This window comes from Paraglaciecola sp. L1A13 (assembly GCF_009796745.1).
Taxonomy (GTDB): Bacteria; Pseudomonadota; Gammaproteobacteria; order Enterobacterales; family Alteromonadaceae; genus Paraglaciecola.
Genome location: NZ_CP047024.1, coordinates 2,651,982 through 2,709,652, shown reverse-complemented (window position 1 = coordinate 2,709,652; position 57,671 = coordinate 2,651,982). Strand labels below are relative to the sequence as shown.

The following is a 57,671-nucleotide window of genomic DNA, read 5'->3' as shown; positions in this document are numbered from 1 at the left end:
CAGCAGCTAATTCAGTCTCATTCATGGCTACGCGTAACCTCAAGCAAGCAGGCCCACCACCGTTTCGCATGCTTTGCTTAACATCATAGTATCGAATGTGTTTAATCGGTGTGTTGAGAGTAATAAGTTCATTTAAGTATGCCGAAACAGCTGGGTTTTCTTCACAATCTGTGGGCGCAATAATCGCCATTTCACCGTTTGCTAGGGTAATCACCTGAGTGTTAAATAAGTAACTTTTTATTGCTTCTTGCACACTGACCTGTTCACTGCTGACTTTAATAAAGTGCAATTCTCCTTCACCATATTTTTGCTTGATTTCGGCCAAGACTTTGTCGGTGTCTAGGAAGGCTTGTTCATGGTAAAAAAGTACATTTTGATTACCGACAGAAATGACGTCGTTGTGAAAAACACCCTGATCAATAAGGTCTGGATTTTGCTGAATGAAAACGACGCTCTCATCACTCAAACCATGTAAGCGTGCGATGGCTTGACTGGCTTCAAAGGTTTGACGGGCAGGGAACTTAACCGGAGCGGGTTTGTTGTTGTCAAATGCATAGCGGCCATAAACGAATAATTCTACGCCTTTCTCACCGTATTGCTGGCACAACCGTGTATGGTTTGCTGCGCCTTCGTCACCAAAGTGCTCGTTGTCAGGCAAGTGTTTGTGATGACTAAAATACTGTTCGTTAGCAAAGGTTGCTTTAAGAATATTTCCGGTTACTTGTGGTTCAAGGGAGCGGTGATACTTGTTGGTCAGATTCGCTGGCGTGAAATGCACCTTACCATCGGCGGTGTCTGGGCTTGGGGAAACGGTCGCAGCATTGGCCGTCCACATACTTGACGCTGAGCAACATGCCTGAAAGATGGCGGGTGCTTGCTTGGCCGCTTGCTGTAAAACGTTTGCGTCGGTGCCAGAAAAGCCTAAGCGTCTCATTGCATCCACGTCAGGACGCGCCTGAGGGGCTAACACACCTTGAATCATGCCAAGGTCAGCTAGGGCTTTCATTTTCTTTAAACCCTGCTTAGCGGCCTGCTTAGGACTGCTAACGGCGCTCGCATTATTCAAAGAGGCCACATTACCATACGATAACCCCGCATAATTGTGGGTTGGTCCAACGAGTCCGTCAAAATTTACTTCAAACTGCTTCATCTTATCCTCATCTGCGCATTAGTATCCGCTCAAAAACAGCGAAAAATTTATCTTGAAAATGACAAATCCATCTTCATTAAGGTGTGTCTTGCTGAGCATTATACTGGTTTTCGGGTTGCTGCCAATCGAGGTGGTTGATATTCGAACAGATAAGGGAGCGTGATTGTGATGAATATCGGATAAGTATGAAGAAGAACTTGTTTTCTATTCACTTTGTCGATATATGTTAAAAAGCATTTTAAAGAGGTGAACGCACTTATCTTCATCGGTTCACCTAAAAACTCTATTAAATTCAAAGGTTAAGACTAATTATATGGCAAAGTCTCTGGTCATTGTTGAATCACCGGCAAAGGCGAAAACAATTAATAAATATCTCGGCAAAGATTTTATTGTTAAATCTAGTGTAGGCCACGTTCGAGACCTTCCAACGAAAGCTTTAGGCAAAGTTCCGCCTAAAAAACCAGCGAAAGAGCTGAAGTTATTATCTGAAAATAAACGTGATGCGTACTTACGTGAGTATGAATATAAGAAATTAGTGGACCGTATGGGCGTCGATCCAAAAGACGATTGGGCCGCACATTATGAAGTGCTAAGTGGCAAAGAAAAAGTAGTCAATGAACTTAAAAAATTAGCTAAAAATGCCGATACCATCTATCTCGCAACGGATTTGGATAGAGAAGGAGAAGCGATTGCTTGGCATCTGCAAGAGTTAATCGACGATCCAACTAAGGACTTTCAGCGCGTGGTGTTTAATGAAATCACCAAAAACGCGATACAAGAAGCCTTCTCTGAACCCGGAAAAGTCAATATTGAACGGGTAAACGCTCAGCAAGCACGTCGATTTTTAGACCGCATTGTAGGCTTTATGGTATCGCCACTGTTGTGGAAAAAAGTCGCCAGAGGCTTGTCAGCAGGTCGCGTTCAATCTGTCGCTGTGCGCTTGGTTGTTGAACGTGAACGCGAAATCAAGGCCTTTGTACCTGAAGAGTTTTGGGATGTTCATGCGGACTTATTAACCGTAAAAGAGAGTGACTTGCGTATGCAGGTTGCTAAGCACGACGGTAAGGCGTTTAAACCGATTAATAAAGCTCAAGCTGATACTGCGCTAGCTGATTTAAAGGATGCTGACTATAAGGTAATCAGTCGAGACTCTAAACCGACCCAGAGTCGCCCTTCAGCTCCCTTTATTACCTCGACGTTACAACAAGCTGCAAGTACCCGTTTAGGGTTTGGCGTGAAGAAAACCATGATGATGGCCCAACGCTTATACGAAGCTGGTCACATCACGTATATGCGTACAGATTCTACTAACTTGAGTAAAGAAGCAGTGGAAGCATGTCGCGAGTATATCGGCGATAATTTCGGCGATAATTACTTGCCAGAAAACCCGCTTAAATATGGAAGCAAAGACGGTGCGCAAGAGGCCCATGAAGCCGTTCGTCCGTCAAATGTGTTGTTAAAATCTGAATCTTTATCGGAAATGGAACGAGACGCACAGCGATTGTACGAACTTATTTGGCGTCAGTTTGTAGCGTGTCAGATGACACCGGCGAAGTATGACGCAAGTACCATTCGTGTTGGTGCCGTTGGTTATGAATTAACCGCTAAGGGACGAGTACTTAAGTTTGATGGTTGGACTAAGGTACAAAACCCACAGCGTAAAAAAGGTGAAGAAGACTTTTTGTTGCCTGACGTAAAAGAAGGCGAAACGCTTAAGCTTAAACAGCTTGAGCCTAAACAACATTTCACCAAACCTGTGGCGCGTTTTAACGAAGCGTCTTTGGTTAAAGAGTTAGAAAAACGCGGTATCGGTAGACCTTCAACCTACGCTAGCATCATTTCAACCATTCAAGATCGCGGTTATGTGCGTCTTGAGAGTAAGCGTTTTTATGCTGAAAAAATGGGTGAAATCGTTACCGATAGATTGCTTGAGAATTTCGATAATTTAATGAGCTTCGATTTCACTGCGAAAATGGAGCAAGAGTTAGATGAAATCGCCAATGGTAAAGTTTCGTGGAAAGATGTACTAACCGATTTTTATGGTGATTTTGAGAAGAAGCTTGTTCTCGCTGAAAAAGATCCCGAAGAAGGGGGCATGCGCTTAAATCAAGCTGTGCCAACGGATATCGAGTGTAAAAAATGTGGTCGTCCCATGAATGTACGTACCGCTAGTACGGGGGTATTCTTAGGATGTTCAGGCTACAACTTACCGCCTAAAGAGCGTTGTACTGGCACGATGAATTTAACCTTCGGAGACGAAGTCATCAAAGTGGAAGACGAAGATGAGCTGGAAACTGAAATACTCAGAGCCAAGCGTCGATGTCCCATTTGTTCAACAGCCATGGACAGCTACTTAGTAGATGAAACCCGAAAACTACATGTTTGTGGTAATACACCCACATGTCCGGGTGTTGAAGTTGAAATTGGTACCTTTAAGATTAAAGGATATGACGGCCCCATTATCGAATGTGATAAGTGTGGTTCGAACATGGAGCTTAAAACCGGGCGTTTTGGTAAATATTTCGGTTGTACTAACGAAGAATGTAAGAACACCCGTAAGTTATTAAGAAGTGGTGAAGCTGCGCCGCCTAAAGAAGACCCAGTTGATTTACCTGAGCTAGAATGTGTGAAATCTGACGCGCACTTCGTATTACGTGATGGTGCATCAGGCATATTCATGGCTGCGCATAACTTCCCTAAATCTAGGGAGACTCGTGCGCCACTGGTAGCTGAATTAGCACGTTTCCGTGACCGAATCTCGCCTAAGTTTTATTATTTAGCTGACGCACCTGCTAAGGACCCAGACGGTAACGACGCCTTAGTTCGTTATAGTCGTAAAACCAAGCAGCAGTACGTTATGAGTGAGAACGAAGAGGGAAAAGCGACAGGCTGGTCTGCTTGGTATACAGATAACAAATGGACCGTAGAAGATAAGCGCAAAAAAGCTAAATAGCATTTTGGGTCATTATTCATAATTCAAAGCCGGTAACTTATACTTACCGGCTTTATGCATTTAATAGAAATAGGTTCGAGCATGGCATTGTCACTTCAAGAACAACTTTTACAAGCAGGCCTCGCAAATAAGAAAAAAGCGAAGCAAGTGCGCCAACAAAAACACAAGCAGGCGAAAGCCAAGCAGAATCACAATATTGATCAAACCAATGAAAGCAAGATAGCAGCTGAGCAGGCGGTTGAGCAGAAAAAGGCCCGAGATCGAGAGCTCAATAAAATGGCCAAGGCCGAAGCTGAAAAGAAAGCGGTTCAGGCGCAAATTGTACAGATGATTAACGTTAATAAGCAATCGCGCAGAGTCGGTGATATTGCATGTAACTTCAGCGATAATAAGGTGATAAAGCGTATTTTTGTAGATAAAAAAATACATGCTCAAATTACCCAAGGTCAACTAGCTATCGTAAAGCTCAACGATGCTTATGAACTAATTCCGATGCCAGTGGCAGATAAAATTGCAGAGCGAGATGAAAGTTACGTGTTATATCGTGCTGATATTTTGCCGGAAGAAAAAGCCAAGAACAGTCAAGATGAAGATTGGTATGCGGATTATGATATTCCGGATGATTTAAGTTGGTAACATTGTTCTGAATAGGGTGGTTTAACTGCCCTATTATTTTTTTGATGTACGACGGAGTCTTTTCGATATTCGAAAATTGTCTACTGGATAACACCTGAAACGTTAATATATACGTGGTATGGTAATTTATTTACCATCTATAATGATTACCAATCGTTATCAATCTACTTTTGGAGAATATAAATGTCCTTTAATGCTCATCATTTTTTTATTGTTCCTTTTTTAATAGCCACTTCCGTTTCAGCTTCTCCTATTATGTCCAGTGACTATGATGTTCTAGATTTTGGCGCTAAAATTACTGGTCCTGTGGGCCCAGAAGTCGAAGTCTCATTGATTAACAGTGCTGGTGATAGCGTGGGAGATTTATTAAGCAGCGTAAGCTGTCCAGAAGGTTTTACAGCATGTATCCCAGCCAATAATTCACCTGGCATTATTTATACCTACGCCCATACAGTGATCCCAGGGGTTGATAAGGAAAATGACGCGCCGTTTCCTAACCCGCCCACCGTACTGCCGTTTGACGATGTACAAACCTTCAGCCTAGGATATGAGGCCGTAGGCTTTAATGGAATTGCTGGTTATAGCTTTTCGAACGCAGCGACTGCCAACGTCGGTTTTGATATAGAGCTTAATGATGCAGGGGAACTGGTTTGGTCCTCAACTTCCGATGAATGGGATAGTGCAGAGGAAATCACTTTTTTTTGGCAGACCACCCAAGCACCTTCAGGTCCTGGTGGCATATATAGCATTAATAATCTAAATGGAACCGCAAGCGGAATAGGACCTGTGCCAACAGCATTGCCGGTTCCTGAACCGTTACATTTAGGTTTTATGCTATTGGGAGGAATATTGGTATTCAGAGCAAGGCTTAAATAAAGGGACACGTAGAAAGAATGTATGTATGTGAACGTTATTCAGCGTTCACTGATTGACGATTCCTGACGGCACTAATTTCGGTTTTGCATACTTTAAATTATCGTTTTTATTTTACCTGTTAGCCGCTTAAAAAAGATTAGTCGCAATGAGCTACATGACGATAGTTTATTGAGTTGTAGTCCTTATGGTTAGCCTTGATATACCCCCAAGAGCTAACCTTCTCCTGAGCACTTTAATGTGTCTACGTAGGCTACCGACTTGTTTAACTTAAGGTTAGAAAGATAGCAGATTGCAAGTCAATACTTACCACCTGCTAAGACTGACCATTGAATTATTTGCTGAAAAAATTATCAATCATTCCTAGAGCAGATTGGTTATAGCCAACACGAGGCGCTAGTGGCGCGTCTTTCGGACGAATGCCCAGTTTGATACCTATAATGGTATCGTTGGTCAGCGCGTCACCACAAGCGGCTAAAGCGCGGTGAATTTCCTCTCTGGTTAATAAAGAGTGCTCAGCTCCGAATTCACTGTCTGCGTCTTTTGCTGCTGGCATATGAGTATCTTTCCAAATACCGTAGTCAGTTTGAGTATCGGATACACCTGAGAACATTAAGCCTTTAAGTAAACCAACATCTTTCACTCGCTTGATGTGGTGTATTACGCCGTCAGTACTGTGGCTTTCAATTGCTGAGCGCCCCCAGTTGATTAATATACCTAGGTTAGCTTGCAACGAGTTATTCAATTCTTGAACGACGGTAATTTCATCTTCAAGGGACAAAAAACCTTTGGCATGCTCATGCTCAGGTACCAACGCATCGCAATGTTCGATGATGATTTCAGCGCCATGCCAGTCCCAGCTAAGCATGGTTTCTAATGACGCTTTAAGCGCTTTTGCCGAGCCACTTGCTTTGCTTCTATCTGGAGCGGTCTGAATTTCAATGGCCTTGACGCAAGGTTTGCCGTTGGCTGAATTAAGTTTAGCTATGGCGTCACACGCTTTTTGCATAAAAACCAGCGCTTCTTGGCGGCCAGCTTCATCGTCTGAAGCGATACCAAAGTGTGGATTTTGCGCTAACGCACCCATAATGCCAGGCACGCAGGTAATAACGAATTGCCAGCTTGGGTCAATATTAGCAATAAACCAATCATCATCATGTTGATGCAATGATCCTGTAAATGGATGCTCTAAACCTTGAATATTGCCAAACGCTTTCAATTGTTGGTAATACACTTGTTCTGCTTCAGGATCCCATTTTACGCCTGCTGGTGAAGTGGCGTATGCGCCGACAAAATAACCCACGTCAACTCCTTTTTAAATGATGAATTTAACTGCTAATAGCGTAAGTAACTTTATCATGATGCCTGTAGCTTGCGAATAGGCAGCGCCACTAACTAAGTGTAAATTTATTGTAACCGGTGCATTGAAGCCATTTATTTTTAACCTTTGCTCATTCTTGGCCTGCAGTTTGCTAAATCTAAAGGATATACAATTCTTTCCGCGCTTTTCTAGCAATTAAATAAACGGATTTCATCATGAGTGTGCGGCAAAAAGAAGGACGTTTTTTATGCAAATACAGCAATCAGCCTTAACACTATTCGACTATATTGCGAACCCATCTGCGTCTGACAGCGCTTTGCAAAGCGCTGTCAGTAATCAAAAAAACAATATTTATGCTGAAATTACCGCGGTGCAAAGTAACTTAGCCTCTGGGAATATAGATGATGCATTGCAGCGATTAAAATCCGGCGAGAATGGCATAAACCTGCAAACGCTGGACAATATGCTGAGTTTTAATTTGCGTCCAGTGGCTGAGGATCTGACGCAAACTGCGAAAAACTTAGGCCTAAACTTCGATGTTCAGTTAAAGCAAGAAGAAGGTAAATGGCAGGTTATCAGCGACCAAAATCCCGAACATAAAGGCTTAGCGCAATTGCAGCAATATTTAGACAGAAATACTAGATTGCAATCTAAGCTTGATGATCTTAACGCGCTTTCTGAATTTTATGAGTTGGGGCAATCTCAAGAGTATGCCAAAGAGCTGCAAACAGCCGATGTACATGAGGATGACGTGGTGACTTATTTAACGCAAAGTCGCGAGTATTTGTTCTCCTTAGACAGTTTTTATTTATCTGACCGAGGTATGTCAATCGCTTCCCGAGGCGAATCCGAAGGTTTATTTGAAGAAGTTAAAAAGACCTTAGGGTTAGAAACTTCAGAGGAGAATTAGGTCAGCAAATAGGGCGCAACCCTTACATGCATAACCAGCTAATACTTATTTTTCAATCGACATTTAAAGACTTATAAACATTAATAAAAAAGGCACGCTGTCGATACCATAGATTTACGAGGTTTTATCGAAGGAATCTATTTGCCGCTGGAGGCAGTGTATTGTGCTAGTTTTTGCCACGTATTAAACGTAAAGTTCGGCAAATTAGACTTTAAATAGCTAAGTTACGCTTAGTGAATATAGAGAAGCGCTTGCATATAAGCACGTTTTTTCATTAGGATCTGCGCTTGTTTTCCTTACGTCCCATTTATTTGATGAAGCTACGCGCCACTTTTCACGAATTTAAACAACTCTTTGGATTCTCAGCCAACACCACCAGCCATAACGAAAAACTTATCTCTGCCCTAGGTGGAGGTCTTGGCATAGCCGGAATTATGTGGGTAATGCATGTGATTGTGCAGGCTCAGATATTAAGTGCCAATTCCAGTGTATTGGTTATCGCCTCGATGGGGGCAACGGCTGTATTACTCTTTGCTGTGCCACATGGAGCGCTTTCTCAGCCTTGGGCAGTTATAGGGGGGCATTTTATTTCGGCGATATTGGGGATAATGAGCGTAAAATTGTTAGGTAATGGCCCTTGGGTGGCAGCGCTAGCGGTTGGTGGTGCTATTGGTGCTATGTATTACTTACGTTGTGTGCACCCGCCTGGCGGCGCGACAGCATTGACGATTGTTATTGGTGGTGCGGATATAAACGCGCTAGGTTTCCAATTTTTGTTAATGCCTTTAGCCATAAATATTACAGTGATTATGACTGTCACTGTCGTATTTAATTGGTGTTTTGGATGGCGTCGTTACCCTGTGCATTTGGCGCACAAATTAAAGAGACCCATAAGTCCACAATCCAGCGAGCGAGAGCACGAACTCACTCAAGAAGATTTTGCCGCTGCAATGCAAGAACTTGATTCCTATGTTGATATTACTCCTGACGGATTAACCGACTTATTAGAGCTTGCGAAAAAACACGCAGAAAAGAACATTACGCATCCAGCAAAAATTGTTGCTGGGCATATATACAGCAATGGCAAGTTGGGTAAGCTTTGGAGTATCCGCCAGGTCGTTGATGCCGCGCCTGTGAATACCCCAAAGAGCAAAGATAAGGTAATTTACAAAGTTCTAGCGGGTGATGGGGGGTACGAGACACATATGTGTTTGCGCAGTGAATTTCACAATTGGGCGCGTTTTGAAGTTGAAAAACATAACCAACAATGGGTAAAAGTTGAAGAGTACGAAAAAACCTAACATTGAAAATTAGTCTTCGTAAATAAACATCGAATAGGGGCAGGCGTCACTTGCTGCCCCTGCAATTTAAATATTGATATATGGCCAACGCTCATTAATTTTTAATCAAGGGATTGATGAGACCGGCCTTCACGTTTAGTTAACCGGTAAACCGCGTTGGGTCTCCAAATAAGTCGCAAAACTGCCTAACCAATGGCTGCCCATATAGTGCATATCGTGAATAACCGAGTTTATGCCGGCTTGTTTGTGGGCTTTAGCTGCATTGAGAATGGCCAACCTTCTCGGGTCTTCAATATTTAAGCCTGAGGCAATCCCTTCAAGCATCCAGGCACGGCTTAAATTCAAACCATCCAGATGCGCAAGCTTGCCATCACTTTTATCAACAACGGTGGCAACGTTTAACCAATTACTATCACCATTTTTAGGTAGAGTTGGTAAAAAATCAGACAACCATTTTGTGTACTCAGTTGTTGATTGCACTCGGCGCATTAAGTCTGCTTCAGCAATACAAGGGGACAAAAAATCTTGTCCTGAGGGTTCATAAGCAAGTGGACAATCCTTGTCATCACGGTATAGGCGCGTAATAGTTTGTGTCAGTAGGTCATGAAACCTTTGATTATTAGCCGTCTTACTCCAGTCCAACATTAAGCCAAATGCAAATGCTGTTTGGCTATGTTCGCCTACACGAATAGGAAAGGAGAGCTTAGGCAACCAATCGCTTATATTGGCAATAATTTTATCTTCTAATGGCGTTAAATGGGTCAACCATTTTTTTGCTTGTGGATTATCCCATTCGCGTAATTCAGTGGTAAGTTGTAAAAACCACCCTAAGCCATAAGGACGCTCAAAACTGGTTCCGGTATTTTGACGGTTAAAGTAGGCGAGCTCCCCAGCAATATTGGCTTCAGTAAAACTTTGGTCAAGACTGGTCATGATGTCTTGATAGCTTGCTGTCTCAGGGTGTTGGCTGGCTATTCGTGTCAGCAACCAATGTCCGTGTACAGATGAGTGCCAATCAAAACAGCCATAAAAAGCAGGGTAGAGTTGCTTAGGTGTTTTCACATCCTCGTCACCGGTCATCATATGTTTAATTATGTTGGGGTACTCTTTATGCACACATTCAAGGGCAAGTTGGGCGAATCGGTCAATCACTTGGGCGTCGCTGGGGGGGGGCGTGTCGATAGTTGGTGTGGCCTGTGAGCTTCCACAGTACAAACCGAACATTAAACATACAGCTTTAATTTTCAAAATTAATATTCACTAATTGGATCGCTTGTGACCTAAAGAATAAACGCTATGCCTAGGTCATGCAATGGACGGTTACTGCGCGATTTTGCCCAAGGGTATTGAGCAGGCACAATGGTTTTCCTCGCTTGATGGAAACATGGCGGTATGCGAAATATTAAGCCAGAGCGTTAAAATAACAATGATCAAAGGAGCAAGCGCAACAATATCCACCACACCCTTGTTGCATCAAGATGCGAAAGCTGGTTAAAATACTGTATAAACCACTGTATAGAATGCGTAGGCAATATAGTATGGACTCGGCACCAATGATTAATCTTTTTAAAATAAATGAAAATGATAACTGGCAATCGGTGAACGATGGGGTGATGGGCGGGGCTTCTAAAAGTCAGCTGACCCACGTTGATAAACTCGCCGTATTTAGCGGTCACGTTTCCCTAGATAACAATGGCGGGTTTGCTTCGGTCAATAGGCGTGTATTTGTCACCAGTATAGCCACTGACAGTATGCTGTGTATTCGGGTTATGGGTGATGGTAAACGCTATCAGTTGCGGCTTAAACAAGGTGTTGGGAAGGGGGCGCCTTCCTATGGGGCGGGTTTCAAGACCCAAGCTAATGTGTGGCAGAACTTTTGTTTTAAGTTAAGTGAATTTACAGCGACACTAAGAGGTAAACGCGTGCTAGATGCTGCGCCGCTCCAATGGTCAGATGTTGTTCAACTGGGTTTTTTGATCAGTGATCGCCAAGAAGGGGATTTTTGTTTGTTAGTAGACGGCATAACCCTAGAAGACAGCCTAGGACAGTAGCATGTTAGTGTTACCAGAGAAGTATTACCTCGATCATTTTAATGAGTTTATTGCCCATACTGAGCAGCATTCGGCGCAATTATTACGCCCGGAACATGTCAATTTTATTCACATGTTTAAACAACTTGAGCATAACGCCCAGTGTATGTTGGTCCGCGTGATTAACCGCCGGAGTGAGTTTGTCACCTGCAGTAAACTAATTTATGGCGAGATAGCACATTGTCAGCAGCAATTAATCCATCTAACTGATCAGGGTTTTTTACGTCACGTAACCGAATGGGACGTTCCTGAACTACTGCATACATTAAATAAAATGCAGCTTATTGAGCTGCTTTTGGCACAAAGCATACCCTTTAAAAAAAGCGCACCCAAAGCAGTGTTGCTTAATTTAGTCAATGTCCTTGAGCCTAAGAGCGTTCTGCAACATCCTTTTTTCGCTGACATCAAAGTTAAAACCTTTGTGCAGCAGTGGCAATATTTACTCTTTTTGTTTTTTGGTAACCTTAACAGCGCCCTAGATAAGTTTTCTATGCGGGATTTAGGCGTGCTCAAAACCAGAAATAAGGACAAGCAACAAGGGCCGCGATTCAGTCAGTTACAGGAAGCAAAAAGTGCTTTTTTCTTTGCTAGTGCATCGGCAAAAATTGCCCATATGAATGAGCAAGCATTACTGATATTGAGCCACGATGTCCGCATTTTGCAACCCCCTCACGGCTCTCTTGCTAATGAATACGCAGCAAATCTATTGTATTCATTGGGGGTCGCACTGTTTTCGCTGGATCACAGCCGAGCTTTAGCCTTATGGAAAATGTCAGCTCATCAAAAGGCGCAAGAACGGTGGATCCGAGAAACCTACAAAATTAACAAAAATACGGCCAAAACAGCCTTAGAGGATATCTTGCGAAACCCTCAAGATGACGAATTAAGCCTTTTTGCGTTTGATTTTTACCAACGAAAGTTCAATCAAGTAAAGTTAAGTGTGCGCACACAACGATTACGAGATAACAGCCGCAAGGTATTTGTTGATGAAATATACAAAGAGCGGGTTGAAGTAGGGGTGAAACACCACTATGAGGCACAAAATGAAATTGTAGAGCCAAGTAATACTGGCAGTATGCAAGATAAAGTCACTCATTCGGTCGCGGTTTTTCGCACAGAGAATCGTTTGTTTCGGGCGCTTTTCGGGCTAACGTTTTGGTCTTTGCTATTTAATGAAGCAGAACGGGCGACGGGCTCAGAATTTGATAGACGTCCCCGTTTAGTCCGTGAAAATCGTTTGTATATTGAACTGGGTGAGCAAGTCGAAACACAGTTAGCTGTATTTACACAAAAATCAAACGGTCAATCCGATTGTCAAGAAGCGTTTAGGTATCTAACCAGTATCGCCACGTGCTATTACGGTCAACCCAATGGCATATTTCGCTGGAACAGTAATATGTTGGAAGTACTACGCACGTTTTTACAGCATGCAGATGGCGAGCATGTCGCTAACCATCTGCGCGCAATGGCGCAGAACTATCAAGGTTTAAAAGATGGTTACCCAGATTTGATGGTTATCGAGCACAAACAGTTACGCTTTGAAGAAGTAAAAGCTCCAGGAGATCAGTTACGCGCTAACCAATTGGTGAGTATTGATGCGTTGCAAAATGCTGGGTTTGATGTGGGTGTATGCCAAGTTGAATGGCGCTACAACCCCAAACAATCCTACGTGGTCATTGACGTAGAAACCACAGGTGGATGCAAACCTGGTCATCGTATTACTGAAATAGGGGCAGTGAAAATTGTTGACGGTCAGGTCGTTGATAGCTGGACCAGCCTTATTAATCCTGAACGCCGTATTCCACACTTTATTACCCGTTTGACTGGTATTAGTAACGATATGGTGCGCGACGCGCCGCTTTTTTGCGAAGTCGTAGATGAGTTAGAGCGCTTTATGCAAAACAGCATCTTTGTTGCCCATAATGTGAATTTTGATTACGGCTTTTTCAAATTAGAATACGAACGATTAGCGCGTACCTTCTCTATGCCTAAGTTGTGCACTGTGCGCGAGATGCGTAAGTATTACCCCGGTTCAACGTCGTATTCATTGGGAAAACTGACAAAGGAATATGGCTTATCACTAGATAACCATCACAGAGCCTTGTGCGATGCCCAAGCCGCAGCTGAACTATTGATAATGGTCAACGAGAAAAAACAAGGCGCATAATATCAGGATCAATGGAGCGGATTGATGTGTTTAATAACAGATTAATAAACCCTTCCGTTAGCTCACCGCGAGCGACTTTTTATAGGCCAAGATCTAAGCTTAATATGCACTGTTTATGTATACAGGTATAATGGGAGTTTCGATAAATAAGCACAATCCCTTCCTATTATATACATTTTTTAAGTCTCACTTTGTTATTCATAAAATTGCTAAGTGATTAATTTAAATATGGAAAATATTTTTCACATCGTTTTTAATAGGAAACATAAAAGTCGCGTTAAATTCGAGTCTCCTTTTGTTTTTACGCTTATTGCGGTAAAAACAGTGTAGCGAGTGAAAATACCCAATAGAATCAAAAGGTAGATGCTTGTTATAAGAGCATTAAAAATTAATCCGAGCAGTTGCATATACGACATGCTCGATAATAAGCGTTATAGCGCCACATAAGTTGGCTAGGAGTAAATATGAAATTACAGAATAAAATGGGATACACCGGCTATCAACGTAACCCAGATGGTACGTATATTTGTGGTTCAGCTTATACTGGATATCAGAAAAATCCGAACGGCACCTACGTTTGTGGTGGTGCTTATACTGGTTACCAAAAAAATCCTAATGGCACTTATGTTTGTGGCGGTGCTTATACTGGTTACCAGAAAAATCCGAACGGCACCTACGTTTGCGGTGGTGCTTATACTGGTTACCAAAAAAATCCTAATGGCACTTATGTTTGTGGCGGTGCTTATACTGGTTACCAGAAAAATTCTAATGGAACTTACGTTTGTGGTGGTGGTTACACTGGTTATCAGAAAAATCCTGATGGCACTTACGTTTGTGGTGGAGCTTATACTGGCTATCAGAAAAATCCTGATGGAACTTACGTCTGTGGCGGTGCTTATACTGGGTATCAGAAAAATTCTGATGGTACTTACGTTTGTGGTGGTGCTTATACGGGGTATCAGAAAAATCCTGATGGCACTTACGTTTGTGGTGGCGCTTATACTGGATATCAGAAAAATTCTAATGGCACTTACGTTTGTGGTGGAGCTTATACTGGGTATCAGAAAAATCCTGATGGAACCTACATTTGCGCAACACATTAATGCTATTTAATAACTAAACCTCCGAGGTTAAGCGCTATAACAAGGTAATTAAACGGAACTAAAACAGTGGGTTACGTTTCGCTTCGCTACACATTATAACCCACTATTTTAGTCCGCTTATTGCGGCGTTAGGCATTAAAGTGAACATCAAAGATTGGAAGTTACTAAGAAATCTATCAATAGCTTATGTTGTATTGGTTGTAGGATTGATTATCGGCAATATTATAATCTTTAATTTAATAGAGTATGGTTCCAAACCGTCAGAATTCGTCGGGTGTTACGCTTATGACGCCATGCTGGTCGGTTTTAAATGCTCTGGTTTTGTTGGTTCAGAAGCTTTGGGCTTTGCTCTTAACGTTCCTCTTTATCATTTTTATATGCCTTTCTTCGTATTGTTCAATCCTTTGCTAATATTTGTAGTTTTAGCACTGTGGTTTTTTCCAGTGATGTTACTAGTTTCGTTTGTAAAATTACGGGGGCAAAATGCCTAACAAAACAATCAACAACATTCGCTTCGCTCATTGGGAAAAAGCCTCGCTATCGCTTAGCTTTTCCCGTTATTGTAAGCGTTATGTTGCAAAAGGAGTTTCCAGCATTGGATGCTATATCAACTAAAAATTTAAACTCTATGCCAGAAATCTTGGAGTTAAAAAAGCTACTCCAATCACTCGCAATGCTAGATGCAATTATGTCCCCTGAATGGGATGAACGATTTTATTCGTTCAACTCAAAATGGGATGAAAATGAACAAATGGGTACGATGAGAAACGGTTGCGGTGATGACTTCTCTGTACTATTCAATCAAGCTGGTTGTTTTGTTAAAGGTTTTGATCATGAATCTGCAATGTCCTCTTGGAGTACGGATGGTCAATTACCATGGCCAGACTTATTAAAAGGATTGCCACCTGAATTCATAGCAGCCTCTAAAGAGCCAGCTTTTTCTATGGATAATATTTCATTTTGTATTTGGAAACTTCACTCAGCAAAATTTTGGGCTAAAGGTGATTTCGAATTTGCAGATGATGAAGATCCCGATGGTTCAGAATATCTTTTAGAAATCTTCGACTGCAACCCAGAAACATATAAGGTATTTGCGCAAGAGTACTATGAAGTGGATTTGGATGTTGTGACTATTACAAAGTTATATAATCATTTACCTTTAACAGATGAATTGGTTAAAGAAGTAAACCCAGAAGTATCATTAAAGCAGCTAGTAAAAGACATTGCAGAAATTGGTTACCCTTGTGTTAATGCAACATAACAAGACGCTAAATTAAGATTCACCAAATCCGTCATGCCATTTGCGGAGCAAATCGCCCGCCCGCTTTGGTTCACTTATTAGCTGGGCGTTAGCTTTCAATGCGGGCTTGGGCGTAAGATTATTTAAAGGGATTTAAAATGGAAAATTTAGTTGACAAAATATCTAGCAAAAAAACTAATTACCTCTACATTATTACCTTTTGCGTGTTTGCAGTTTTAATTTATATACGTGAATCAAAAAACTTTGGTCATATTTTTGATTTTCTACCTGTGTTAGGTGGAAGTATTCCCTATTTCTTTTTGACAATCTCTTTAATTTTTATATATAAAAGTAATGGTAATTACCTTGGAGAACTTGGGTTGTCGTGGCCCACATTTGGCAGTACTAAATTTAGATCATTATTGTTCGCATCTCTTTGGGCATTAATCATTATACTGATTGGACTTGTTAGTGGCTCTATCGTCATGGAGTCTTTCGATCTTATTGTCGGGACAGTGACGGACTCATCTTCTAGAAAAAGTGTATTGGTAGGAAATTTACCTTTGTTACTCTTACTTACTCCTTTAATGTGGTTAGCCGTTATTGGTGAAGAGTTACTTTTTAGAGGATTCATTATGAATTTTCTTGCGAAAAAGTTTGGTGGTACAACTAAAAGTTGGATACTGGCAATTGTTGTATCTTCACTGATTTTTGGTTTAGCTCATTTTTGGCAAGGAGCTCGAGGGATAGTGGGTGCTGGTGTTTTAGCCTTAATATGGGGAACGGCTTACTATCGTTGTGGACGCAACCTATGGCCTACTATAATTGCACATAGTGTTGGCAATACAATTGCTTTTATATCAACCTACAATAGTTAAGGTAACTAAATATTGTAAATTGAAAGCTAATTAGGCGTTAGGCAAACATAGAAAAAGGACAGCACTTTGTCACATTTAAAAATTTCAATAGATAAACATTTTGGTGCTGAAAGCCTTTCAGATATTCAATATTCACTAAATGAACTAAACATTGAACTAGAAATTGAAGAGCATTCAAGAAAAGGTCCATACGCATCTTTAGACTGGATTATTCCAACAGGTTTTTCTTTGATTATTCTTAAGCCTTACTACGAGACTTTTTTGAAAAAGGCAGCAGAAGATCATTACGAAATGTTTAAGTCATTTTTGAAAAATAAATTGTATAACAAAGCAATAAATCCTGAAAATGAATTTCAAATTGTAACTATGAATGGTGTAGTAAAAGAAACTATTTTTACGATGCACTTTTCTATAATGCACACTTTGAATAAAGATGATCGTAACATCTCTTTGAAACTGATGTTTCCTAAAAACTGTAGCGCTGAATATTTTGAAAAATCTATTTTAGAATTTTCGACTTTACAAGCAGAACTTGAAGACAAGAACCGATCAGATGAACTTTTTGATAAATTGTTATTAAGTGATCGCGGAAATTATGGTGTTAAAATATTATGGTTTAACGAAGAGTTAAATAAATTGGAGTTTTTAGATTTAATTCAAAGTGCTAAAACAAAGAGCATTGTCGCAAAAAAGTTTGCCTAACAAACGCCTCAACAAAGGACGTAAAAAGCTTGGCTGCGTCACTTTGTTCCTTATTTTAGCCAAGCATTTTACGCCTGTTAGGCGGGCGTTAAGCACTCAAGAGGAAAATGATGAGAAAGTATATTGTATTAGCTATGGTTAGTTTCTCGTTTGCAGTTTCAGCGGCGGATAAGACTCTCGATTGTGATAATGCTATGAATACACTACAGATTAATCAATGTGCATTTATCAAATTAGAATCCACAGAAGGGGAGCTAACTAAGTATTTGGAAGCAAGCTTTTCTCATAATGCTGATGACCCAGAATTGATAAAATCAATAAAAGTAGCTCAAAAGGATTGGCAAAGTTATATGTCATCTCATTGCGATTCTGTTTACACGCAGTGGCGGGGTGGGTCTATCCGAGGTGTCATGGCTATTTCTTGCAAAACGAAGTTAACGAAACAGAGAACTCATGAGATTTGGTCAAACTTCTTAACTTATATGGATAGTACGCCACCAGTATTACCTGAGCCAAAATAGTTGCCAATTAGTTATGTTTCCCGATGAATAATTTGAAGCTCGTAGTCGTTTGTACCTTACTTTTTCTACTCTCAGTATTTTCTAGGGAAATAAGTAATTCACAACCATCAAACATTGAATTGAAATATAAACATCAATATCAAAAGGTAAATGAAAAGGGCTATTTAACTGAAGCTGACTTGACGAACTTAGATAAGCTCCAAAAGACATATCTAAACTCGAGTGAGCGAAAAGGTAAGATGCAGGAGAGTATTGGCTATAAGTTATTGTTGGGTATCATTATGGCAGCCATCACTTTTTTCGGACTGTGGACTATTCATGTAACTTCACTAGCGATAGTGTCAGTGACATTAGTAGTTAGTATTACAAGTTTTTTCGTTACAAGTGCACTTGAAGCAACATATTACTTTTTACTTACGCTTTCTGGTGCAATTTTAGCAAGAAAATATAACAAGCAAATTCATGCAACGCCAAACAACGGTGAGGATGATTAGGGCGGTAGGCACACTATGAAGTTTCGTTATGTCTTTTTAATTATCTTATCTAGCAATGTCGCGGCAAGTCTAAGTGTCGTTGATATTACGTCTTCGATGCTTAGCGCCGAAAACACGATGAAGGCACTGAGTAAATACTATTCATCTGATAAGGTAGAATTATTTAAAGGCGTCACTATAGAGAATGGTTCTATAACTCGGAGTGAGTGCGACCAAAATCATGATTCTGAGATGTTTGATTCGGTGGTGTGCTATGTCTCTTATCAGAATTTACCGAGCGGCGTGGTATGGGAGTTTTATTACTTTTATGACGAGGAAAAATGGATTGGAACAAATCTAGGTATTATCGAGGTTATCCCAGCGGAACATTGCGTGGGCAATATTGAATTCATCAAAAAATTTGGGCAAAGCATGAAATATGAAAAAATCGTATGTGGTAGACCGCGTGCCTAACAAACGCCTTGAAGCGTTAAATTTCATAGTGTTGTTATTGACTAATGGCGGCGAAAAAAAGGAAGAGAAATGAATATTAGTATTCACCGTATTTATGATGATGATCTGCCGCAGGGATACCATGCCCTTGTGGATCGTTTGTGGCCGCGTGGCATTTCAAAAGATAAAGCTAGCCTTGACGGTCATTGGAAGGACTTAGCTCCAAGTAACGATCTGCGAAAGTGGTTTGATCATGATCCGGAAAAATGGGGCGAATTTAGGAAAAAATATCTGAGTGAACTGAGCGAAAATAAAAAAGAGGCGAAAGAACACCTAGAAGAAGTGAGTCAGAAAAATCTCATCCTACTATATGGTGCAAAAGACAAAAAACATAGTCATGCCCATGTCTTAAAAGAGTATTTAGAAAAACTTGATGTTTAATGGCTCATCCCTCATCCCTCATTACGCGGTCTCTGGGTATAGAATTTAGGATACTTATTATGCTTCCTATACTCGTAGCGATGGTGGTTTTTTGGTTTTACCTTACTTGTCCATATTAAGCTCAATCGTTGGCCCTAACACTCGGTGTGAGCGACTAAAATTGATGCATTTCGAATTCGGTGAGCTATCTTTTTTTGCCCTTTTTAAGTAGGCTATCGCGTTTTCTATGGCTCTACTGCGTCACATTTCTTAACTTTCTAAATCGGATTTTCTATTTTGCACACCCTAAATCAGCTTAAAAATGGCGAGCTTGTTGGTATAACTCGACTCTGCTTATCTGAAGGTCTTACCGAATTTCCTATTGAGATTTTAACGTTATCGGATAGCCTTGAGGTGCTCGACCTGTCAGGCAATGCCTTACGTTCGTTACCTATCGAGCTGACGCAATTAACTAAGCTTAAAATAATCTTCGCTTCTAACAATCAATTTGAGATTTTGCCAGAAGTGTTGGGGCAATGCGAAAATTTGGAAATGGTAGGGTTTAAGGCCAATAAAATTAAGCAGGTGCCTGAGCTCGCATTACCCATCAAGCTGCGTTGGTTAATTTTAACGGATAATCAAATAGAGGTGTTGCCAAACACCTTAGGCGAGCGTCCTCGATTGCAAAAACTCGCGCTAGCGGGGAATAAGTTAACAAGTCTGCCTGAAAACATGCATCAACTACACAATCTAGAATTGCTGCGCATTTCTGCTAACGATTTGAGTGAGTGCCCCGAGCAATTATTGAACCTACCAAAATTGGCTTGGTTCGCGTTTGCGGGGAACCCTTTTTCGCATGCCGATGTGCATATTGAATCGGTACCTCATGTTAAATCTTCAAGTTATGCCTTACATCAAGTATTAGGTCAGGGCGCATCAGGCGTCATTTCAAAGGCCACATGGCACGAACAAATTTATGACTTTCCAGCACAGGTGGCCGTTAAAGTATTTAAAGGGCAGGTAACCAGTGATGGCTATCCAAAAGATGAATTACAAGTTTGCCTTAAAGTTGGTGGCCATAAGAATTTGGTTCGGCCTCTTGCTCAGGTCACTGAGGTAGATTATTTAGCTTTGATTATGGAATTAATTCCCCATGACTACCGTAATCTTGGGCTACCCCCTTCGCTAGATAGCTGCACTCGGGATACGTTCGAGGAAGGGTTTACGCTGTCATCAGGGCAAATCGACAAAATAATCAATCAAATGCAGCAGGTCTTTGAGCATTTACATGCTAACCAAGTGTGTCATGGGGACTTATATGCTCACAACACCCTGCTCAATGACAACGCCAATATCATCTTCGGGGATTTTGGCGCGGCCAGTATGTACCATATGTTAAGTGTTGCGCAGCAAACCAAAATAAAGAAAATTGAATCACGAGCGCTGATGCATTTTATTGATGATATGCACAGCCTGCGAGAAGGCTAAACGCATGTACTATTTTTATAGTGGATATTGAGTTGTCGTAGGAAGATTGAAAGCGTGAGGTATAAATGCTCCATTTCAGCTGTCTGGCGCTCAGTCTTTTTTCTCAATCGTTAAAGAGATATTCTTTGACGAGCCCGCATACCATTTTTGTACATAGATAGAACCAAGCACAGGCGCTTTTCCTTCTTCTGGCACTTCTTTATAGCGCACACTATTTTTGGTTTCTTTTTCAAGGGTGAAATTTACAGTAACTGCTGACATATAGACTCCTTTTTGATGTATTTACCCGTGATCACGAGTAGATACTGATGATATCCCAAATTGTCGAAAAAAGAATGAATGGAGTATTAGATAACGTTGAACAAATACCTCAATTAGATCTTTTTCGCCGCATAAGCTTAATTAGTATGTAGACCTTAATATTCTTACAGTGTTGTTGCGCTAAAATATGTCAGCTTTATTTACATAATTCATTTTCGATTTTTTATAGGGTAAATTTTTTCTCTTTAAATCAGGTGGATATATAAGTGGTTTAAGATATGCATTTCGTTGTTAGAGCAAACATAATTTGTTCAAATGAATATCCATTAAGCAGTAGTTTATTCAATTTTTTATGGCCCTATTTAAAGGAATATACGAATGAAAAAATTACTAATTGGCGGTATTTTAGCGCTATCCAGTATGGGGGTAAATGCGGCGGTTGTTTCAGCCGGTGGTATCTCTTGGGATGATACTAATCTCGGACCGGGTGGCATGTCTAATCAAGTAAACTTTCAACAATGGTTTACTACCACGCCTACGTTTACTGACATCAATGGCACACCAGCTAATACAGCAGATGATTATCAACGTATAACATCTGATACAGCGGTAGCAGGCGCAGTAGGTACTGAACTTGTTGGCTTGGGTGAGTTCTACAGCTTTAATGATGGTAGGGATCCTGGCGGGTTCTGTGATAGTGGTACCTGTGAACTTACCTTTGCATTTGGTGGATTGATGGTAAGTAGCTTTGCTGGCTCCACACCTCTATTTGATACAAGCAATGCTTGGTTTAATATTTATATCGATGAAATCCCAAATTTTGATAGCGCAGTTGTGACGGATACAACATTAGGCTCAGGTGCTCATGCACTTTTTGCTGAAGCACAAGACGGTCTGTTGTTTGCTGCACTAGACTTTGACTCTTTTATTTTAGACGGCACTATTTTAGGCGGTGAGTCAGAAGCAGAGCTAAGTATTCGCACAACTGCGGGCTTAGGGTTAGCGGATGTGCAGGCAGCATGGGATTTTAACAGTATGATGTCGGATATTGGCCTGACAGCGGGTGCTATTTTTGATAATAGTTTATATTCCTCACAAGGCAACGGTCAGTCGATAGGCGTTCCTGTTCAAGCTAGTGCTCCCGCCACCATCGCATTGTTTGGATTAGGCTTAATAGGTTTAGCAGCAGTATCACGCCGCAGAAAAAGTTAGTTTGCAATAGAATTAAAACGTTAACGTAAATAATGGTCTTTGCAGTCTTGCAAAGGCCATTTTTTTAGATTGATGATGGCGCTTATTGCTCACTAATAACAGCAATACGCCTAATTTCATTAGCCGTGAATAATTGGTTTTGTAATTTTTGTACTTCATTACTCAATTGCTCATTTTCATATTGCTGTTTAAGATCCTTGCGTTTCATTTCAAACTCAAGCACACGTTGTTGCCATTTTCTACGTTGCATTTTCAAGGTTATTAATCGTTCCGCGGCCGCTTCACCAAACTCTGCAGCAAGGTTGTTATAACTTTCGGTACTATCATCACCTTGTTGGCGCTGTCTCATTAATTTATGTAATTGAAACGTTGGTTGAAGGGCCGATTTAGACGATTCAGGCAAGGAGGCTATATGTGCTTCGAGCAGATCGCGTTTCTGGGCCAAATCTAGGGTTGGGTCCAACTGAATTTCCAAACGTTGTAACGCTCCCTCATCCCACTGGATTTCTTGGGCGAATAATAAGTTATGTTCTGCTGGTGTGAAGAATCGCTCACGTATGATGTGTAAATCATCCATGCGCCTAACGAATGCGCTCACATCCCGAGGTGAGGGTCCATCTATCTCCATTAACGCTTTTTTATAATCAATATATCTAACGAGCAAGGCGGTTAAGCCATGGCAATCAGCGAATAAGCTGCATTGGGTGCGAAACGCTTGCCACATTTCCTTCTCGTCTTCTTGATAAGAAACAATATAGGAGTCCAGCCGATCCTTTAGTAGTTCATTAAACCAGTGTGCTTTTGACACCTCTTGAAACCCGCTTATCTCAATTTTATCGCTTTGCTGAATGTCATTATCGCTGGTGTTATTAGGCGAGGGGGCAACGTATAGGGTCTGGGAATTGATGTCTATTGGTGGCAAGAGCCAGCGGTATGCGAATAACGCACCGCCGAGTCCCAAGATAGTTACTACAAGTGTTAAAATACCCCGCAAAATTTCTATAGCCCCATATTTTTTAAACGGTTAGCCTGTTTGCGATAAAGCGTGATTGGGTCGGTTTCGAACAGATGATGGATCCCCAAGGTTTGATTTACCTCGTCAAGGTGATTCATCTTGTAGTTGTCTTTTATCACGTAGCCCAAGTGGCTGCTACAGGAAGAAACAAGGCCATCATTAGGCTCAGTAAATAATAAACTAATCACTGAAAGCGGACCGTCTACGGGATCAAACACATTGGTAAACGGTCTTGCACCACTCCATGAAAAATAAGCGACACCATTTTCTGCGTATATATCACCTTGACCGCAGTAGGTATTGGGTATGCCTTCAGGATAAGAGTTATTGAACGCCAATGATCCGGCTGTGCTAAGGGAATCAAGTGACGCGATAGCACTTTGCGGTAATTGGCTGTTACCAGAGAGAAGCTCTATCAATCCAGCTAAGTTATTGCCGACAGTAGCAAGCACGGTTTCAGGGATACTATTTTCCGGCAGTGAATTGCGTAATAAATCAGCGACCGGTGTGCCCCAATTTACGCCCCCTACGCTGGTGACCGATGCCACAAGTTGTGGACTGACTGAAGCGACGTAGCGGGACGTAGGGCTACCATGGCTATGGCCGATTAAATTAACTTTAGCTGCGCCAGTTAATGCCAAAATATCTTCGACTTGGGAAAGAAGTTGCTCTCCACGGATTTCTGAGCTATTTGCCGCAGAAACCGCGGCGATAAACACTTTTGCGCCATCTTTTGAAAGTGAATTGGGGATGCGATAGAAGTAATCGATACCAAATACGTCGTCAAAACCAAACAAACCATGTACTAACACAATAGGGTACTTTGTCTTAGTGTAGTCAGATGCACTGGCGACAAATGAGGTTGTAAGGCATAACACCACAGTAAAAAACATACGGGCTAGTTTCATATCAGCTCTCTTTATAATTAAATTTAACATTAAGTTTACATGATAGTAATATTATCTCATCAGAGGTCAAACCAGAAAAATCAGACGGTGAAATATTTTTCTGTGTTTATCTCGTCGTTTGAATAGTCAAGACTCAGCTCCTGACCTTGCAACCCTTGTTGAGCCAAGTGCGTGATTAGGTTAATGATGAACGTAACAGCGGTAAGCTATAGAGGCATTGTGTTTATATAAGAAAGGCCTGACTTCAAATATTGAGAAGGCAGGCCTTATTTGGTAGCTTAGATTAAGCAAAAAGAGGCCTATCGAGCTGTCCAGCCACCATCAATGACAATCGTTTGCGCGGTGATATTACGAGCAGTGTGTTCCATTAAAAATGCTGCACTACTAACCAATTCGTCAATATGAATAAATGATTTTTTCGGCATAGGTTCAAGCATGATTTTATTGATCACATCTTCTTCACTCATACCATGCTCTTTTGCTTGAGCCGCTATTTGCTTTTCTACTAATGGCGTTTTTACATAAGCAGGGCATAGTGTATTAATCGTTACATCGCAGTCACCGGTTTCTAATGCAATCGTTTTTGAAAAGCCGAGTAGACCATGCTTGGCCGCTACATAAGCCGATTTAAAAGGCGAAGCAATAAGGGAATGTACCGAACCGATATTGATGATGCGGCCGTAGTTTTTACTGCGCATGCCGGGCAGGAATGCTTGGGTTAACATGGCTGGGGCGACCAGCATGATATCAATTAGCTGTTGCCATTTTTGCGCTGGAAAATCTTCTAGCTTGGCTACATGCTGAATACCTGCGTTATTGATCAGTACATCAACGATGTCAGGTGCTAAAATATCGGGTAGCGCGGCGACTTGCTGGGTATCTGTAACATCGAGCATAACTGCCCGGGCGCTTATTCCTTGTGCACCCAATTCATCAACCGCGTTATTAGCGGCGTCTAAATTCATATCTGCAATAATAATCTTATGGCCACTAGCGCCAAGCTGCTGCGCTAGGCCTAAGCCGATACCGCTTGCTCCGCCAGTGATAAGTATGGTCCGTGATACTGAATGCTGATTAGGTTTAGTCATGTTGAGTCTCTTGTATCGATAACGCGTGTATGATGTGTTTAACGGCTCTAATTTGCTCACCGTTTTGATTGGCGTAATCTTCGCCCGTGTAACCCCACCAGTCCCAACATCCTTGAGGGTTGAGCGGCATCATCATGGAGCTTGTTGTTTGTGGGTAAAGAACAACCATATGATTGGTGTCTGCCCAGTTATTAAGACCCGTTTGTGTTGCGTAAACGTCGCCCACAGCGTTGGCATTTTGATTACAACCGTGAAAGCTCACATGTAGCGTACAGGATTCACCTTTTTGACAAGACTGAGGCACATATAGGTATCCGTTATCAGCCAAGCTTTGTGCTGGTTTTCCGCCTAATTCATGTTGATCAATTTCAACTAATTGACCGTTTGGAGTTTTGTTACGTTGATTCAATTTACCTTGGATAAAGTTAAGCATTTCACCAGCGGCGTCGTAGTCACAATTTCCGATAAATGGCGCTTCTGATACATCACATTTTGAACCTGAATTTAATGTGGGGAATAGATGAGCAAAGGGCTTACCGGTGACATAGACAATATTTTCGGCTTTTACCCAGTGTTGATATTGGGTAAACAAGGCTTGATTAACTTGTGGTAATACCTTGGTGTCCAAGGAGCCGCTAAGTAACCAAACTTTATGTTGCTGTAAATTGCTCAATGAAGGCAGCTTGCCCGCTTTTTGCCATTCAATAGCCTTGTCGGTGAGCAGATCCAAACTAATCGGACTTTTAAGCTGATTGACACATTGGCTTAGGGCAGTTTGAATACTATTTTGTGCACAATAATAAGGGCCTGCAGCAATAATACCGACACCTGATACCCAGTCTGAATACGCTAGCTCAAACTGCGTAGCCATATAACCACCACTTGATAACCCCGAAAGACTAATATGGGAAAGATCGAGATTAAACTTGCCTTTAGAAAGCGCTTGGTCGGCGATTTGTTTTGCGGCTAAATCTCCATGGGTTGCACCCAGCAACAATGCAAATGCGCTACTTACACAGGTACGTCCTAGGATAGTGGATGAAATTTTCATAATGTTCCTTTTTATCTATTATTCTTGTAGGAATGCGCTAATTGCTTTTGCCGATTGGCTGATCCCAAGTACGCCATTTAAGTGCCCTAAATTACCCGAAAGCGCTTGGTATTGCGTGTTATTGCCTAATTCTTGAAGGGTGCCAGCAGCATCTTTAGCCAAATACGGCATGAGCAGTAAGTCACTACTTGAGGGTAAAAATAAGGTTTTTGCTGTTACTTGCGCCAACGCATCACGTAAGTTTCCATTGTGGCCAGCCATATATAATTGTGAAGCACGCACTAAATACAGCAAATGATTGGCGTCCATTAACGTAGCGCGGCTTTGTGCTCTGCCACGTAACCAATTAACGATGCTGTGATTTTTATTAATGTCGTTTAATGGGTCTTGTTCCATCGCTGAATAACCAAGAGTCTTTCCCGTAGTGTTAAAAAAATCGGGTGTTAGGGCATCTTGAGTAATAAACATTAACGCTGCAGTTAGTCCTTGCATTGGACGTTCGCCGTCATAGTAATCACCGCCAGCCCAATTTTTATCCAAACGAATGGGTATTGCCCATTGCTCAAGCAGCGCGGTGGTCCAGGCATCGCTTTGTCCTGAACCGATAACGGATATCATGCGAGGTACCCACTGAGGATAAGCTGTTGCCCAGTCGAGTGCTTGCATGGAGCCCATTGACGCACCGACCACTGCATGTAGCCTAGATATACCTAACTTTTCTAATAAGGCTTTCTGCACGTTAACAAAATCGCGGATGGTCACCACTGGGAAGGTCAAACCATAGGCTTTACCAGTATCCGGATTGATTGAAGCCGGTCCAGTGGTAATCACATTAGGATCAAAGGCGTTTAGGTTCGCCAGTGTATCCACGCTTATTACAAAATATTTATTAGTATCTATGGCCTTATCTGGACCAATAATCGCGTCCCAGTAACCTGGGGCAGGGTCACTTGGATGATATTTGCCGGCGGCATGTGAACTCGCACTAAAATAGTGGGTGATCAATATCACATTATCTTTAGCGTTGTTCAGTTTGCCGTAACTTTCCCATCCAACGTGTACTTGTTTAATGGTTTTGCCGCCAAACGTTGTAAAAGTGTCGATGTCAAAACGTTGTTTTTCAACCAACAAGTCGGATGATGCGTAGCCCAGTTGACAGGTGAAAACACCTAGTAAAATTAAAGATATAGAAAAGATTAGATTTCGTAACTGCATGAAATTAGCTCTCATTAAAATAGGTTAAATAAGGCAATGGCCAATGCTAGTCCACAGAGCGGCACCACGACGGTGAGCGCGCCTACTGCCCAATATGCTCGCTGGTGTGTCTCGTTACAAATAGCCCGGATCACCGTCACCACGTAACCGTTATGTGGTAGAGAGTCCAATGCACCGGATGAGATAGACACGACTCTGTGCAGTTCTTCTGGGTCAACGCCTTGGTCGATATAATGCGGTGCCAACAAGGGTAGGGCAATCACCTGACCACCTGAAGCTGAGCCCGTTAAACCGGCGATGACGCTGATGGCTATTGCTGCACCAATCAATTCATTACCAGGAATATGAGTCATCACTTCTACGGCTGTTTGAAACGCTTCTGTCGATTTTGCAATACTACCAAAACCTACTACCGCAGCGGTATTCCCGATAGCCACTAAAGCACCAGTGGTACCAGCGCTAATCGCATTTTGTATATTTATAAAATAGCGGTAATTGATGATCATAAGCGTTAACACTCCACCACTAAGGGCGATGATTAATGCGAGATGTCCCAAGCTATCATGCAGCGCAAATGAAAGAATAAGTACTACCAGTAATGGCAGCACACCGGTAATAGGACTAGGTAAGTCTCGGTTTGTAACTTTAGGATCTTGGGCCCACTGTTCAAACGTTTCGCCATTAGCGAGTGCTTTATTGATCATGCGGCGCATCCACCAAAACCCAAATGTGGCCATAAAAATTGCCACCACTAAACTAACTTCCCAGCCCGCAAAAGGCGAAGTGCCGAGATACTTGATAGGGATCCAGTTTTGAATTTCAGGAGAGCCAGCAGAGGTCATGGTAAACGTCACCGAGCCGAATGCCAGTGCAGCAGGAATAAATCTGCGCGGTAAGTTTGCGTCTTTAAATAAACTAAGGGCCATTGGGTATACTGAAAATGCTACTACAAAAAGGCTTACACCACCGTAAGTTAGAATGGCACAGGCTAACACCACGGCCGCTACAGCTTGGCTACGGCCCAATTTTGAGATGATAAAGCGGGCTACAGCGTCTGCTGCGCCAGTGTCTTCCATAAATTTACCGAACAACGAACCAAGTAAAAACATGAAAAACCAAGATGCAATAAATCCAGAGAATCCCTGCATATAATTATTAACGAAATTCACCTCCCCAATGAAAACGGGTATTCCACTGGTGAGTGCGACAACCAATGCGCACAAGGGGGCGGCGATAAATAGGTTCATGCCGCGAATAGTTAACACTATTAGCAGCAACAATCCGCCTATTAAACCAATTAAACTGAGCATGTTATTTTCCTTTAAATGAATACTTGTGACCGCAAGCAAGCACCTAAAGTGATGACGCAAGTGTGTCTCAGCCCAGTTAATTTGCCCATAGTACTATGGTACTAAGGACGTCAATTCAAAACTCGATTAAGGTATTTACGACCGCAGCAAGCAGACCACGACAAAAACTAAAAACTGCTATTTAAGGACACACTATGAACAAACAAAAGTTTACCCAATCGATTATTGCTGGCGCTGTTGCATCAGTGCTGTGTTACCAACCTGCATTATTTGCCCAGGAAGCTAATAACGGCGCCCAAACTGAAAAAAAGGGTCTAGAGCGTATTGAAGTCACTGCGCGTAAAACCGTTGAAAGTCTGCAAGAAGTACCTATCTCAGTCACATCTTTAGGGGCGGTAGAGCTGGATGAAAAAGGGATATCAGTTCTGACTGAAATTCAGCAGTTCTCACCCAATACCACGCTACAAAACAGTCGAGGCACTAACTCAACGCTAACCGCATTTATTCGCGGGGTAGGCCAGCAGGATCCACTTTGGGGTTATGAGCCAGGTGTTGGGATTTACATTGATGATGTTTACGTGGCACGTCCTCAAGGGGCGGTATTGGATTTGCTTGATGTAGAGCGAATAGAAGTACTGCGCGGCCCACAGGGCACCTTGTACGGTAAAAATACTATAGGCGGCGCGATTAAATACGTTACCAAACCTATGAGCGGCGACCCAACGCTGAACATTCAAGGCACCGTCGGCAGTTATTCGCAACGCGATATCAAGCTCACCGGTCAATTGCCATTGATTGAAGATAAACTTTACATTGGCTTTGGTATAGCAGATTTAACCCGTGACGGTTACGGTGAGTATTTGCAGTCTGCGTTAGATGGCCAAGATTTAGAAAACTACAATAAAGATTTAACCGCAGCCCGTATTACCGTGGAATTTACCCCAACCGATGACTTGTTCTTCCGCTTTGCTTGGGATAAAACTGAAGATGATTCAAATGCGAAAGGTGGTTATCGTTTACTGCCTAGTCGCCTAACCGATGCTCCCGTTCCAAACAGCGTATTTGACTCCTACACTAGTTTACCCACTGAAAATAATGTGGAACTTAAAGGCTATAGTTTGACGGCCAATTGGGACGTAAATGATGATATAAGCTTAAAATATATAGGCGCTCATCGCGAAAGTTACTCCCCGACCAACATTGATTTTGATAATACCGCGATTGATATATTTGATGTTCCTGCAATATATGAGGATGAAAATGACACCCATGAATTGCAATTGGCCTATACCGGCGATGGTTTTAATGCCGTAGGCGGTATTTACTACTATGACGGTGAGTCTTGTGGTCAGTTTGAAGCCATTCTGGGCTTTCTTGGGCGTGCCGCGTTTGGTGTTCCAGGTTTAACGCGTGAAGTCTCAGGGTGCAATAACAGTGAAAGTATTGCGGCGTATGTACAATCTTCAATCGAAGTGACGGAGCAATTATCGCTTACTTTAGGTGCGCGTTATACAGATGAAGAAAAACAAGCCACGGTACGAAATGGCCTTGTTTTCGCAAATGTTTACCCCGAATCAAATTGGATCCCGGGCTACGTTCGCCCCGAAGGCGAGTTAGTACCACAAGTATTGGGCAGTGATTCAGACGGTGATGGTATACTTGATGCGCCAGCGAAAGAAAGTTGGTCTCGTTTTACGCCACGCGTCGGTGTCGAGTATCAAATGAATAGCGATCTAATGTTTTTTGCTAGTTACTCGCAAGGTTTCAAATCAGGTACTTACAACCCAAGAGCGACCATTAATGAGCCTGCGGTAGACCCAGAAGTGGTTGATTCGTTTGAGCTGGGCATGAAAAGCGATTGGAACGATAACCTACGCGCTAACGTAACCTTGTTCGCCCTTGAGCATAACGATCGTCAATACATTTCAGTATTGCCAGTCACATCTCCAGAAGACTTACAGCAAATATTAGGAAATGTCGGTAAATCTAAAGCCAAGGGGATTGAAGCAGAAATCACCTATGCTGCAACAGATGAACTGACTTTCGATATTGCGTTAGGCTACATTGATGCTGAATTTGAGGAAGTATTCCAAGAAACCCTTGAAGGACGCGTAGATGTTGCGGATACTTTCGCTATCGCCAATACCCCTGAATATACAGCAAATTTTGCCGCTAACTATCTGCTTAGCACCGATATGGGCGACTTTATTTTCAATGCAAACTACTACTACCGCGATGATTACACCATTACCGAAACCTCGAATAGTTTAATCACCCAAGATGGCTATGGTTTGGTTAACTTAAGTGTGTCGTGGCAGAGCGAAGATGGCACTTGGTATGGCGGCCTGCATGCGAAAAACCTAACGGATGAAGAATATGTCGTCGGTGGTTACCAGTTTGTGGTGGAAGACCCAACAGACCCAACAGGTTATGCCGCAGGTACGGGGGGAGACAATACCTTGATTGGTTATTATGGCGACCCACGTACGGTAAGTCTAACCGTCGGTTATCGTTTTTAGATTGGCTGAGTGCTTGGTAAACAAGCACTGTTTTCAACAAACAGTGCTTAAATACAGCGTATAGAAGTTTATATCAGCACTACGGTTTTAACCCAAATAATAAAAATGCCAATTTGCTTGTAAAAAGAGTGCTTAATTGGTGAGTTGTAGTAATGTTTGGCAGTGTAAACTGCCTTTTTTTATACTAGAAAATAGCCCATATGCGTTAAATATTTTGCGCCCCAATAGCCGTTATGACACACGTTATGTTACGCGTTTCTTAACGTCTCATATTTGTTTCAATCCTTGACAGAAAAGTGAATTCACTGATAGTTGATAAATAATGCTATTATTTATCAACTAACTAGCGACAATCGTCAAATCCTTTTCATGTTACAAATGAGTGCTATTAATGCAAGCTAAAGCCATAGTTGCTGACGACCATCCTCTGTTTCGTAGTGCCATGAAGCAAGCCATACAAGGCGTATTGGGTAGCGATATTTTTGAGGCTGCCTCATATCAACAAACTATTGATTTATTAAAAGAACATAATGATGTTGAGCTGATTTTTTTAGATTTGAATATGCCAGGTAATGACGGACTCACGGGATTAACGTTGATCCGCAGTCAATTTCCTGATGTGCTGGTGGCGATTGTTTCAGGGGATGAAAGTCCAAGTATGGTGAGAAAAGCAATCGACTTTGGGGCCTGTGGTTATATCCCGAAATCGACACCGCTTCCTATGATTGCTGCAGCGGTGCAACAACTGCTTGACGGCGAACAATGGCTTCCAGAAGATCTCATCGGGCAAGTACAGAAAATTGAGGGCAGTGAAGAACAAGAATTTGCCTTAAAACTTGCTCAGTTAACACCCCATCAACTCAAAGTGTTGCAGTTAATGGCAGATGGCTTGCTAAATAAACAGATTGCCTATGAACTGGGTGTGAGTGAATCAACCATTAAACAGCATGTCTCCGCGGTATTACACAAGTTGGGCTTTAATAATCGCACCCAAGCAGGGGTGTTATTCAAGCAAATGCTGAAGGTGGATTAATCCAATAATAATGCGCTATTAAAGACATTACTGAACACTAGATAGTTTATATTCTGCGCTTGGCAATAATGGTAACAAAGGCGAGTAAGCCTAACGTTTTTATTAGGCCTCCTCGTTTGGGAATTTAACCAGGTAGTTTTGATTCTTCTGTTATTGTTGTTGTATGTTCGACTTTTTCCAGCGGTTTTTCAGGGTTAACTAAACTGACTATTTTCCACTCAGCCTTAGGTTTAACGTTATTGGATGTGGTAAACATCTGTACGTGATTGTGCGTATCGATGGTGCATAGTTTGATAGCCCTTTCTTTGTATTGCTCTTTGTAATCATCATAAGTAAAAGAATCAGACAAGCGGGTCGTTTTAATTGTTGCCCCTTTGGCTACCATGCCTGCCAATTTTCCATAGGTCGCCTCATCACTGAACAAACCTAGCTTTTTCACGTAGGATTCGGACACCTGATGACTTGGACGCTGCTGTTGTTCATTATTGCTTAGACCCAGTACGGTGCCTTTACCCATTTCGTGTTCAAAATGGTAGGTAACCATAGGGTTTAATTGACGATAGGGTGATATCACCAGTACGGTACCAAACATGGATAAATCAAGTGTGCGGGCAGCATGTTCTGACATGGGATTACCAAAGTAGGTAGGGATATTTTCCATACGTGCTAAGCGCATATTGTTCCAGTTGGTATCGGTGATGCGCACCTGTACATCATGGCTCATGAGTTCTTTAGCGAACAGGCGACTAAATAACCCGCCCCCAAATATTAAAAAACCATGAGGCGCGGGGGCTCGCATATCAAGTTTTTTAGCAATCGTTACAGAGGTTAAGCTTTGTAGCACTACCGTGGTGATAATAACCAGAAAAACCATCGGCACCAAAAGGGCCGCTTGATCGTAATTAAGCACTTCAAGCTTTAGTGAAAAAAGTGCTGATACCGCCGCTGCAACAATCCCCCGAGGCGCTATCCAGCTTAGTAAGGCTATTTCACGCCAATTTAATCCTGTTCCCAATGAGGATAAAAACACACCCAAAGGCCGTGCAACTAATATCATGGCGACGAGCACCCATATAACCCCCCAGCCAACATTTAGCATAGAATGCATATCGATACGTGATGCAAGTAAAATAAATAATCCAGATATTAATAATACGCTTAACGTTTCTTTAAATTCCAGTATGTCTTCTACGTCTACGTTCTTCATATTGGCTAACCACATACCAATGACAGTGACTGTAAGTAATCCTGATTCATGAGCGATTAAGTTTGAGCCGGCAAATGCACCTAACATAAGCGTCAGTACCGCAGTATTCTCGAGATAATGGGGCAACCAGTTGTTACGCAGCACCAAACCAAGTAAATAACCGGTCGCAGCTCCTATGCCCAAGCCAACACTAATGGTCAGTCCAAATGCGTACAAGGTGTGACTCAGGGCATCTTGAGTAGAAATAATATACTCAAAGACTAATACTGCGAGCAACGCGCCGATAGGATCGATAACAATGCCTTCCCAGCGCAAAATATTAGAAACTTTACTACTGGGGCGTACCGTTCGTAACATAGGCACAATAACAGTAGGGCCGGTGACGGTTACAATAGCCCCAAATAAAAAGGATAATTGCCAACTTATACCTAAGGCATAATGAGCAACAGGCGCGGTTATAAGCCATGTGACCAGTGTACCCACAGTGCACAAGTTACGTACCATTGAGCCATGTCCAGCAAGATCGCCAAAACGTAAGGTCAATGAGCCCTCAAATAAAATAATGGCCACTGATAAAGACACTATTGGGAAAAGTAAGTCACCAAAAAGGGCATCAGCGTCTATAACACCATAAACGGGCCCTACCAAAATTCCCACTACCAATAAAGGTAATATGGCAGGAAGTTTTATCTTGTAGGCAAAATACTGACAGGCAATGGAGATAAGTCCCACTGCAACTAAGGGAATGATAGGGTCGCTCACGTGAAGTCCTTGTAGCAACAAATTAACTAGTCTGCGTTTGATCTGACCACAGGTCGCTTAGCAAAAGCAATAATACCTTTGATACTTTATCGGTTGCATGGCGAATTAACCTGTTATTTGGTAGGTAATAACTGTTTGATTAAGCGTTTCAACGCAATAGGTTTGAGCGGTTTGGGCAAATAATATAGATGTTCGTTGATTGCCAATTGACGAATATCTTCATCTTGGCGAGCTGAATTTAAAATACCCGGTAAGATAGATGCAGCGCCTTGCCCGAATTTAAGCCTAATTGCACGTGCCACATCAATACCGGTTTCACCGTGATCGAGTTGATAATCGAGGATCATTAAATCCACCGGCTTGCCGAGTAAGTTTAACGCGCTTTGACGGTCAGTAGCAGCAATCACGGTTGCCCCCCAATCTGCAAGTAAACGTTGCAGAGCATCGAGTATTTGCGGCTCGTTATCAACAATGAGCACCGTTTTGTTGAATAAAGGAAGCCCGGGCTCATAGTTTGAGTTTATAGGCATGCTTGGTTGAGGAGCTTGTTTCTTTCCAATGGGTACGGCTACATCAAACCACGTTCCTTTGCCTAATATAGAATGCAGCGTTACGGGGTGTCCGAGTAGGGCACTGATGCGTTCAACAATGGTCAAACCCAAACCTAAACCTTGTGAGCTCGGGCTTGTGTCGAGTTGATGGAACTCTAGAAAAATGTCTTGTTGTTTGTCTTTGGCAATCCCGGCACCGGTATCAATAACGCAAATACGAGCTTGGCCTTTTTGTCGTTTTACACCAATTAAAATTCGCCCTTCTTGCGTATACCGGATGGCATTTGAAATCAAATTTTGAATAATACGCCTGAGTAGCTTTGGGTCGGAAGTAACTGTTAAATCAGTATCTACATAAGTTACGCGTAACCCTTTTTGTTGTGCTGAGGCTGAAAATTCATTGATCATAGGGCGCAAAATACTGCGTATTGGGAAGGTTTGAATATGAGCGGTTAGTGCTCCGGATTCTAGTCTTGTCATATCAAGCAACATTGATAAAAGCGATTCAGCATTACTAAGTGAGTCAACCAAATTAGCACTCATTTGTGCCATTTCTCCCTCGGGTGCTTTTTGTTTCAGCATCGCGGCAAAAAGTGAAGCAGCATTAAACGGCTGCATTAAATCATGCCCTGCAGCGGCTAAAAATTTGGTCTTACTTTCATTAGCGTTCTCTGCTTCGCGGCGCGCTTTTTCGAGATCACTATTGGCTTTTTGTAGCTCTTCGGTGCGTTTCTCTACGCGAGTTTCTAAGTTGGTTTTAGCTTGTTCTAATTGTTGCTGGATATTAATGTATTCAGTGATATCACTATACGTTGTAACAAACCCGCCTCCGGGTAAGGGGCTGCCATTTAGTTCAATAACTTGGCCGTTTTCTTGATGGCGTACGTACTTATATTGGCTGCCAGATTGCATAAAAGCGACGCGCTTACTTATTTCAGTTTGAATATTGCTTTGGCCCGTATCAGCGTTATGTCCAAAAAGGCCACGTTTAGCATTAAATTCAAGTAATTCATAAATCGACATACCCACCTGCACAAAACCTCTGGGGTAGTTAAATAGCTCTACATAGCGCTGATTCCAAGCAAGCAGTGAAAGTTCACGATCGAGTACCACTATGCCTTGTTGAATGTTTTCTACTGATGACTGCAGCAGCTCATGGTTGAACTGGAAGGTTTGACTCGCTTCTTCTACTAATTCAACCAATTCAGATAGTTCTACATCGCGCTTCTCACCAATAGCGGACAGTAGAATACGCGCGCTGGCACTGCCGACTTGACCCGCTAATTCGCTTTCAATACTGGTTAAGAGTTTAGGACTTGCATACCCAGATAACTGATTAGGAGACATTTTCGCAAGCAAAGCTTGATGGCGCTCTACGCCCCAAACTTTTTCCGTGATAGCAAGCAAATTCGATATTTTAACTGCATGACCAAAAGGCTGGGTACTGTGGGTAATAGCATCTATTGCATCGGGTTGATCTCGTAAACCTTGAAGCAACGAAACGATAATAAAACAAGCGATGTTGGCGCCCAAGCTATACAAAAAACCCACGGAAAGCTGGAAATCACTAGGGGGGGCGTTAAAGTAATAACTCGCGGTAATACTAGGCCATAGTAGCCAATAAACCCAACATAATGCCCCCGTAATCAAGGCTAATTGCGCCGCTAATGTGGTGCCGCGTTTCCAATATAAGCCTAGCAGTAATATAGGGAAGGTTTTTGTGATAACAGTGCAATGGCAATAACTCCGCTTTGCACCAATGACGTGGATTGACTGATATTCAGGTGATAAAAATAGGCGACGCCGAGCACGACCAATACGGTGGCGCGGCGTATAAGTAATATACCCGTGGGTTTTAAACGATGACGTTGCAGAGTGCGAAGTTGCAATGTTAACCAAAGTGGCGTGGCGACGTTATTAGAAATCATAATGCCCATGGCGAGCGTCGCGACTATTATCATGCTAGTGGCAGCTGATAGGCCGCCAATGAAAGCCACCATGGTAATCCACAAATTGCCAGATGCTACAGGCAGGGCGAGTGCATATGTATCAGTGCTGACATCCCCTTGCGGAAAAATCATTTGTCCTGCAAGGGCGATTGGCAATACAAAAACAGTCATACCCAACAGGTAAAGCGGAAACAACCAGCGCGCACTGCTGATCTCTTTTTCACCATTATTTTCAATAAAATTGATATGAAATTGACGAGGCAGACAAAACATGGAGCATACTCCCAATAACATTTGACTGATGTACACCCATACACCAGAGTCGGCCCTAATAGTTTGTTGAGCACGTGGATCGAGCTGAGCTTTTCCTAATAAGTCAAATACACCATCATATAAACTGTAACAAACGAACAGCCCTACAATGACCAAAGCCGCCAGTTTTACCACTGACTCGAATGCCACAGTAAGCATTAATCCTGGGTGCTTATCGGTTAAATTCAACGAACGTGTACCAAAAAGCACAGCAAATAAAGCCATTAGTAAAGCGACATAAAACCCTACACCGTCAGACCACAAATTATCAGCACCTGTGACAACGCGAATACCGCCGGTTACAGCGTCAAGTTGCAATGCAATGTAGGGGACCACGCCAATAAAACATAGCAAAGTGACGAGCGCGGCTAAGAAATGTGATTTATCGTAACGCAAGCTTATAAAGTCAGCCAGTGAACTGATGTTGTGCTGATGGCAGACATTGGCGACGCGCCTAAGCACAGGGTGTGCAAAAAGAAATACACAAATCACTCCCATATAAGTAGGGATAAAGGCCCATCCATAATGCGCAGCCTGTGTGGTGGTGCCGAAAAAAGCCCAAGACGTACAGTGGACTCCAAGCGCGAGACTGTAGATGTAGGGATGTTGTTGATTTGCTTTTGCTCGTTTATCACCCCAAAACGCGAGTAAAAACAAAATCAGTAAGTAGCCAACTACAATGGTCATTAAGCTTAAGACGCTAAACATAGACACCTAATATTATTTTTATATCAGCACTTTAGCTGGAACTTGCGAAAGGTAAAAGGTCCTTTTTAGTTGATCTTAATCAAGAGCGACGCAAAATTTAGACACAATTTTTTAAAACATCAAAAAAATACCCTTGAAGAGATCCAAAGCAACCCCATTAATAGCTGCAATCGAATTTAGCTTTCATGTGATACCTAAGAACGGAGTAAATAATGAGTAACGAAGATCAAGCTCAAAAAGATGAGGCTCAGCCGACAAATGAAGAAGCCACACTCGCTAATGCTGAACAAGCCGTGGTAGAAGAATTAAGTGCCGAGCAAGCACGTATTCTTGAGCTTGAAGCTGCTTTAGCAGCATCAGAAGCAACACTGGCAGCGCAGAAAGATTCTGTGATGCGCGCGATTGCTGATGCTGACAATGTACGCAAGCGTGCTGAAGGTGAAGTAGACAAAGCGCGTAAGTTCGCCCTAGAAAAATTCGCCGCTGAGTTATTACCAGTAGCAGACAACCTAGAGCGTGCTTTGCAAGTTGCTGATCGAGATAATGAGGCCCTTAAACCAGTGGTTGAAGGGGTTGAAATCACCCTTAAATCATTCGTTGGCAGCATCGAAAAATTCGGAATGAAAGTAATTGACCCTCAGGGCGAAGCATTCAATCCAGAAAAGCATCAGGCTATGTCGATGCAAGAAAATGCTGAATTGCCTGCCAATACGGTTATGGCAGTGATGCAAAAAGGTTACGAATTAAACGGACGATTGTTACGTCCAGCTATGGTCATGGTATCGCGCGCCCCAGAGGGCGGAGTAGATACACAAGCTTAATTCGCACAAATAACAAAATAATTCACAGAAATGGGAGATTTTTTCAATTAATTAATTGAAAAATACAAAAATAACCCCACAAAGTGTACAGGCATTATTAAATAATTTTTTGGAGAAAAACTAATGGGTAGAATCATTGGAATCGACTTAGGTACAACTAATTCTTGTGTTGCTGTACTTGATGGTGACAAAGCAAAAGTAATTGAAAACGCGGAAGGGGATCGTACTACTCCTTCGATTATCGCATACACCCAAGATGGTGAAACGTTAGTGGGTCAACCAGCTAAACGTCAAGCGATAACGAACCCGCAAAATACGGTATTTGCAATCAAGCGTTTAATCGGTCGTCGTTTTGAAGATAAAGAAGTTCAGCGTGATATCGATATCATGCCGTTCAAAATCATTAAAGCTGATAATGGCGATGCATGGGTTGAAGCGAAAGATCAGAAATTAGCGCCACCGCAAATATCTGCTGAAGTTTTGAAAAAAATGAAAAAAACCGCCGAAGATTATCTTGGCGAAGAAGTGACAGCCGCAGTTATTACTGTGCCTGCGTACTTTAACGATTCACAACGTCAAGCAACTAAAGATGCAGGTCGCATCGCGGGTCTTGAAGTGAAACGTATTATTAATGAGCCGACTGCTGCAGCACTAGCATACGGTATGGATAAGAAAAAAGGCGACAGTGTTGTTGCAGTATACGATTTAGGTGGTGGTACGTTCGATATCTCTATCATCGAAATCGATGAAGCTGATGGCGAGCACACGTTTGAAGTACTTGCTACTAATGGTGATACTCACTTAGGTGGTGAAGATTTCGATAACCAAGTTATTAATTACTTGGTTGAAGAATTCAAGAAAGACTCAGGCATGGATTTACGTAAAGATCCTCTTGCGATGCAGCGTCTTAAAGAAGCGGGTGAGAAAGCCAAAATCGAATTATCTTCTGCACAACAAACAGAAGTTAACTTGCCGTACATCACGGCTGATGCGTCAGGTCCTAAGCACTTAACTATCAAGTTAACACGTGCAAAACTTGAATCTCTTGTTGAAAAAATGGTTAAAGCGACCCTTGAACCATTAAAACAAGCGCTAGCTGATGCAGATTTATCTGTAGGTGATATCAACGATATCATTCTAGTGGGCGGACAAACTCGCATGCCATTAGTACAAAAATACGTAACTGAATTTTTCGGCAAAGAGCCAAGAAAAGACGTTAACCCTGATGAAGCGGTTGCTGTAGGCGCGGCGATTCAAGGTGGTGTATTGTCTGGTGATGTAAAAGACGTATTGCTTCTAGATGTAACGCCTCTTTCTTTGGGTATCGAAACGATGGGCGGTGTTATGACGGCCTTGATCGAAAAGAACACAACCGTTCCTACTAAGAAGTCACAGACATTCTCTACAGCTGAAGATAACCAATCAGCGGTAACAGTGCATGTACTTCAAGGCGAGCGTAAGCAAGCCGCAGGTAACAAATCACTTGGTCAATTTAACCTTGAAGGTATTCGACCTGGACAACGCGGCGCACCGCAAATTGAAGTAACTTTTGATATCGATGCTGATGGTATCTTGCACGTATCTGCTAAAGATAAAGACACCAACAAAGAGCAAAAAATCACTATCAAAGCATCTTCTGGCTTGAGTGATGATGAAGTTGAAAAAATGGTTCAAGATGCTGAACTGAATAAAGAAGAAGATAAAAAATTCGAAGAAATGGTTCAAGTGCGTAACCAAGCTGACGGCCTAATTCACGGTACACGTAAGCAAGTGGAAGAAGCTGGTGATGCCTTATCTGATGAAGATAAAGCTGAAATTGAAACTGCAGTAGCGTCACTTGAAGAAGCGGTTAAAGCGGGCGAGAAAGAAGCAATTGAAGCTAAAACTCAAGAGCTAATTCAAGCTTCTGCTAAGTTGATGGAAGTTGCTCAAGCTAAGCAAGCTGCTGGTGCTGAAGGGCAACCAGAAGATGCTGCTAAGCAAGACGACGATGTTGTTGATGCCGAGTTCGAAGAAGTAAAAGACGACAAAAAGTAATTTTTGTTGACTACATCAGCCCGAACGCTTTAATGGCGTAAGGGCAAGCTCGGGCGCATGGAATATTTCATAGCGCCCGAGTTTGTTTCAAGACCCGGTGAGTCATTAGGTTTTATTACCGAGACGCGAAATCAGGTAGTGAGATTGTAAGAGAAGAATAGGTAGCCAATGAAACTGGCTACAAATATCAGGATAAACAAGCTATATGTCGAAGCGAGATTATTATGAAGTGCTGGGTGTCGATAAATCGGCAGCTGAGCGCGATATAAAAAAGGCTTACAAGCGCCTTGCTATGAAATATCACCCGGATAGAACCCAAGGTGACAAAGCCATGGAAGAGAAGTTCAAAGAGGTTCAAGAAGCCTATGAAATTCTAACCGATTCGCAGAAACGTGCCGCATATGACCAATATGGTCATGCTGGCGTTGATCCGAATCGAGGCCAAGGTGGCGGTCAAGGTGCAGGCGATTTCGGCGATATTTTTGGCGATGTATTTGGTGATATTTTTGGTGGTGGCCGTGGCGGCCGTCAATCAAGAGCAAGCCGTGGTTCGGATCTACGCTACAACCTTGAGTTAAGCCTTGAAGAAGCTGTTCGTGGTAAGAGTGTTGAAATTCGTGTTCCAACGTTAGCTGAATGTGATACTTGTGATGGTTCAGGGGCTAAAAAAGGATCTAGTGCAAAAACATGTACCACCTGTCATGGTCAAGGCCAAGTGCAGATGCGACAAGGCTTTTTTGCCGTACAACAGGCCTGTCCGACATGTTCGGGCAAGGGCAAAATCATTACCGACCCATGTCGTGAGTGTCATGGCCAAGGGCGTGTTGAGAAAACTAAGACTTTATCTGTAAAAGTACCCGCAGGTGTCGATACCGGAGACCGAATTCGTCTTTCAAATGAGGGCGAAGCAGGAGAGAATGGTGCACCAGCTGGGGACTTATACGTACAAGTTCACGTTAAGCAACATAAAATATTTGAGCGCGATGGCAATAATCTATATTGTGAAGTGCCTCTTAGTTTCACCCGCGCAGCAATAGGCGGTGAGATTGAAGTGCCCACATTAGAAGGAAAAGTTAAGCTCAAAGTTACGCCCGAAACCCAAACTGGCAAAATGTTCCGTTTACGTAATAAAGGCGTTAAATCGGTTCGCAGTGGTAGTGTTGGCGATTTGATTTGCAAAGTTGTCATTGAAACGCCAGTGAATTTAAATAGTCGTCAAAAAGAGTTACTTGAAGAACTTGAAGAGTCGATGGGGACTGGCAAAGACACCGCGAAAAATCGACCCAAAGAGAGTGGTTTTTTCGATGGAGTTAAAAAATTCTTTGAAGATTTAACAAACTAAGCTGTACGTTTTATAACACTAAGCCGCTGAAAAGCGGCTTTTTTATGTTTGCTTATTGCTACGAAGTTGGTGGATATATTGGCTAAAACATGTAAATTATAGTGTAAGTTGTTCGTCTAATTTGCTAGCCTATTATTGCTACATTTGATGGATTAACGTGAAATATTTCAACGACCTATGATGTTCAATTGTATCAAGCAGGTAGGTATTCAACGGGCTTTGTTTATTACTTCGACATGGTTCACTTAATTTCACTCAATAAACTTAGACACCAATAATCGCGAGGGACTATGAAAAAACTATTAGTAAGTGCATTAGCCAGTACAATTTTGTTAACGGGTGGCGTTGTTGCTCAAGAAGCGAACTCAGAAAAACAAGCTAAAAGCGCAGTACAATTTAGACAGGCTATATTACAATTGGTACGCAGTAATGTAGGTGCGTTAGGTGCAATGGCAAAAGGTGCGATACCAATGGATGCCCAAACGATTGAAACCAATGCTACGCGTATAGAACAATTGTCGTTAATGATGGACGACTACTTTGCGCTAGACACGTCTTCATTTGATGTTGAAACAGAAGCATTACCAAAAATATGGCAAAATCGCGCGGATTTCGCGACTAAAGTTGACGCGCTTACTGATGCATCAGTAAATTTGAAAACTTTAGCCATGAAAGGCGACGAAAGTGCCTATAAAGATGCCATTGGTGGTGTTTTGCGTTCTTGCAAAGGTTGTCACGATACTTACAAAGCAGAGTAATTGTTCGTCACTCAATGGTTACAAGGCGCCTAGGCGCCTTTTTTATTCGCTGAATAACGTATCTATTTAGTAACATATTGAGTTGTTAAGAGGGCTGATGGCACCTCTAATTTGTACTTAATGTGACCAATTGGGTTAAATTTTCGATTAAAGACAAAAAGATCGGTAATTTTCTTTATATTTTAACTTGATCCAGTTAACTTGAGCGCCATATCCAGCCGTAACTATCCATTTCACTTTATATATTGGTGTTTAAAACGTGACGTTAAGCAAAATTGACCTGTACAAAGAGGTCACCCAACAAGCACAGGCATTGATGGCTGGCGAAAAAGATCTGATTGCTAATCTAGCAAATTTAAGTGCACTTATGTATATGCGTTTGCCTGAGTTAAATTGGGCTGGATTTTATTTATTAAAAGACCAAGAGTTGGTATTAGGGCCATTTCAAGGTAAGCCTGCATGTATTCGTATTCCGCTCGGGCGTGGCGTTTGTGGCACAGCTGCGCAAACTGGCGTTGCCCAATGTATTCAAGATGTACATGCGTTTGACGGGCATATTGCCTGTGATGCTGAATCGAACGCTGAAGCCGTATTACCTGTATATCAAAACACTAAAATATTAGGTGTTATGGATTTAGACAGTCCTCAAATAGGTCGATTTGATCAAGATGATATGATCGGCCTACAAAACTTGGTCAATATATTGCAGGACGCAATAGCATGAAATGCTCGATAGATATTCATGTAACACTTGCTACCCGAGATGATATGGATTTTTGGGAAGATAATGCAGAAGAAGCAACGGACCGCTTTAATTCACTGTTGCATCAATTATATGACAGGGCAGACGAAGATATTGACACCGTCAGTTTAGAAAATATGATTCAATATATATGGGAAAACTGGCGTAACGATAGTCATTTACTTGACATAGACGATGATGATTTATTCGAATGGGTTGACCAACTATTGTCAACTTGGGATGATGAACATCAAGAACCTCGCTAACAACACTAACTAGAATATTTAATGGATAATCCTCAAAAGTTTTCAAACAGTAAAGAAGTCATCAATTTTTTAAGTGAGTCATTTCCAGCATGCTTTAGCGTGACGGGTGATGCAAAACCTTTAAAAATTGGCATTTTTCAAGATTTAGCTGCGCGCTTAGAAGAAGATGAGCGAGTTAGCAAAACCTTGCTAAGGTCATCTCTTAGACACTATACAAATAGCTGGCGTTATTTGCACAGTGTTAAAGAAGGTGCTTTCAGAGTCGATTTAGATGGGAAGGAAGCCGCGCCTATTGAAAAAGAACATTCTGATCATGCGCAAGCTCAATTAGAAGAGAGCAAAGCTAAGGTAGCTGAAAAGCGCAAAGCGCAGAATGCAGCTAAGCCCGCAGCTAAGAAAAGTTACAAACCCAAGTCGGTGCCGGCATTTAAATCCTCGCCCAAGGGAACTAATCAGGATAATGTGAAGCCCAAAGCTAAACTACCACCTCCTGAAAAGCTTTCGGTTGAGCAAATTGTTGCAGGCACTTCTGTTACCGTAAAAATAGGTAAATCACCTATGCCTGCTACAATTACAGATGTCAGCAAAGACGGCATTCAAGTTCAACTTGATACAGGTATGGTGGTAAAGGTTCAAGTAGATAATTTGAGGTTGGCCCGTTCTAAGAGGTAGTTTAATGATAAATTCAATTCGCGTTTGTGCGGTTTCAGCACTTTTTGCATTTAGTACAGTAGCCCTTGCGGTTAACCATGCAGAAAGTGTTGACGAAATTCCTGTTCTTAAACAGGAGTCGCAACATGCGGTGTCGGTAAAACGCATATCGTCTAATTTTTTACGTTCGCATTATAAGCAGATTACGTTAGACGATGCGCTATCAGAGAAAGTCTTCGATCGGTATATGCGTTCTCTTGATAGTAGCCGAAATGTATTTTTGGATGCTGATGTGCAGAAGTTTAAAGTTGAGCAAGATCATTTCGATGAAGCTATTGAAATGGGTGACTTAGACATTGCTTATCAAATTTTTCAATTAAACATGCAGCGTCGAATTGAACGTTATGAATATGCTTTAACCTTGCTTGACAAAGAGTTCAATTTTGAAAAAGCCGGTGACACATTCACATTCGATCGTGAAGATGCAGCTTGGCCTAAAAATACCGCTGAACTCGATGAATTATGGCGCCAGCGTGTTAAGTATGACGCATTGAATTTGAAGTTGGCTGATAAAGAATGGCCGAAAATTCAAGAGTTGTTGACTAAACGTTATGAGCGTGCGATTAAGCGTTTAAAGCAAACCACCAGTGAAGACGTGTTTCAAACACTGATGAACTCGTTTGCGCGTAGCATCGAAGCTCACACCAGTTACTTGTCTCCGCAGAACGCTGAGCGCTTCCAAATGGAAATGAACTTGTCGTTTGAAGGCATTGGTGCGGTACTGCTTAGTGAAGACGACTTTACGACTATTCGTAGTGTTGTTCCCGGCGGTCCCGCGGATCTTTCAAAAAAGATTAAACCCGAAGATAAGATTGTAGGTGTTGCTCAAGACGATGACGATTTTGTTGACGTGGTGGGTTGGCGTTTAGATGAAGTGGTTGAGCTTATCAAAGGGCCAAAGGGCAGTGTGGTTCGGTTGCAAATTCAAAAAGGTGACTCAGAAAGCACAGTACCGGAAGTCGTTAGCTTGACGCGTGATAAAATTAAACTGGAAGATAGAGCTGCAAAATCTGAAGTTTATGTGCCAGAAAGTGGCCCGAATAAAGGTGAAAAGCTTGGCGTAATAACAATCCCATCTTTTTATAACAAGCTCAGTAACGATGTGCGTAAAGAGTTAGAAAGCCTTAAAGAACAAAAAGTAGAAGGCATCATCGTCGATTTACGTGGGAACGGCGGCGGTTCATTAACTGAAGCGACGTTGTTAACGGGCTTATTTATTGATAAAGGCCCAGTAGTACAAATCCGCGATGGAGCAGGACGCATACGGGTTGAGCAAGATGTTGACGGCGTAACGTATTACGACGGTCCACTTACGGTCTTAGTTGACCGATATAGCGCTTCGGCTTCTGAGATTTTTGCCGCCGCTTTACAAGATTACAGTAGAGCGCTTATATTAGGTGAGCAAACATTTGGTAAGGGCACAGTGCAACAGCACCGCGGATTAGGCCGGATTTATGATTTGTACGAAAATCCATTAGGTAGTGTGCAGTTCACTATTGCTAAGTTTTACCGAATTGATGGTGGCAGTACACAACATCAAGGTGTTGTGCCGGATGTATTATTCCCTTCCGCTATCGATCCAAAGGATTGGGGCGAAAGCCAAGAAGAAAATGCATTACCTTGGGACAGTGTTAAACGCGCAAGGTACTCTACTTTTGGCGATACGTCTCAAGCCGCTAAGCAGTTAAGCGAATTGCATGAGAAGCGTGTCAAGTCGGATCCTGAATTTGGCTATATTTTTGAAGATATTGCGCAATATAAGAGTAAGGAAAATGATAAGACCCTTTCTTTGGTTGAGTCTGAGCGCATTAAAGAGCGTGAAGAACGTGATGCAAAACGCTTAAAAAGAGCCAATGAGCGTCTTGTTCGTCACGGACTTGAGCCAGTAAAAAGCTTAGATGATTTACCCGAAGACCAACCGGAAATTGATCCTTTTCTAGATGAAGCGGCGAATATTACCTACGATCTACTAGGTACAGGTAAGTACGCAATTCAATCCAAATAAGTACTAACGCATAATAAAGGGCTGGGAAATCTAGCCCTTTTTTGTTGGTGATACTTTTCTAATAGCATGGTGTTGTTCAAACCGATAAACTAACGATATAAAATGCATCAACCCACCCACGGGAATTCTCAATCATGGGAGTTGATGAAAGATAACAAACCTCATAAAAACTAAAATAATGATAAAGGTGATTGATGAGTGCACGTGGAGAGTTTTCATCTCGTATAGGCTTTGTATTAGCCGCAGCAGGTTCAGCGGTTGGTCTAGGTAATATTTGGGGGTTTCCTACCCAGGTAGCCAGTAATGGTGGCGCGGCGTTTGTATTGGTTTATGTACTATTGGCTTTTGTTTTAGCCTATCCCGTATTAATGGCTGAACTGATTATCGGGCGTGCAACACGCTCTAATATGGTCGATGCGCTAGGCAAAATATCCAACAGTAATATTGGTCGCGCAACCGGAGTTTGGGGGTTTGTTACAGTCTCTATGATCCTCGCCTTCTATGCGATTGTCGCAGGGTGGATGATTAGTTATTTCTTTGAATCAGCCACACAATTAGTCGGATGGGACAGCGCATCTCAGTGGCTAACTGACTCATCCATGTCTCGTAGTCTGATTTTTTGTGGCGTGTTTATAGCCTTGACGGCCTCTATTGTTGTGGGCGGCGTCAGTAATGGCATTGAGCGCTGGTCTGTTCGTCTAATGCCTACTTTGATTCTGATTATTTTATTACTCATTGCTTATGTGAGTACACTTGATGGCGCGATAGATGGATGGAAAGCTTATTTGATACCTGATTTTAGCGCCATTTTGAACGCTGATTTATTGATTAGCGCTATGGGACAGGCTTTTTTCTCTATGTCGCTGGGCGTTGGCACAATGTTGGTGTATGGCTCTTATGTTAGTAAAAATGAGAACCTACCTGTATTGGGGGCATCAGTAGCTTTAGTGGACATTGGCGTGGCCATTTTGGCGGGCATGCTTATTATCCCTGCAATGTACGTGGCAGCGAACAATGGTGTTCAGATTTTCTCTGATAGTGGAGCGCTAATTGCTGGTGATAGTCTAATTTTTACGGTACTTCCTGCTTTGTTTGAAACTATGGGGATGATCGGCTATGTGGTTGCGTTCGCGTTCTTCGCTTTAATGGTTATTGCTGCGTTAACGTCTTCTATTTCCATGCTAGAAGTGCCTGTTGCTTACGTCGTAGAAAGCAAAGGTTTAGCCCGTAAAAAAGCGGTGTGGGTTATAGCGCTTATTATTTTCGTGATGAGCAGTATCATTATTATCAATTTCGATCAGTTATTTGGCTTGGTCATCTCTATCACCACGCAGTATAGTCAACCGTTGCTTGGTTTAGCACTGAGTATTTTTGTTGGCTGGGTATGGAAACGAGATCAAATTCTCGCTGAAATTAAGCAGGGTAACGCTCAAGCTGAACACAGTTTGTTCTGGAAAATTTGGCCGTGGTATCTGAAGTTTGTATGCCCGATTATTATCCTTTTTATGTTTATTCGTTCACTTAATATTTTGGATTTGTAGTTATGGAAAATGAAACGATAAAACAGAAAAAAGTCCCCAGTTTATTGGATGCGTTGATCCCACTTGGTGTATTGGTCACGTTATTAAGTACATCAGTTTATCTTTTTTCAGATAATTCATCCTTTGGACCGAATCAAATTGCCTTGCTGTTTTCTATGGGCGTAGCGGCGATTATAGGATTGAAAAACGGCTATACTTGGGCTGAAATTGAAAAGGGTATAGTGAAAGGTATTTCGCTTTCTCTAGGTGCGATATTAATTTTGTTTGCTGTGGGTGCATTAATTGGTTCCTGGATGTTGTCGGGCACTGTACCCACACTTATCTATTTTGGACTGGAATTACTGAACCCATCATTTTTCTATGCCGCAACGTGCCTGATTTGTGCGATTGTCGCTATGAGTATTGGCAGCTCTTGGACAACAGCCGCTACAGTGGGTGTCGCATTAATGGGCGTTGCTTCAGGTATGGGTATGTCTGATGCTATTACCGCTGGTGCCGTGATATCTGGTGCGTATTTTGGCGACAAAATTTCTCCCTTATCCGAAACCACTAACTTAGCGCCGGCTGTGGCGGGAACTGAATTATTTGAACATATTCGATACATGCTATGGACTACGATTCCAAGCTTTGTCATAGCGTTAATTCTCTTTACTATACTTGGCTTTTCAGCAGCTGAGCAAGAAACCTCAAGTAATATTGCACAGATGCAGGCGTTGTTAGCGCAAGAGTTTAATATTAGCTGGGTAATGCTTGTTCCTTTAATTGTGCTCTTAACGTTAGCCATCAAAAAAATGCCGGCATTTCCAGCTGTTGCGATTGGGGCATTACTGGGTGCGATTTGGGCCGTATTATTTCAGCCGGATGTGATTCAAAATATGCTGCAAGAAGATCAGCAAGGTGCATTGGGTGTGGCAGCTGTTGTATGGACATCACTTTTTGATGGAGTGGTGTTTAACACCGCCGATGAAAATCTAAATTCGCTACTCAGCAGAGGCGGCATGTCGAGTATGCTCAATACCATCTGGTTGATTATTTGTGCTATGAGTTTCGGCGCAGTGTTAGAAAGTACAGGTTTATTAAAAGCGGTAGTGGCTTTATTTTTACGTGGCGCTCACTCTGCTGGTAGCATGATAAGTCGTACTATTTTGACGTGCATCGGCACTAATATCATTACAGCTGACCAGTATATTTCTATTGTTATGCCTGGGCGCATGTACAAAGAAGAGTATGCTAAACGTGGCTTGCATCAACTGAACCTATCACGCAGTTTAGAAGACGGAGGTACGATTACTTCTCCTCTTATTCCTTGGAATACCTGTGGTGCGTATATGCAAGGTGTCTTGCTTGTTCATCCTTTTGACTACTTTATATACACTTTTTTCAACCTAATTAATCCTGTGTTAGCAGTTATTTATGCGTATCTAGGGGTTAAAATATTACGTATTCCCATTCCTGAAGTAGTGATTGAAGTAGGCGATGAAGAAGTTGCTGTTATCGAGTCACCTCAGGCAAAACTTTAAATAACACGCTATGTCTGGCGTAGTTTAATTTGTTTATTGCATCATATAGGCAAAAAAGCAGATTAAATGGCGCCATATGTTATTAGCTTATATTAAGAGGATTCTATGTCGGTTTTATCTCCTGTTGCGAAAAAACGCAGCGATTATCTCGTTCCCGATTTCTTAATTCACCATGTGGATATGGTATTCCATCTAGACGTAGAGCAGACCCGAGTGGTCACTACATGTTTATTTACCCGTAATGGACAGCATCAGCGCCCACTTGTGCTAGATGGCGAGAGTCTACAGCTTATTAGTGTTTTGCTTAACGATAAAACCATAAGTGATTACGTGGTGACTGATGAACAACTGACGCTTAATATCAGCGAAAACGAATTTACTTTATGTATCGAAACGCAGATTAATCCGCAGGAGAACAAAACGCTAGAAGGATTGTATTTTTCTGCTGGGGCTTACTGTACGCAATGCGAAGCCGAAGGTTTCCGTAAGATAACCTATTTTCTCGACCGGCCTGACGTACTCGCTAAATACGATGTGACTATTTTTGCCGATAAGACCCGCTATCCTCATTTATTATCGAATGGTAATCAAATTGACAGAGGCGAGTTAGATGATGGCCGCCATTGGGTTAAGTGGCAGGATCCATTCAATAAACCCAGCTATCTCTTTGCTTTGGTAGCAGGTGACTTTGATTTACTTACCGACAGCTTTATTACCCAAAGTGGACGCAATGTTGCCCTTGAGTTGTATGTCGACAAAGGCGCGCTTGATAAAGGTCACCACGCACTGGCATCTCTCAAAAAAGCCATGGCATGGGACGAACAGGTTTTCGGCTTAGAATACGATTTAGACATTTACATGGTTGTCGCTGTGGATTTCTTCAATATGGGAGCCATGGAAAATAAAGGTCTGAACGTCTTTAACAGTAAATTTGTGCTGGCGGATGCTGAGTCAGCTACCGATGATGATTTTTTTAATATTGAAGCTGTCATCGGGCACGAGTATTTCCATAATTGGACCGGCAATAGGGTTACGTGTCGAGATTGGTTTCAGCTAAGTTTGAAAGAAGGATTGACGGTATTTCGTGACCAACAATTTAGCGCCGATATGTCTTCGCCTGTGTTTAATCGCATCAAAAATGTGCAGATCATACGTGAACATCAATTTGCTGAAGATGCGAGTGCAATGGCGCATCCTATTCGTCCGGAAGAAGTAATAGAAATGAATAATTTCTATACCGTGACCGTATACGATAAAGGTGCAGAAGTTATTCGCATGATGCATACCTTACTTGGCGTAGATGGTTTTAGAAAAGGCATGGATTTGTATTTTGCTCGATTCGATGGCCAAGCAGTTACCTGTGATGACTTTGTTCAAGCTATGGAAGACGCCACGAAAGTAGATTTGACGCAGTTCAGACTATGGTATAGCCAGTCAGGTACACCTAAAGTCACCGTAACCGATAGCTTTAATGCTGAAACGGGCTGCTATATATTGCGCTTTGAACAAACAACTCCACCTACAGCCGATCAAAAAAATAAAGACAATCTACATATTCCGTTCAAATTTGAATTGTTAGACGAGCAGGGCGCTAGTATCCGCGATGATTCAGTTCCTGAACTTAGCGCTAATATGATTGAGTTAACCAAGAAAACTCATGAGGTAGTACTTAATGGCTTAAGTACTAAGCCAACACCGTCGTTGCTGCATAATTTCAGCGCACCCGTTAAGGTTGATTACGCATACAGTCATCAGCAACTGAGTAACATTATTCTACACTCAAGTGATGATTTTGCTCGCTGGGATGCCAGTCAAAGTCTGTATAGTCGTTGTATCCATAATTTAGCCACCACCCCCGATGCACCCGATGATGAATTGCTCGATAGTATGCTTGATGCAGTGGACGGTATGTTTGACGTTGCAGACGCCAACCCAGCCTTGGCGGCCGCAATGCTAAGCCTGCCAAGCTTTGAAACGCTTAGTCAGCAAGTCGATCAGATACAGGTTGAATCGCTATATTATGCTCAGCGTAGCGTGCGAAATTTAATCGCCAGTTCGTTAGGCGAAAAATGGTTAGCCCTTTATCAAAAGCAGGCTCGAGTGCCTTATCAGTATGTTGCCGACGATGTTGATAGCAGGCGGTTACGTAACTTAAGTTTGAGTTATTTAGTACAGGCAGGTCAGCCACAGTCACGTAAGTTATTGCTAGAACAGTTTATTAACGCGGATAATATGACTGATAGCCTAGGGGCGTTAAAAGCTGCTCAGTATGGTGAAATTGCACAGTTTGATGATTTAATGGAGCAGTTTGAGTCACGTTGGCGACATGATCCGCTAGTTCTTGATAAATGGTTTGCTTTACATGCGAATACGGAACGAAACGATATACTTGCGCGCTTACCGTTATTATTAAGCCATGAAAAGTTCAGCATAGATAACCCTAACAGAGTGCGCTCTGTACTGGGTAGTTTCGCGTTTTATAACGTGCTTGGTTTTCATGCCCTCGATGGCAGCGGCTATAAATTTTTGGCTGATTATATCCTTAAGCTTAATAGCGTAAACCCACAAGTGGCAGCGCGCATTATTACACCGCTGACTCAATGGCAGAAGTTTGATGAAAAACGCCAAGAGCTTATGCGTTATCAGTTAGCCCGTATTGCTGATTGCAAAGAGTTAAGTAAAGATTTAATCGAAAAAGTCAGCAAGAGTCTCAATTACACATCTCACTAATGCAAACTTTATATTTTCGTTTAGCGCTCAGTTATGAGCGCTGTGAACCCCTCTATCTTACTAGCACGCAAAACGTTATCGTACTTGCCGATAATGGCAAGCGCGTGCAATTACCCGCCAAAAACTTACGCCCTTTCATACAACATAACGGTATCCATGGCCGATTTCGTTTAATTATCACTGATACTAATAAGATAAGTAGTCTAGAAAAAATAGTCTAAATGGTTTATTTTTTATACAATCAATTCTACAACTAACTGAAATAAAAGGCTTTGTACTATTAAATACTGGTACGATTAGTCCTTGCTATCGGAGCGTTTTGGTGTAATCATTTTGTTAAATTTGAGTGGTTTAATTGAATGTTATGTTAGCACTTCGTGCTAATGATTAGGGAGGTAAGGATGAGTCGTGAAGTCTTCGGGTTTAAAAAGTCGCCTATAGCATTAGGCATAATGGGCCTTGTGGGCGCAGCATTGATACCAGCGCAAGCCGCTAATTGGAGTGATGGCGATTGGTCAGTGACCTTTGACTCAAATTTTTCTTTGGGAACCAGTATTCGTGTAGAAGAACGCGACTTCTCGCGTGTAGGCAACAGTAACGGTGTACAATTTGATTGGTCGGGTTACAACCCTGCAACGAATCCAATATACAGCTCTGCTGACGTATGGGCTTTGGGTACAGGTGGTTATTCGACCAATGGCGATTTGGGCACACTAAATTATGAAAAAGGTAACCCTTTTTCAACCCTGTTTAAAGGTGTTCATGAGCTAGATATTCAATATAAAAACATGGGCGTTTTTATGCGCGGCATGTATTTTTATGATTTTGAAATGAAAGACAGCTCACGTGATTGGCAAAATCCAATTACTGGCACCACGCAAGATCCTTGCGCATCGTCAACTGCCAGTGATGAGTTGTGTTCAGATGTTCGTTTATTAGATGCGTATTTTTACACTGATTTCTATCTTGGTGATATGCCCGTTACATTCCGCGTGGGTAATCAGGTTGTCAGTTGGGGCGAAAGTACGTTTATCCAGCATGGCATTAATTCAACCAACCCAGTGGATGTATCTCGTGCACAAGCACCAGGGGCAGAATTAAAAGAAGTCTTTATTCCCGTGGGAATGGCGTTCGCTCAATTTGGATTAACCGAAAACCTCAGTTTATCCATGTACTATCAATACGAGTGGGAGCGTAGCCGTTTACCACAAGCGGGCAGTTATTTCGCTACCAATGATTTTGCCGGTGAAGGTGGTCAAGCGCAAAATATCCAATTGGGCTTCAGTGGTAACCCTGATATTGATTTAGATTTTTTATTATCAAGTCTTAATGGTTTGGGAGATGCACTCAAATCAGGGGCTGATCCATCAGCTATCGGCGCTGCATATTTAGCTTATCCAACAAAAGTAGCTGTACGTGGTTTCAGTGACAGAGCCCACGAAGATGCGGACGATCAAGGTCAATACGGTATTAAGATTGGTTATTACGCTGAGGCGTTAAACGAAACTGAATTTAACTTTTACATGATTAACTATCATAGCCAACGACCGCTAATCGCCGGTTTAACGTCTGATTTTACTGCAGAAGGTATTGGTGCTGATTTAGCTATGTTAGCCACTACTGAAATCACTAAAGAAAACGTTACGGATCTTAAAGCCTTCACCAAAACGAGCTTTGTGTACCCTGAAGATCTTAAGCTTTACGGATTCAGCTTCAACACCAATGTGGGTACAACGGCATTAGCGGGTGAAATTGCTTATCGCGTTGATGAGCCACTTCAGCTTGATGATGTTGAATTATTGTACGCAGCTATGCCTCAACAATTAGCGATTGCGGGTTTACGCCCTGATTTCGCTGGAATTTCCCAGCTTGATGGTTATCAAGGTTTTACCACTGGGCCAGGTGAAACGGCAAAGGGTTACCTAGAGTCAGACACGCTTCAAATGCAAGTAACAGCCACACATATCTTTGGCCCTGCGCTGGGTACAGATAATTTGGTGGTATTAGGTGAAGTAGGGTATGTGAGTATTCAAGACTTCCCAGATCCTAATGTTATTCGTTTGAATGGTCCGGGTTCAGTGCGCACGCCGTCGCTAGCACCAACAGCAGATGGAAGTTCACGTGAAGGGTTGCATGTTGGTCTATCCAATGGGCCAGAAACAAACCCGTTCCCGACGTCTAGCGCGTGGGGATATCGTTTACTTGCTAATGCATCGTTCAACAATGTTTTCGCTGGTATTAACTTACAAGCAAGAGCCACGTTTGCTCATGATGTAAATGGTATTACACCGGATCCTTTGTTCCTATTTATTGAAGATAGAAAATCAGCCAGTGCATCTTTAACATTTGATTATCTAAGCAAATGGTCGGCTACGGCATCGTACAACGCGTTCTGGGGTGGTCAAGGTACAACCAATGCTCTTTCAGACCGTGATTTCGTTTCTTTTAACATCAAGTATTCTATCTAAGGAGCCATATTATGATTAGAAAATTTGCTCTCATCGCGTCTGCAATGGCGTTAACATTTAATTCTGGCTTAATTCAAGCCAAGGTATCAGAAGCTGAAGCGGCTAAACTGGGCGCTGAACTTACGCCCGTTGGCGCAGTAAAAGCGGCTAATGCAGACGGAAGTATTCCTGCTTGGACTGGCGGTATTACTGAACTACCAGCAGGCTATACTGTTGGTGATCACCATCCTGATCCGTTTGCGGATGATAAAGTGTTGTTTACCATTACAGCTAAAAATTATCAGGAATATGCGGAATTTTTATCTGATGGTCAAAAAGAGTTATTTAAAGCTTATCCTGACACCTACAATATGCCGGTTTATCAAACTCGTCGCTCTGCGTCATTACCACAATTTGTGTACGATGAAACAGCTAAAAATGCGGTTATGGCTGAGCTAATCCAAGGCGGAAATGGTATTCAAAACGCAGCGATTGGTATTCCATTTCCTATTCCACAAAACGGGGTAGAAACTATTTGGAACCACATTTTACGTTATCGCGGTGAAAGTGTTAAACGCTACGCAGGTCAGGCTGGACCTACTGCATCTGGTGATTACAACGTCATAGGCTTTGAAGAAGAGTTGATGCAGAAGTATTCAGCTAAAGATGCCACACGTGAAAAGCTACTTGAAGAAAACATTATCTCTAAGTTCAAGCAAAGTGTTACCTCTCCAGCGCGTTTAGCAGGTACAGCGTTGTTGGTTCATGAAACAATGGACCAAATACGCGAACCTCGTCAAGCATGGACCTACAATACAGGTCAACGCAGAGTACGCCGGGCACCGAATGTAGCATATGATGCCCCCGGAACAGCGTCTGATGGTTTACGTACATCAGATGATTTTGACATGTTCAATGGTGCACCTGATCGTTATAACTGGGAATTGAAAGGTAAAAAAGAACTGTATGTTGCCTATAACAACTACCATTTACATAGCGACAAAGTGAAGTATGAAGATATTCTTCAGCCTGGTCATATAAATCCAGATTTAACCCGCTTTGAAAAACACCGTGTATGGGTAGTCGAAGCAACGCTTAAGCCTGAATTCCGTCATATCTATCAAAAACGTGTATTTTTCATTGATGAAGATAGCTGGCAAATTCAAGTTGCGGATATGTATGATAACCGCAATGAATTGTATCGAGTAGGTATATCACATGGTATTAATTACTATGAAGTGCCCACACAATGGTCAACGCTAGATGTTTATCATGACTTAAACTCTCGTCGTTACCTTGCGTTAGGTCTCGATAATGAAGAAAAGATGTACGAGTTTAATGCAGATTTAAATGATCGCGAATTTACCCCCGAGGCTATGCGCCGAGCCGGTAGACGCTAATCGAGTAAAAAAACGGTTGGCTATTGCCAACCGTTTTCATTTATATGGAACCCAATTACTATGAAATTATCCATTGCAAGTGCAGTGATTGCCGTTTTACTTGCACCTTTATCAACTGTTCAAGCCGCTCAGAGCAGCTTTCAAGCCCCATTAGTTGACCAGTCTTTATTACTTGATATTACCCAAAGTGGTGAACAACTTATTGCCGTAGGGGAGCGGGGCCATATTATTCGCTCTACTGACGGGCAAAAATGGCAACAAGTAGTGGTACCTTCAACGTCAACATTAACCGGTGTGTATTTTATAGGCCAACAAGGTTGGGCGGTGGGACACGACTTGGTTATCTTACATACTGAAAATAATGGTCTTGAGTGGGAAGTTCAAAATTTCGCACCAGAGCAAGAGCGGCCATTACTTGATGTAGTATTTTTCGATAAAAATGAAGGTATCGCTATTGGCGCTTATGGGGCTTTTCTTCGCACCCAAGACGGCGGTAAAACGTGGGACAGCGAATTGCACGCAGAGTTTGTAAACCAAGACGATCAAGATTATTTAAATGAACTTCGATTGGAAGATGAAGCATTTTATAAAGAAGAACTTGCTGCAATCTTACCACATTTGAACAGTGTATCCGTTTCAGGTAAGCACGTTTATTTAGCGGGCGAAGCGGGTCTACTGGCCGTGAGTTCTGATAAAGGTCATACATGGCAGCGCATGGACATTGATTATCGCGGCTCTTTTTTTAATATTGCTAAAGCCCAATCCGGTGATTTAATTGCTACTGGGCTTCGCGGTAATGTGTTCGTCTTTAATAATGACGAGCAAGATTGGAAAGCGCTTGATGCAGGCAGCAAGGCATCTATGAATGCCGTTGTTTCTGTTGACGAGAATCGCACCGTTTTACTGGGCAACAATGGCGCAGTGGTTACCCTTCAAGGTGAAGACGTTAACTACGAACAGCGAAGCGACGGGCAGACTCTTGTTAACGGAGTGTTCTACAACAATCAAATAATCGCAGTGTCGGTTGACGGCATTAAACATTTGCAGCAAGCACGGTAGCCGTTCATGAGTAATATAATTAAATTTTTAGAATCCTTGATTTTCAGAAACCGCATTGTTGTTTTGTTGGTATTTTTAGCGGCAACTGTTTTTTTAGGTTATCAGTCGTCACAACTTCGATTAGATGCAGGTTTCACCAAAAATATTCCTCTTAATCATGAGTACATGCAGAATTACATGAAGCATGTAAATGATTTTGGTGGGGCTAACAGTATATTGGTTTCTGTGTGTGATACCGACGGCGATATTTTCAATCAAAACTTTTTTGATACGTTAAAAGATGTTCATGATCAGTTGTTCTTCATTAATGGTATCGACCGTTCATTAGTTAAATCTTTATTTTCATCATCCACACGTTTTACCGAGATTGTAGAAGGCGGCTTTGCCGGCGGACCCGTTATTCCGGCTGATTTTAATTCTTCTGAGCAGCGTGGTTTAGACAAGGTCTCGTCTAATATTGAAAAGGCGGGTATTGTCGGCAGTTTAGTGTCTGATGATTATCAATGTGCCAT

The 57,671-nt window shown here is 42.1% G+C and carries 48 protein-coding genes and 1 pseudogene (2 of these 49 cut by a window edge); 37 read left to right on the top strand and 12 right to left on the bottom strand.

Translation table 11 applies throughout. From position 1 onward, the window contains the following. Positions 1-1,150, bottom strand: partial view of an N-succinylarginine dihydrolase gene (gene astB, locus GQR89_RS11275; RefSeq protein ID WP_158770144.1) — the 5' portion only. The gene continues 191 nt to the left of window position 1, outside the view; the window shows 1,150 of its 1,341 coding nt (coding positions 1-1,150); its start codon is at positions 1,148-1,150; the stop codon falls past the left edge of the window. 313 nt (positions 1,151-1,463) lie between these two features. Here astB and topA point away from each other — a divergent pair, with 313 nt between their 5' ends. The 3 genes from topA (at position 1,464) to GQR89_RS11260 (ending at position 5,615) form a co-directional block, all read left to right on the top strand. Next, on the top strand, positions 1,464-4,103 hold the full coding sequence (gene topA, locus GQR89_RS11270) for a type I DNA topoisomerase (RefSeq protein ID WP_158770143.1): 2,640 nt from the start codon (positions 1,464-1,466) through the stop codon (positions 4,101-4,103). A gap of 81 nt (positions 4,104-4,184) precedes the next feature. Continuing rightward, positions 4,185-4,739, top strand: coding sequence for a DUF2058 domain-containing protein (locus GQR89_RS11265; RefSeq protein WP_158770142.1), 555 nt, complete (start codon positions 4,185-4,187; stop codon positions 4,737-4,739). 183 nt (positions 4,740-4,922) lie between these two features. Continuing rightward, positions 4,923-5,615 carry an exosortase, PEP-CTERM interaction domain protein gene (locus GQR89_RS11260; RefSeq protein WP_158770141.1) on the top strand — a complete coding sequence of 231 codons (693 nt, stop codon included), beginning with the start codon at positions 4,923-4,925 and terminating at the stop codon, positions 5,613-5,615. A 331-nt stretch (positions 5,616-5,946) separates the two neighbouring features. On the opposite strand, the gene GQR89_RS11255 is transcribed toward GQR89_RS11260, so the two are convergent. Then, positions 5,947-6,915: a DUF4862 family protein gene (locus GQR89_RS11255; protein WP_158770140.1), complete on the bottom strand. Its 969-nt coding sequence runs from the start codon at positions 6,913-6,915 to the stop codon at positions 5,947-5,949. A gap of 265 nt (positions 6,916-7,180) precedes the next feature. On the opposite strand from GQR89_RS11255, the gene GQR89_RS11250 reads away from it, so the two are divergent. Together GQR89_RS11250 and GQR89_RS11245 are read left to right on the top strand one after the other, a co-directional pair. Continuing rightward, positions 7,181-7,843 (top strand): hypothetical protein, encoded by a 663-nt coding sequence (locus GQR89_RS11250; protein WP_158770139.1) that lies wholly within the window; start codon positions 7,181-7,183, stop codon positions 7,841-7,843. Positions 7,844-8,130: 287 nt separating this feature from the next. Continuing rightward, complete coding sequence (locus GQR89_RS11245; protein ID WP_233268945.1) at positions 8,131-9,144, top strand: HPP family protein; 1,014 nt, start codon at positions 8,131-8,133, stop codon at positions 9,142-9,144. Between the two features lie 135 nt (positions 9,145-9,279). On the opposite strand, the gene GQR89_RS11240 is transcribed toward GQR89_RS11245, so the two are convergent. After that, positions 9,280-10,392: a DUF2891 domain-containing protein gene (locus GQR89_RS11240; protein ID WP_158770138.1), complete on the bottom strand. Its 1,113-nt coding sequence runs from the start codon at positions 10,390-10,392 to the stop codon at positions 9,280-9,282. A gap of 64 nt (positions 10,393-10,456) precedes the next feature. Here GQR89_RS11240 and GQR89_RS11235 point away from each other — a divergent pair, with 64 nt between their 5' ends. From GQR89_RS11235 to GQR89_RS11175, 13 genes are all read left to right on the top strand, one after another. Continuing rightward, complete coding sequence (locus GQR89_RS11235; RefSeq protein WP_158770137.1) at positions 10,457-10,639, top strand: hypothetical protein; 183 nt, start codon at positions 10,457-10,459, stop codon at positions 10,637-10,639. A gap of 58 nt (positions 10,640-10,697) precedes the next feature. Next, positions 10,698-11,195 (top strand): CIA30 family protein, encoded by a 498-nt coding sequence (locus tag GQR89_RS11230; RefSeq protein WP_233268944.1) that lies wholly within the window; start codon positions 10,698-10,700, stop codon positions 11,193-11,195. Position 11,196: 1 nt separating this feature from the next. Further along, entirely contained in the window at positions 11,197-13,401 is a 2,205-nt protein-coding gene (locus GQR89_RS11225) for an exonuclease domain-containing protein (RefSeq protein WP_158770136.1), read from the top strand. A 464-nt stretch (positions 13,402-13,865) separates the two neighbouring features. Further along, positions 13,866-14,504: a hypothetical protein gene (locus GQR89_RS11220; RefSeq protein WP_158770135.1), complete on the top strand. Its 639-nt coding sequence runs from the start codon at positions 13,866-13,868 to the stop codon at positions 14,502-14,504. A gap of 140 nt (positions 14,505-14,644) precedes the next feature. Beyond that, the gene (locus GQR89_RS11215; RefSeq protein ID WP_158770134.1) at positions 14,645-14,995 is read left to right on the top strand and encodes a hypothetical protein; all 351 of its coding nucleotides are present in this window, start codon (positions 14,645-14,647) and stop codon (positions 14,993-14,995) included. A gap of 104 nt (positions 14,996-15,099) precedes the next feature. Further along, positions 15,100-15,765: a hypothetical protein gene (locus GQR89_RS11210; protein WP_158770133.1), complete on the top strand. Its 666-nt coding sequence runs from the start codon at positions 15,100-15,102 to the stop codon at positions 15,763-15,765. 137 nt (positions 15,766-15,902) lie between these two features. Next, the gene (locus tag GQR89_RS11205) at positions 15,903-16,622 is read left to right on the top strand and encodes a CPBP family intramembrane glutamic endopeptidase (protein ID WP_158770132.1); all 720 of its coding nucleotides are present in this window, start codon (positions 15,903-15,905) and stop codon (positions 16,620-16,622) included. Positions 16,623-16,688: 66 nt separating this feature from the next. Continuing rightward, the gene (locus GQR89_RS11200; protein WP_158770131.1) at positions 16,689-17,324 is read left to right on the top strand and encodes a hypothetical protein; all 636 of its coding nucleotides are present in this window, start codon (positions 16,689-16,691) and stop codon (positions 17,322-17,324) included. Positions 17,325-17,434: 110 nt separating this feature from the next. Continuing rightward, complete coding sequence (locus GQR89_RS11195) at positions 17,435-17,845, top strand: lysozyme inhibitor LprI family protein (protein WP_158770130.1); 411 nt, start codon at positions 17,435-17,437, stop codon at positions 17,843-17,845. 23 nt (positions 17,846-17,868) lie between these two features. Further along, complete coding sequence (locus GQR89_RS11190; protein ID WP_158770129.1) at positions 17,869-18,339, top strand: hypothetical protein; 471 nt, start codon at positions 17,869-17,871, stop codon at positions 18,337-18,339. Positions 18,340-18,354: 15 nt separating this feature from the next. Then, positions 18,355-18,792, top strand: coding sequence for a hypothetical protein (locus tag GQR89_RS11185; protein WP_158770128.1), 438 nt, complete (start codon positions 18,355-18,357; stop codon positions 18,790-18,792). Between the two features lie 69 nt (positions 18,793-18,861). After that, the gene (locus GQR89_RS11180) at positions 18,862-19,212 is read left to right on the top strand and encodes a DUF488 domain-containing protein (protein ID WP_158770127.1); all 351 of its coding nucleotides are present in this window, start codon (positions 18,862-18,864) and stop codon (positions 19,210-19,212) included. 276 nt (positions 19,213-19,488) lie between these two features. Further along, positions 19,489-20,679 (top strand): leucine-rich repeat-containing protein kinase family protein, encoded by a 1,191-nt coding sequence (locus GQR89_RS11175; RefSeq protein WP_158770126.1) that lies wholly within the window; start codon positions 19,489-19,491, stop codon positions 20,677-20,679. 90 nt (positions 20,680-20,769) lie between these two features. Here GQR89_RS11175 and GQR89_RS21335 read toward each other — a convergent pair whose 3' ends face one another. Further along, entirely contained in the window at positions 20,770-20,940 is a 171-nt protein-coding gene (locus GQR89_RS21335) for a hypothetical protein (RefSeq protein ID WP_199271314.1), read from the bottom strand. A gap of 378 nt (positions 20,941-21,318) precedes the next feature. Here GQR89_RS21335 and GQR89_RS11170 point away from each other — a divergent pair, with 378 nt between their 5' ends. Continuing rightward, positions 21,319-22,152, top strand: coding sequence for a PEP-CTERM sorting domain-containing protein (locus tag GQR89_RS11170; RefSeq protein WP_158770125.1), 834 nt, complete (start codon positions 21,319-21,321; stop codon positions 22,150-22,152). A gap of 82 nt (positions 22,153-22,234) precedes the next feature. On the opposite strand, the gene GQR89_RS11165 is transcribed toward GQR89_RS11170, so the two are convergent. From GQR89_RS11165 to GQR89_RS11140, 6 genes are all read right to left on the bottom strand, one after another. Next, a complete protein-coding gene (locus tag GQR89_RS11165; protein ID WP_158770124.1) occupies positions 22,235-23,146 on the bottom strand; it encodes a lipase chaperone family protein in 912 nt (303 codons plus the stop codon). Between the two features lie 5 nt (positions 23,147-23,151). Next, positions 23,152-24,075, bottom strand: coding sequence for a triacylglycerol lipase (locus tag GQR89_RS11160; RefSeq protein WP_158770123.1), 924 nt, complete (start codon positions 24,073-24,075; stop codon positions 23,152-23,154). A 299-nt stretch (positions 24,076-24,374) separates the two neighbouring features. Further along, positions 24,375-25,163, bottom strand: a complete 789-nt coding sequence (locus tag GQR89_RS11155) for a 3-hydroxybutyrate dehydrogenase (RefSeq protein WP_158770122.1) — start codon at positions 25,161-25,163, stop codon at positions 24,375-24,377. Further along, on the bottom strand, positions 25,156-26,214 hold the full coding sequence (locus GQR89_RS11150) for a PHB depolymerase family esterase (RefSeq protein WP_158770121.1): 1,059 nt from the start codon (positions 26,212-26,214) through the stop codon (positions 25,156-25,158). The genes GQR89_RS11155 and GQR89_RS11150 overlap by 8 nt, the downstream gene beginning before the upstream one ends. Positions 26,215-26,232: 18 nt before the next feature. Next, positions 26,233-27,429, bottom strand: coding sequence for a homoserine O-acetyltransferase (locus GQR89_RS11145; RefSeq protein ID WP_158770120.1), 1,197 nt, complete (start codon positions 27,427-27,429; stop codon positions 26,233-26,235). A gap of 14 nt (positions 27,430-27,443) precedes the next feature. Continuing rightward, a complete protein-coding gene (locus tag GQR89_RS11140) occupies positions 27,444-28,739 on the bottom strand; it encodes a GntP family permease (protein ID WP_158770119.1) in 1,296 nt (431 codons plus the stop codon). Between the two features lie 194 nt (positions 28,740-28,933). Between GQR89_RS11140 and GQR89_RS11135 the strand changes: the two genes are divergently transcribed. Further along, entirely contained in the window at positions 28,934-31,258 is a 2,325-nt protein-coding gene (locus GQR89_RS11135; RefSeq protein WP_158770118.1) for a TonB-dependent receptor, read from the top strand. 391 nt (positions 31,259-31,649) lie between these two features. Then, positions 31,650-32,291, top strand: coding sequence for a response regulator transcription factor (locus GQR89_RS11130; RefSeq protein ID WP_158770117.1), 642 nt, complete (start codon positions 31,650-31,652; stop codon positions 32,289-32,291). A gap of 124 nt (positions 32,292-32,415) precedes the next feature. On the opposite strand, the gene GQR89_RS11125 is transcribed toward GQR89_RS11130, so the two are convergent. Both GQR89_RS11125 and GQR89_RS11120 read right to left on the bottom strand, forming a co-directional pair. Next, entirely contained in the window at positions 32,416-34,260 is a 1,845-nt protein-coding gene (locus GQR89_RS11125) for a sodium:proton antiporter (RefSeq protein WP_158770116.1), read from the bottom strand. Between the two features lie 113 nt (positions 34,261-34,373). After that, positions 34,374-37,780 (bottom strand): annotated as a pseudogene (locus GQR89_RS11120) (PAS-domain containing protein). 212 nt (positions 37,781-37,992) lie between these two features. On the opposite strand from GQR89_RS11120, the gene grpE reads away from it, so the two are divergent. The 16 genes from grpE to GQR89_RS11040 form a co-directional block, all read left to right on the top strand. Beyond that, positions 37,993-38,601 (top strand): nucleotide exchange factor GrpE, encoded by a 609-nt coding sequence (grpE, locus tag GQR89_RS11115; RefSeq protein ID WP_158770115.1) that lies wholly within the window; start codon positions 37,993-37,995, stop codon positions 38,599-38,601. A 123-nt stretch (positions 38,602-38,724) separates the two neighbouring features. Continuing rightward, a complete protein-coding gene (gene dnaK, locus GQR89_RS11110) occupies positions 38,725-40,638 on the top strand; it encodes a molecular chaperone DnaK (protein WP_158770114.1) in 1,914 nt (637 codons plus the stop codon). Positions 40,639-40,843: 205 nt separating this feature from the next. Then, entirely contained in the window at positions 40,844-41,980 is a 1,137-nt protein-coding gene (gene dnaJ / locus GQR89_RS11105) for a molecular chaperone DnaJ (RefSeq protein WP_158770113.1), read from the top strand. 290 nt (positions 41,981-42,270) lie between these two features. Further along, positions 42,271-42,738, top strand: a complete 468-nt coding sequence (locus GQR89_RS11100) for a cytochrome c (protein ID WP_158770112.1) — start codon at positions 42,271-42,273, stop codon at positions 42,736-42,738. Positions 42,739-42,997: 259 nt separating this feature from the next. Continuing rightward, on the top strand, positions 42,998-43,462 hold the full coding sequence (locus GQR89_RS11095) for a GAF domain-containing protein (protein ID WP_158770111.1): 465 nt from the start codon (positions 42,998-43,000) through the stop codon (positions 43,460-43,462). Continuing rightward, positions 43,459-43,746 carry a hypothetical protein gene (locus GQR89_RS11090; protein ID WP_158770110.1) on the top strand — a complete coding sequence of 96 codons (288 nt, stop codon included), beginning with the start codon at positions 43,459-43,461 and terminating at the stop codon, positions 43,744-43,746. Before GQR89_RS11095 ends, GQR89_RS11090 begins: the two co-directional genes overlap by 4 nt. A 21-nt stretch (positions 43,747-43,767) precedes the next feature. Then, a complete protein-coding gene (gene proQ / locus GQR89_RS11085; protein ID WP_158770109.1) occupies positions 43,768-44,418 on the top strand; it encodes an RNA chaperone ProQ in 651 nt (216 codons plus the stop codon). A 4-nt stretch (positions 44,419-44,422) separates the two neighbouring features. Then, positions 44,423-46,462 (top strand): carboxy terminal-processing peptidase, encoded by a 2,040-nt coding sequence (gene prc, locus GQR89_RS11080; RefSeq protein WP_158770108.1) that lies wholly within the window; start codon positions 44,423-44,425, stop codon positions 46,460-46,462. A gap of 194 nt (positions 46,463-46,656) precedes the next feature. Then, positions 46,657-48,003, top strand: a complete 1,347-nt coding sequence (locus GQR89_RS11075) for a sodium-dependent transporter (protein ID WP_158770107.1) — start codon at positions 46,657-46,659, stop codon at positions 48,001-48,003. A 2-nt stretch (positions 48,004-48,005) separates the two neighbouring features. After that, on the top strand, positions 48,006-49,523 hold the full coding sequence (gene nhaC, locus GQR89_RS11070) for a Na+/H+ antiporter NhaC (RefSeq protein WP_158770106.1): 1,518 nt from the start codon (positions 48,006-48,008) through the stop codon (positions 49,521-49,523). 105 nt (positions 49,524-49,628) lie between these two features. Beyond that, a complete protein-coding gene (gene pepN, locus GQR89_RS11065; protein WP_158770105.1) occupies positions 49,629-52,253 on the top strand; it encodes an aminopeptidase N in 2,625 nt (874 codons plus the stop codon). Next, entirely contained in the window at positions 52,253-52,474 is a 222-nt protein-coding gene (locus GQR89_RS11060) for a DUF2835 family protein (protein ID WP_006993987.1), read from the top strand. Before pepN ends, GQR89_RS11060 begins: the two co-directional genes overlap by 1 nt. Before the next feature lie 180 nt (positions 52,475-52,654). Beyond that, positions 52,655-54,721 carry a DUF1302 domain-containing protein gene (locus tag GQR89_RS11055; RefSeq protein WP_158770104.1) on the top strand — a complete coding sequence of 689 codons (2,067 nt, stop codon included), beginning with the start codon at positions 52,655-52,657 and terminating at the stop codon, positions 54,719-54,721. Between the two features lie 11 nt (positions 54,722-54,732). Beyond that, positions 54,733-56,100 carry a DUF1329 domain-containing protein gene (locus tag GQR89_RS11050; RefSeq protein WP_158770103.1) on the top strand — a complete coding sequence of 456 codons (1,368 nt, stop codon included), beginning with the start codon at positions 54,733-54,735 and terminating at the stop codon, positions 56,098-56,100. A 60-nt stretch (positions 56,101-56,160) separates the two neighbouring features. Further along, positions 56,161-57,159, top strand: a complete 999-nt coding sequence (locus GQR89_RS11045; RefSeq protein ID WP_158770102.1) for a YCF48-related protein — start codon at positions 56,161-56,163, stop codon at positions 57,157-57,159. Between the two features lie 6 nt (positions 57,160-57,165). Beyond that, on the top strand, positions 57,166-57,671 hold the 5' portion of the coding sequence (locus GQR89_RS11040) for an RND family transporter (protein ID WP_158770101.1). The gene runs 1,810 nt beyond the window's last position; 506 of the gene's 2,316 nt are visible here — the first part of the coding sequence; its start codon is at positions 57,166-57,168; its stop codon lies beyond the right edge, outside the window.

Coding starts and splice junctions, on each gene's coding strand:
- GQR89_RS11145 (WP_158770120.1), bottom strand. CDS start 27,429: ATGCAGTTACGAAATCTAATCTTTTCTATATCTTTAATTTTACTAGGT.
- GQR89_RS11050 (WP_158770103.1), top strand. CDS start 54,733: ATGATTAGAAAATTTGCTCTCATCGCGTCTGCAATGGCGTTAACATTT.
- GQR89_RS11185 (WP_158770128.1), top strand. CDS start 18,355: ATGAAGTTTCGTTATGTCTTTTTAATTATCTTATCTAGCAATGTCGCG.
- GQR89_RS11150 (WP_158770121.1), bottom strand. CDS start 26,214: ATGAAAATTTCATCCACTATCCTAGGACGTACCTGTGTAAGTAGCGCA.
- nhaC (WP_158770106.1), top strand. CDS start 48,006: ATGGAAAATGAAACGATAAAACAGAAAAAAGTCCCCAGTTTATTGGAT.
- dnaJ (WP_158770113.1), top strand. CDS start 40,844: ATGTCGAAGCGAGATTATTATGAAGTGCTGGGTGTCGATAAATCGGCA.
- grpE (WP_158770115.1), top strand. CDS start 37,993: ATGAGTAACGAAGATCAAGCTCAAAAAGATGAGGCTCAGCCGACAAAT.
- GQR89_RS11060 (WP_006993987.1), top strand. CDS start 52,253: ATGCAAACTTTATATTTTCGTTTAGCGCTCAGTTATGAGCGCTGTGAA.
- GQR89_RS11230 (WP_233268944.1), top strand. CDS start 10,698: ATGATTAATCTTTTTAAAATAAATGAAAATGATAACTGGCAATCGGTG.
- GQR89_RS11130 (WP_158770117.1), top strand. CDS start 31,650: ATGCAAGCTAAAGCCATAGTTGCTGACGACCATCCTCTGTTTCGTAGT.
- GQR89_RS21335 (WP_199271314.1), bottom strand. CDS start 20,940: ATGTCAGCAGTTACTGTAAATTTCACCCTTGAAAAAGAAACCAAAAAT.
- pepN (WP_158770105.1), top strand. CDS start 49,629: ATGTCGGTTTTATCTCCTGTTGCGAAAAAACGCAGCGATTATCTCGTT.
- GQR89_RS11225 (WP_158770136.1), top strand. CDS start 11,197: ATGTTAGTGTTACCAGAGAAGTATTACCTCGATCATTTTAATGAGTTT.
- GQR89_RS11190 (WP_158770129.1), top strand. CDS start 17,869: ATGAATAATTTGAAGCTCGTAGTCGTTTGTACCTTACTTTTTCTACTC.
- prc (WP_158770108.1), top strand. CDS start 44,423: ATGATAAATTCAATTCGCGTTTGTGCGGTTTCAGCACTTTTTGCATTT.
- GQR89_RS11260 (WP_158770141.1), top strand. CDS start 4,923: ATGTCCTTTAATGCTCATCATTTTTTTATTGTTCCTTTTTTAATAGCC.
- GQR89_RS11075 (WP_158770107.1), top strand. CDS start 46,657: ATGAGTGCACGTGGAGAGTTTTCATCTCGTATAGGCTTTGTATTAGCC.
- GQR89_RS11265 (WP_158770142.1), top strand. CDS start 4,185: ATGGCATTGTCACTTCAAGAACAACTTTTACAAGCAGGCCTCGCAAAT.
- GQR89_RS11170 (WP_158770125.1), top strand. CDS start 21,319: ATGAAAAAATTACTAATTGGCGGTATTTTAGCGCTATCCAGTATGGGG.
- GQR89_RS11250 (WP_158770139.1), top strand. CDS start 7,181: ATGCAAATACAGCAATCAGCCTTAACACTATTCGACTATATTGCGAAC.
- GQR89_RS11205 (WP_158770132.1), top strand. CDS start 15,903: ATGGAAAATTTAGTTGACAAAATATCTAGCAAAAAAACTAATTACCTC.
- GQR89_RS11055 (WP_158770104.1), top strand. CDS start 52,655: ATGAGTCGTGAAGTCTTCGGGTTTAAAAAGTCGCCTATAGCATTAGGC.
- GQR89_RS11160 (WP_158770123.1), bottom strand. CDS start 24,075: ATGAAACTAGCCCGTATGTTTTTTACTGTGGTGTTATGCCTTACAACC.
- GQR89_RS11155 (WP_158770122.1), bottom strand. CDS start 25,163: ATGACTAAACCTAATCAGCATTCAGTATCACGGACCATACTTATCACT.
- proQ (WP_158770109.1), top strand. CDS start 43,768: ATGGATAATCCTCAAAAGTTTTCAAACAGTAAAGAAGTCATCAATTTT.
- GQR89_RS11180 (WP_158770127.1), top strand. CDS start 18,862: ATGAATATTAGTATTCACCGTATTTATGATGATGATCTGCCGCAGGGA.
- topA (WP_158770143.1), top strand. CDS start 1,464: ATGGCAAAGTCTCTGGTCATTGTTGAATCACCGGCAAAGGCGAAAACA.
- GQR89_RS11100 (WP_158770112.1), top strand. CDS start 42,271: ATGAAAAAACTATTAGTAAGTGCATTAGCCAGTACAATTTTGTTAACG.
- GQR89_RS11135 (WP_158770118.1), top strand. CDS start 28,934: ATGAACAAACAAAAGTTTACCCAATCGATTATTGCTGGCGCTGTTGCA.
- GQR89_RS11195 (WP_158770130.1), top strand. CDS start 17,435: ATGAGAAAGTATATTGTATTAGCTATGGTTAGTTTCTCGTTTGCAGTT.
- GQR89_RS11045 (WP_158770102.1), top strand. CDS start 56,161: ATGAAATTATCCATTGCAAGTGCAGTGATTGCCGTTTTACTTGCACCT.
- GQR89_RS11235 (WP_158770137.1), top strand. CDS start 10,457: ATGGACGGTTACTGCGCGATTTTGCCCAAGGGTATTGAGCAGGCACAA.
- GQR89_RS11140 (WP_158770119.1), bottom strand. CDS start 28,739: ATGCTCAGTTTAATTGGTTTAATAGGCGGATTGTTGCTGCTAATAGTG.
- dnaK (WP_158770114.1), top strand. CDS start 38,725: ATGGGTAGAATCATTGGAATCGACTTAGGTACAACTAATTCTTGTGTT.
- GQR89_RS11090 (WP_158770110.1), top strand. CDS start 43,459: ATGAAATGCTCGATAGATATTCATGTAACACTTGCTACCCGAGATGAT.
- GQR89_RS11220 (WP_158770135.1), top strand. CDS start 13,866: ATGAAATTACAGAATAAAATGGGATACACCGGCTATCAACGTAACCCA.